We start from the raw sequence: 57,671 nt of genomic DNA, 5'->3' as shown, positions 1-57,671 counted from the left end.
CCGGATTCGCCGTTCTCTCTGAACCGGTACAGCGGATTCAGCCGGATTTCGCCGTTCTCCATGCCGTCCGCTTCGCAGATCTCCAACACGCGCCGAGAGCGGTCTCGCATCCGGCTTAGATGAACGAAGATATCAATGGCCGAACTGATCTGCTGCCGGACGACTGCGACCGGCAGCTCTGCTCCGCTGAGCACCATCGTCTCCAGCCGGCTCAGCATATCGCGCGCGCTGTTGCTATGCCCTGACGACAAGCTGCCGTCATGTCCGGTATTCATCGCCTGCAGCATATCCAGAGCCTCCGGCCCCCGGACTTCGCCGACCACAATCCGGTTCGGCCGCATCCGCAGCGATGACCGGATCAGGTCCCGGATCGTAATCTCGCCCCGGCCTTCGGTGTTCGCATTTCGCGTCTCAAGCGAGACCAGATTCGGGACGGCAACGATGCGCAGCTCCGCCGAATCCTCAATCGTAATCACCCGCTCCTCCGAAGGGATGAATTGCGAGAGCGCATTGAGGAAGGTCGTCTTGCCCGAACCCGTCCCTCCGCTGATGAAGATATTGTATTTGCTCTTCACCAGCAGGCTCAGCAGCTCCGCCGCTTCTCCGGTCAGCGCTTCCCGCTTCACCAATTCTGCCATCGTCATCGGCTCCGCAGGGAACTTGCGGATGGTCATGGCCGGTCCCTTCAGCGCCACCGGCGGCAGCACAATGTTGACCCGTGAACCGTTCTTGAGCCTTGCATCCACAATCGGGGTCGATTCATTGACGGTACGGTTCACCTCCGATACGATCGACTGGATAATATCTTCCAGCCTGGACGGCGATTCGAATTCTTCCTCCAACCGCCGGATCTCTCCTTCCTGCTCGATAAAGATCTCCCGGTGGCTGTTGATCATAATCTCCGTGATCTCCGGGTTATCCACCAACGGCTGGAGAACATCCAGGCCCCGAAAAGAATCGAACAGGCGCCTGACCAGACTCCGCTTCTCCTGGGCGGTCAGCAGGCTCAGGCCGGAGCGGGCAAAGACGGCTCCTTCGATCCGCACCAGCAGCTCATCGTCCGGCACCGCAGCGGTTACATCCAGGCCGGCCCGAATTTCACTGCGCAGCGATTGAAACAGCTCATCGTTCACGGGATGTCCCCCGTTCTCGCCGAACCCCGCGCCATCCCGGGCTCAAGCGCCGAACGGTCGGTAATCGCTTCGCAGAGCCGTTCAATGGCCTGCTGGAATCCCGGCGAGTTGAGGCACAGCTCGCCCCGGTTCGGAAGGCTCCAGGACGGCATATACGGCAGCGCCGCCTGAATCGGCATCTCCGGCGGCAGCCGGCTGCGGCTGTCCGTCTCCCCGCAGAAATTGAGCGCGAATCGGCTCTTGTCCAGCAGCGGTCCGGCCATCTCCGGACGCGAGGAGCGGTAATGCGCCAGCCAGCGTTCCGTCTTGTAGAGGCTCGGCTCATCGTCGCGCAGCACCCAGATCAGTTCCTCGCTGCGCCGCAGAACCGCTTCTGCCCGCTCTTCCGCGATGCTCCCCGTATCTGCAATTACCGCATCGTATCCGCCGTCATCCGCCAGCAGACCCAGGAGCCGGTCCGTATCTTCCGCCGTCATCTTCAGCATTTCCTTCACGTTCTCAACCGGCCGGAAGGTATCGCACCGCAGAGCATCGCTGCGGACCGCATAGCGCCCTGCCAACCCCCGGCCCGCTTCTGCCGGAAGCCCCTGCAGCTCATAGAGCAGCCGCTCCAGCCCCGGTCCCGGCGCCGGTGAGGTTCGGAGATACAGCCCGGTGCTGTCGACCGTCTCCAGATTCAGATAGAAGACACGAAGCCCCCGGCCTCCCAGCAGCTTCGCCATATTGAGGGCGACCGTCGTCTTCCCGCAGCTTCCGGAGCCCGATACCACACCGATCAGACGGGTCTCTCCCTTACGTCCGCCGCCGGGGAACCGGGAGCCTCCGCAGAGCTGAAGCATGCAGCCCAGCAGATCCGGGAGCGGCTGGTACTTCGCAATGCTCCGGCCGGGTTCGCTTCTCCTCTCCCGGTTCTCCGGGGAGTTACCCCCGGGACCGCCTCCTTCCTCCAGCACCGCCCACGGCACCTCGCTTCTCCCTCCGACCAGCCAAGCTTCCACAAAAGCGCGGTCGCCCACAACCGCATCCGGCCGGTCCTTCCCCTGCATATAAGCGGCGAACAGTTCGGGCCGGCTGAAGGCCTTGATTCCGATCTGATCGCGGTAACCGCTGCGCTGCACGTAGGCAAGCAGAGGCTCGATATATTCGTTCTCCCGCACAGCAAGCACAATTCGGGCAGCCACTGCGCTCCCTCCTCCCGGACAACAACGCAACAAAAAAAGCACCGTTCACAACCGCAAATCTGCGGCTGTTGAACGGTGCTTCCGTCGTCATCCCTATAATTTACATACATAGTAGCATATAGAGAAGGTACGTACAATATTTAAAAATCGCTCTATTCATCTCTGCTTGTATGCATGGATGCTTCCTTGCCCGGCGGGCCCTCCGGCTCCTCCGGCAGGAACCGGTCCCGGATGCCCGGGGCCGGCAGCAGGCAGCTCTCGTCCCGGCCGAACCAGCGGTACCGGTTGCGGGCCACGAATCGGTAGGCCGCGTCGCGAACGGGACGGGGAACGAGCATGAAGCCGTACAGCAGCGGCCACGGATTGCGCAGTCCCCGCGCAATCCGGAGCGCGGCGGCCGAATCCGTATAGGCCCGGCCGTCCTCTACAAGGACGACCGAGTCCATCCGGCCGGGGGCAAGCCCCGCGGACCGGAGCAGGCTGGCGCCGGCTGCACTCTGCAGCGCAGCGAAGCGGAATTTCCCCGCCGGATCGCGGGGAATGATAAACCGGACCGCCCACTGGCACAGGTGGCACACGCCGTCGATAAGGACGACGGGGCCGTCTGGCCCGGCGGGGGCTTTTGGCGAAGCATCGTTCATGTTCTTCCCTCCTTCCCGCTTGACAGGCAACAAAAAAACGCGGGGATTCCCGCGCTTGTGACTCTGATGACTATTCGGCGATGGATTTCTCGATCCAAGTGTTGCTCATCTGCTCTTCAAGTTCCGGCGTGAACGCATCCATGCACTTGCAGATGAAATCCTTGCGGCATACCGGACAAGGCGTCTTGAGCAGGCGGCTGATGTTCGTCATCTTCCATTCCGGGTAACGGTTATAGAAGGCGCGGCATTCCGTACCGTCGGCAAGCTTGATTATAAATTCGTACAAGCCCTCTTTATCGTTGCTGCTGGCTTTGGTCACGTTCGTAATATTCGGTCTGTAAGACATGCTTCATCACCCATCGCTTCTAGATTTAATACCTAGACATCTTAAAGAATTTTGAGGGGGATGTCAACCAAGCCGCCGTCCCGTCTACAGAACGTTCAGTTCAACGGGGACATTGCCGCGGGTAGCCTTGGAGTACGGGCAGAAGTCATGCGCCTTGCGGGCCAGATCCTCTGCCAGCGAACGCTCGATTCCCGGCAGCTTGATGTCCAGCCGAACCGCCAGTCTGAACCCGCCGTCGGTATCATCCTTGCCGATCGTGACATTGGAGGTGACTTCCACATCGGTCAGCCGTACCTTCTCCTTGCGGGCGATATTCGCCAGCGCGCTCTCATAACAAGCCCCGTAGCCGGCTGCAAACAGCTGCTCGGGATTCGTCCCCGTTCCGCCGGAGCCTCCGAGTTCCTTCGGCATCGTCAGGTTGGACTTGAGCGCACCGTCGGAGGTCTCAAAAGAGCCTTCGCGTCCGCCGTGTATCGTTGCGGTTGCCGTATAGAGCGGCTTCAATTCATTCGTCTCGCTGTTCATTCGTAATCCTCTCCTTCAGCTGATATTCTTCGCGTTTGGGCACCCGCCCATACTTACCATTTACACGCCGGGGGAAGATTGAAACGCCATTGACTGTTTGAATTAATGGTATACAATTAAGTTGTTGAAAATACATTACAGGAGGAATCGACCATGAGCGTCTATGAATTCCGGGCCCATACGCTGCGCGGGCAGGAGGAGTCCCTGTCCCAATACGAAGGCAAGGTGCTGCTGATTGTCAACACGGCCAGCAAGTGCGGTCTGACCCCGCAATATAAGGGACTTCAGGAGATCTACGACAAATTCAAGGACCGCGGGCTGGAAGTGCTGGGGTTCCCGAGCAATCAATTCGCCGGACAGGAACCGGGCAGCAGCGGAGAGATCGAAGAATTCTGCCAGCTCAATTATGGCGTTACCTTCCCGATGTATGAGAAAATCAATGTGAACGGCAGCGGCGCCCATCCCCTGTTCCAGTATCTCTCCAAGGAAGCGCCGGGCGCGCTCGGCTCCAAGAGCATCAAGTGGAACTTCACGAAGTTCCTGGTGGACCGCCAGGGAAGAGTGCTTAAGCGCTATGCCCCGGCAACGACGCCCGACCAGATCGAGAACGACATCCTGAAGCTGCTGTAGCCAAGCTGCTGTAGCCGCGCCGCCGCTCTGCTCTAACCGATGATTCACTTTTTCCCGCCAAAAAAAACCGCCTTCATGATAGGAAGGCGGTTCATAGGGCAGTTAAGGGCGGCCCGCAGGCCGCCCTTCTTCAATTCTCCGGGAACAGCTCTGTAGAGAGATAACGCTCTCCGGTGTCCGGCAGCAGCGTAACGATGGTCTTGCCCCGGTTCTCGGGGCGGCGGGCTATCTGCAGGGCGGCGCAGACCGCAGCCCCGGACGAAATGCCCACCAGCAGTCCTTCCCGGCGCGCCAGTCCCTGCGCCATAGAGATCGCCTCCGCATTCTTGACCGTCAGGATCTCATCGACCACTTCCGGATGGAAGTTCCCGGGCACGAAGCCTGCTCCGATGCCCTGAATCGCGTGGGCTCCCCGGTTCCCGCCGGAGAGGACCGGCGAGCTTGCCGGTTCCACCGCCACGATGCGCACGTCCGGCTTGCGGGCCTTCAGCGCCTCGCCGACGCCGGAGATCGTGCCTCCGGTGCCTACGCCCGCCACGAAGATATCCACCTGGCCATCCGTGTCGCGCCAGATTTCTTCGGCTGTGGTCGCCTTGTGGATCGCCGGATTCGCCGGGTTCTCGAACTGCTGGGGAATGAACGAGTTGCCGATCCGGGCCGCCAGCTCCTCCGCCTTGCGGATGGCGCCGGCCATCCCCTCGGACGCTTGGGTCAGCACCAGCTCCGCGCCCAGCGCCTTCAGCAGCTTCCGCCGCTCGATGCTGAACGACTCCGGCAGAATGATAACCAGCTTGTACCCGAGCGCCGCCGCCGCAAAAGCAAGACCAATGCCGGTATTGCCGCTGGTGGGCTCGATAATGGTCGTCTCCTTGTTGATCAGTCCGCGTTCTTCGGCATCCTTCAGCATGGCATAGCCGATGCGGTCCTTGACGCTTCCCGCCGGATTGAAATACTCCAGCTTCGCAAGAATGCGCGCTTGGGCGCCTTCCTCGCTACCGAGGCGCGACAGCTCCAGCAGCGGGGTATTCCCGATTAATTCGGTAAGATTCTTCGCAATTCTGGCCATTTCCGTGTCCTCCGTTTCTCAAATAGAACGTATTTAAGCAAAAAGGCCCCGGTTCTCCGGAGCCTTCCCCTGATCTTATAATGCGGTAGAGAGGACTCGAACCTCCACGAGCTTACGCCCACTACCCCCTCAAGATAGCGTGTCTGCCATTCCACCACTACCGCGTATAAACAATAATTCTTCAAGACCAGCGATAATGATTATACCGCGATCAGAAGCAAAAGTAAAGTGCCTTCTTAATGATTCTCTTCCTTGTCTTCCTGCCGGCTCTTCCGGTAAGCGGCAAAAGCCAGATATTCGCGGATGAACGCTTCCTCTTCCGCCTCCAATTGGCAATTCGATTGCCGCATAGAGTCCAAAAAATAATCGACGCCGCCTTCGCGGACGGTCGATGAAGGCATTTTACCCAGAATGAGCCAGTCGAGACTGACTCCGAAGAAAGCGCCGATCTCGATCAGCTTATGGGTTCCCGGCGTTGTCTTCCCGCGCTTCCAGTCTCCCAGATTCCCTGTGCTGATTCCCAGCTTCTCGCAGAACGCCTTCTTGGTCATGCCGTTGCGGTCGATCAATAATTCGATTCGATCATAAATGGATTGCATCGCATTATCCGCCTTCCATAGATTCAGAATAAAGAAGATTCAAAAAAGACACTTATTTACGTAATTATGTATTGAAATAACACTTAAAAAAGTATATACTTACAAATATTATATATTGACCTATATTATATCATACCTAACGGATCGACGATAAGAGGTGAGTCCCTTGAACAGCAAACAGCCCATCACTCCCTACGGCTGGGCAATCAAGCAGCGGCTGGCGGAAATGATGCTGGACCAGAAGGAATTCTGCGCCCGCTACGGCATTCCTCCCTACCGGTTGTCCAACCTTATTCACGGCACCAGGCGCGCGCAGCGCTACCGCGATCAATTGGAGGAATTGCTTAATCTGCCCGCCGATGAATAACGGAACTGCCGATCAAGGAGGAACTGCATTGCCCATACCTACGCCGGCCGTATTCTCGGCCATTCACGATCACTACCCGCATGCGGCCGTCGCGCTGGCCCCGGACGGCTGCATACTCGATGTCAACGCCCGCTGGATCGCCTACGGGCTTCATTCCGGGCTCTCCGGGCGGTTCGACTGGCATGGGGCGAACTACTTCGAGATGATGGAGGAACTCGTTCTCGGAACCGGGGCCACCGCTTCGCTTCGCCGCCAGCTGGACAGCCTCTTCGCCGGTGAACGGCTGGTCTACAGCGGAACCTATTCCAAGCCTTCCGCCCTTCCCGGCCGCAGATGGTTCCTCGTTGAAGCCTTCCCGCCGTTCGGTTCCCATTCGCTGCCCTATCCCTATCTGTACCTCTCTCACCGCGATCTCCGCATCGCGGTCCGCAGCGCCCCGCATCGGGACGCCGGATTCAAGCCGGCCATCAGCCGCCGGTATCTTCCGATCTGCGCCGCCTGCAAGTCCGTTCCCGATTCGTCCGGGAACTGGACCCCGATCGAGCAATTCTTGAAAGAGCGGCTTCAGGTGGAGCTGACCCACGATATTTGCCCCTCCTGCATCGCCGAGCTCTATCCCCAATACGCCGGCGGACTCAATCTGGCGGGAAGCGGACATTAGGCCCGGGAACAGCAAAAAACCCTTGAATCATCAAGGGTTCCGGCTTGTTGCTTATTATGCGGTAGAGAGGACTCGAACCTCCACGAGCTTACGCCCACTACCCCCTCAAGATAGCGTGTCTGCCATTCCACCACTACCGCATAGATGACCCGTAGGGGATTCGAACCCCTGTTACCTCCGTGAAAGGGAGGTGTCTTAACCCCTTGACCAACGGGCCTCATTTCCTGTCACAACAAAAATGAGTATACCAGAGAATCCAGAGGTTTGACAAGCCTGAATTTCAAAAAAAGACGGACGGCGTTTCCGCCGCCCGTCCCGGTCCTTCTGCTCGGCCCCGGCGCCCTTCTCCACGGTCGGGTTACGGATTGACCTTGGTCTCAAAGGTCTGCTTGCCGTCGACAAATTTCAGAACGACGGCGGCTTTTACCGGGTCATGCGATTCGTTCAGCGTGATTTTTCCGGTCGCCAGCTGAAGATCCTTGGTGGCGGCCAGCGCCTCCTTGATCTTCTCCGGCGTGGCTTCGCCTGCCCGGCTAATAGCGTCCGCCACCAGCTTCACGGCATCATAGCCGAGCGCCGCCATGCCGTCGGGTACGGAGCCGCCGTTGGCCGCTTTGTAGGCCTCCACGAAATCGGTCACTTCCTTGGCCGTATCTTCCGGCGAGTAGTGGTTGGACATGTACGTATTATTGAGCGCGTCCTTGCCCGCGATCTCGGCCAGCTGCGGCGAATCCCAGCCGTCGCCGCCCAGGAACGGAACCGTCAGGCCGACTTCGCGGGCCTGCTTCAGGATTTTGCCGACTTCTTCATAATATCCCGGCACATAGACGACATCGGGCTTCGCTTCCTTGATCCGGGTCAGCACCGCCTTGAAATCGGAGTCCTTCTGCTGATAGGATTCCTGGCTGACGATTTTGCCGCCGCTCTTGGTAAAGGTCTCTTCAAAAAACTTCTGCAGCCCCTTGGAGTAGTCGCTGGAAGCGTCCGTATAGATGACCGCCGTCTTCGCCTTCAGATTGTTCGCAGCGAAGTTCGCCATCACCTGGCCCTGGAACGGATCGATGAAGGCTGCCCGGAATACCCAGTCGTTGATCTTCTTGGACCGTTCATCCACCGTTACCTTCGGATTGGTGGCGCCTACGGCGACAAGCGGAATCTTCTTCTCGGTCACAACCGGCACAATGCCCAGCGTATTGGTCGAGGTGGTCGCTCCGATGATGGCCACGACCTTGTCGCTGGAGATCAGCTTCTGGGCGACCTGGGTCGCTTCTTCCGATTTCGAAGCATTGTCCGATACGATAAGCTCCAGCTTCTTGCCGAGCACGCCGCCCGCATCGTTCAGCTGCTGAACGGCGAGCTTTGCTCCCTTGGAAGCGGAATCGCCGAAGGAAGCCTGACCGCCGGTAAGCTCGAGGTCGGCTCCAATCCGGATGGTGTCTCCGCCGGAACTGCCGGCTGCGGCGCTGCCGTCGCTGTTCTCCTTATTGTTGTTCCCGCACCCTGCCGCCAGCACGGCGGTCAGTACGGCAGACAATACGATAGCCCCGATTCTTCTCTTCATTCTCCCAGCCTCCCATTAAGTTCATTTATATAGGTGTGTTCCCTTGATGCCGCAGTCGTTGCAGGGATGGATGTCTGTCCCCCCGCGTCAGTGCCCCAGATAAGCCGTCCGGATCTCGTCAGAATCCGCAAGCTCCTGCGCGTCGCCTTCCAGCACCACGCGGCCCGTCTCCAGCACATAGGCGCGATGGGCGATCTTAAGCGCCTGGTGAGCGTTCTGCTCTACCAGCAGAACCGTCGTTCCGGCCTGATTGACCTCCCGGATGATGGCAAAGATATCCTGAACGAGCAGCGGAGCCAGCCCCATCGACGGTTCATCCAGCAGCAGCAGCTTGGGGCGGCCCATCAGCGCCCGGCCGATCGCCAGCATCTGCTGTTCCCCTCCGGACAAGGTGCCGGCCTGCTGCTTCCGGCGTTCCCGGAGGCGCGGAAAGGTATCGTATATTTTGTGAAAATCCTCCGCCAGACTGCCGGCGCTCTGGAGATACGCGCCCAGTTCCAGATTCTCTTCCACCGACATATTGGCAAAGACGCGCCGGCCTTCCGGGCAGTGAATCAGCCCTTCCTTGACGATGGCCTGAACGCTCTGGCTGACGATGGAACGGCCTATGAATTCAATGCTGCCGCCCCGCGGCTTCAGCAGGCCGGAGAGCGTCTTGAGCAGCGTGGATTTGCCGGCGCCGTTGGCTCCGATAAGCGTTACAATCTCACCCTCGCTGACGCGGATGCTCAGTTCCTTCAGCGCATGGATGGCGCCGTAATAGACATTGATGCCCTGTACCGTCAACATCCGGCTACGCCTCCTGTCCGAGATAAGCTTCAATCACCTTCGGGTTGCTGCGGATTTCAGCCGGCGCTCCATCCGCGATCAGCATGCCGCGGTCCAGCACATAAATGCGGTCGCAGACCCCCATAACCAGCGACATGTCATGCTCGATCAGCAGAATGGAGAGGCTGAATTCCCGGCGAATCCAGGCAATCAAATTCATCAGATCGCGGGTCTCGTTCGGATTCATCCCCGCCGCCGGTTCGTCCAGCAGCAGCAGCTTCGGTCCGGCCGCAAGGGCCCGGGCGATCTCCAGCCTCCTCTGATTGCCGTAACTGAGGTTGCCCGCCCGTTCATCCGCCTGATCGGCAAGGCTGAAGATCCGAAGCATCTCCATAGCCTTGCCCGTGATCTCCTCTTCGCCCCTGAAATGCTTCGGCAGCCGCAGCATCGAGCTGATCATGGAATGCTTCGCGTGCTGATGAAAGGCAATCTTCACATTCTCCAGCACGGTCATGGCCGTGAACAGCCGGATGTTCTGGAACGTCCGCGCCGCTCCCCGGCGGTTGATCCGGTAAGGCTTCATCCCTCCGACCGAATGGCCGTTCAGGAGAATCCGGCCCGTCGAAGGCGGGTACACGCCGGTCAATAAGTTGAACAGCGTCGTTTTGCCGGCGCCGTTGGGGCCGATGAGTCCGATCAGCTCGCCCTTTCTAATATGAAGAGAGACTTCGCTGAGCGCCTTGAGTCCGCCGAACGACCGGCTCGCCCCGTTCACTTCAAGAAGCAGGGGTGTCGCTGATTCCGCCACTTAACTCGCCTCCCTTCTTGCCGCTCCGCTTCCGAAGAAGCGGCGAGCTTCCCAGCAGGCCGCCCGGGCGGAAGATCATCATCAGAATAAGAACGGCAGAGTAGATAATCATGCGCCACTCCGGGAAGTCCCGGAGATAGGTATACAGCAGGGTCACGAATACCGCCCCTACAATGGAACCCCCCGTACTGCCCAGACCGCCGAGCACCACCATGACCAGAATCTCGAAGGACTTCAGGAAATTGAAGCTGCCGGGCGTAATAACATAGAAGGTATGCGCCGAGAGCCCGCCGGCCATGCCCGCGAACAGAGCTCCGACAGTGAAGGCAATTACTTTGTACTGCGTCGTGTTGATCCCCATGGCTTCGGCGGCAATCTCATTCTCCCGGATGGAAATGCAGGCGCGTCCGTGGGTGGAGCGAATGAAATTATGGATCAGTACGACGGTAATCAGCGTGAAGAAGAAGATTATGGTCCAGGTCGTCTTGGCCGGTATGCCGCTGAGCCCCGAAGCCCCGCCGACATATTCGGTATTGAGCATGACAATACGGATGATCTCGCCGAATCCCAGGGTGGCGATCGCCAGGTAGTCTCCGCTCAGCCGCAGAGTCGGAATCCCGATGAGAATCCCGCATACGGCGGCGAGCACGCCCCCGGCCACAATCGCCAGCAGAAACGGAACGTTGTGGTCCAGCGTCAGAATCGCCGACGTGTACGCTCCGACCGACATGAACCCGGCATGCCCGATGGAGAACTGGCCCGTTATCCCGTTGATCAAATTCAGGGACACGGCCAGCATAATATTGATGCCGATCAGCAGCAGCATGGACCGGGTAACATCATTAAATATTCCGGTTGTTAGAAGAATTTCAATCAATCCATACAGCGCCAGCGACAGGGCGATGCCCGCCCAGAACTTCCAATTCAGCTTCTTCATACCATCCACCTACACTTTCTCGCGGACGTTCTTGCCGAACAATCCCGAGGGCTTGAAGATCAGGATCAGAATCAGAACGGCAAAGGCAACGCCGTCGCGCCAAGAGGAATAGCCGAGCGAGGAAATCTCCGTCTCTACCGCTCCCAGCAGCAGCCCGCCCACAAGGGCGCCCGGAATACTGCCGATACCTCCGAGAACCGCAGCGACAAAAGCTTTAAGCCCCGGCGTCACTCCCATAAGCGGGTCCACGGAATTGTAGGTCATGCCGAAGATGACGCCGGCGGCGGCGGCGAGCGCCGAACCGATGGCAAAGGTCGCCGAGATGGTCCGGTCGACGTGAATGCCCATCAGGCGGGCGGCTTCCATATCGAAGGAGACGGCGCGCATCGCTTTGCCGGTCTTGGTATAGCGGACGATGTACTGCAGCAGGAGCATCAGAATAATGGTAATGGCCAGAATCATGACCTGGTTGGATTCAACTTGAATGGAGGAGCCGAACAAGGTGTACTGTTTCTTGTCCAGGATGTCGGGAAAGCCTTGAGCCTGCGGGCCCAACAGAAGAACGCCGGTGTATTCCAGAAGGAAGGAGACCCCGATGGCCGTGATGAGCGCGGCGATTCGGGTAGACTTGCGCAGCGGCTTGTAAGCCAGTCGTTCGATGATCATGCCGAGCAGAGCGCTTGCCGTCATGGAGAAGATGAGAGAGACCGTTAGAACGATAACCGGCGGCCATCCGGCCGATGTCAGGTATTTCGCACTGAACAATCCAATGAATGAGCCTACCATGAAGACATCGCCATGCGCGAAATTGATCAGCTTAATAATGCCGTATACCATCGTGTAGCCCAAGGCGATCAGTGCGTAGATGCTGCCTACCGATACGCCGTTAATCAATTGCTGGATAAAATACTCCATCGTCATCCCCTCCCAGATTCCCCAGGAATCTCTGTTTGTAAGATGTTACCTATAGTAACATAGGTCCTCAGCAGCGTCACGATAATTTTGCTCTTTTTCAATTAATTATGAAAATTTGCGTAACATTAGTTAACATCATTAGGAATTCAAACATAAAAAAAACTCCCATACGGGAGCTTTCTGAACATGTCCATCTTCGAACTAACAGAACGGAGAGAGAGGGATTCGAACCCTCGCACCGCTTACGCAGTCTAACCCCTTAGCAGAGGGTCCCCTTATAGCCACTTGGGTATCTCTCCAAGAAAAGTGGCTCCCCGAACAGGACTCGAACCTGTGACAACTCGATTAACAGTCGAGTGCTCTACCAACTGAGCTATCAGGGAACATTATCAAGACAAGAAATAATTTATCATGATTTCGGTATCCAGTCAAGCTTGTGCGAAATCGCTTACCCGGGCAGGGCATCATTGCGGCGGCTCGATTGGCTCCAGCTGCAGCGGTCCCCGGCAGCGGCCGCAGCGGTAACGGCGCGGGTCGGTTTTACGCTTGCGCAAATAGGTCTGGCCGCACGAACGGCAGACCAGCCGGTACCGGTAAGGAAGCGGCTTGCGCCCGCCCTTTCCCGGAAGGCTTCGGCAGTAGCGGCTGCCGCCGACCTGCGCCAGCAGGCTTTTGAAATCCGCATCCCGGTGCATATAGCCCCGGCCCGCCAGATGAAGATGATAGTGGCACAGCTCGTGCTTGATAATCCTCTCGGTCTCTTCCGGGCCGTAGGCCTCCAGTTGATGCGGGTTAATCTCGATGTTGTGGCTTTGGACAAAATAGCGGCCGCCTGTCGCGGACAGACGTCGGTTGAAGGAAGCCTTATGCCGGAAGGAAACGCCGAAGCTCTCCAGCGACACCTTCTCGATCCACTGCTGCAATTCTTCGTTGCTCATTTACACGGTCCTTCTTCCACTCAGTCTCCGTCCTCCCCGGACGGTGTTAACTTCGCGCCCCGCCCGCCGGATTCCTGCCTTCTATCCCGACACAGCGCAGGGCGCCCCGTCCGGATCATTCCGGCACAAGGCGCCCTGCGCTGCTTTCTGTTCTTATGAACCGGTCAGGGTTAAGCCTGACGGCGGACCGGCTTGTGGTCACGAAGCAGCCAGATGTGGAAGAAGTACTCGAACACACCGGCCAGCACCGTAATCGACAGGATTTCGCCGATCGAGAGCGTCCAGTCCATCGCATCGGCGGCAATCCACAGAGCCGCAAAGACCAGAACGGCGTCCACCGCCGTAGCGATCGGATTGTTCGTCCGCGGCAGAACCAGCAGGTCTCCCACAATATAGGCTACTACGCCGATGACCAGGGCGGTCAGCAGAGCCTCCATAAATGTAGCATCGGACAGCAGAACGATCATCGCCGTCTGCAGAATGCCGTGCGCAATCAGTTTAACCAGAATCTTCTCCATTCCGCTCATTCCTTTCGTGTTAGCTTGGATGTCTATGGTTTAACCGGGTTCGGCCGCCTTTAAACGCTCTTGCACGGAATCAGGTAAATTCCACCGTTACCCGAAGGAAAGCGTTCGGAATCGGGTAGTAAGTAAGAACACCCAGCTTAGACTCTCATCCCAAAGGAGCATGGACCATGAAAATATCTTTTAACGTCGAGACGCTGTTCTCCGGTATGCCAATTGAAGAAGCCATGAGAACCCTGCACCGGAACGGCATCCGGACTCTGGAATTCTGGTCCTGGAAGGACAAGGACATTGCGCGGGTCAGACAGCTTCGGGATGAGCTCGATATGGATATTGCCTCCATTGTCGTTACGCCCGAGAGCCTTCTTGACCCTTCCCGCCGAGATGCGCTCCGGGATGCCGTCAAAGGAACGGCCGAAGCCGCCCGCGAGCTGGGATGCCGGCGAATGGTCCATACTGCAGGGCCCGCCGTTCCCGGCGTTCGGCCCGAGGATACGCGCAAGCGTCTGATCGAAGGCGTGGAGGCCTGCCTGCCGATTCTGGAAGAGTACGAGGTCATCACGGCGCTGGAACCGCTGAACAATCGTATTGACCGGGAACTGGCGGACGGCTGTCTGACCACTTCCGAGGAGGCTTTTGCCATCGCAGAGGCGGTGCAGCATCCCTTGGTCAAGGTCTGTTACGATATGTATCATGTCCAGATCATGGAAGGCAACGTGCTGCAGCGGCTTCAGAACCGGATTTCCCTCGTCGGCCATATTCAGGGGGCGGGAGTACCCGGCCGGCATGAGCTTTATCTCGGCGAACTGAACTACGATTACATCTTCGACGCTATCAAGCAAATGGATTATAACGGATACGTCGGTGTGGAATACTTCCCTCTGCACGATCCGATTGAAGATCTCAAGCAGATTCATGCGAAGCATCATACCGGCTGAAAGCGGACTCCCATTTCGGCAAAAGGAGGCGTACCCCTTGCTTAACCGGGCTATTCTGTCGCATACCGCTCACCGCCCCTTCCCGCTGCCCGCGGGTCCCTGGGTCATGAAGCAGGTCTGGCGCCGTCTGCTCTTTGCCCATTGGCCGGTCGCCCGGGAAGAGCTTCCTCCCCTGCCGGACGGCGTCGAACTGGACCTCTGGGACGGCGTTCCCTGGATCAGTCTCTCCCCGTTCCGGGTCGATCCGCTGAGGTTCCGCTGCACTCCGCCGTTTCCCGGGACCGGCCGCTTCCTGGAAGTGAACCTGCGCACCTATGTGAAGGTCAACGGCGTGCCGGGCATCTGGTTCTTCACCCTGGAAGCGTCCCGCCGGCTTGCCGTCGCCGGCGCGCGCATCGGGGGACATCTGCCCTATCACCGCGCGCAGATGTCCGAGGAAGTGAAGGGAGAGACTGTTCAATATCAGAGTCTCCGCACCACAGGTCTTCCTTCAAGCCGCGGAAGCAGCGGAGGCGCATCGCAAGCCGCGGTATTAAAGACGGCGTATCGTCCGCTGTCCGGGCAAGTCTTCAACGCCCTGCCGGGCTCGCTGCTCCATTGGCTGAGCGAACGCTACCGCATGTATTCGGCCGACCGGCAGGGGCGGCTGTACACGGTGGATATTCATCACCTGCCATGGCCGCTTCGGGAAGTGGACGTGACGATACATACGGATACGCTGACCGAGGCCTACGGCCTGAACGTTCCAGCCGTTCCTGCGGCCGCTACCTATACAGAACGGCTGGATGTGCTGATGTGGCCGATCCGCCGCTGCTGAACCGGCGCCTTCCCGATTGCCTCTTGAATTGTCGGCTCGGCTTGGGCTACACTGTCAAGAGGAAAGGCAAGCACGGAGGGAGAATGAAGGGAATGTCCAAGTTTCGCTATGTCATTCTGCAGCTTGGGGAAGAGCTGCAATTTGTGGAAATGCCGGCCGATTACGCCTATCAGCTCAGCGCGCTGATTCTGCGGCTGAACAAGGAGATCGACAAGCTGACGGCCGACCGGGTGCCGGAGCTGCCCGCCGCCGTAGCGGAATGCGCCGAGCTGGAAGTGCTGCGGGAAGGAACTTCCCTATTGACCGGACTGGCCTATATCAACCGGCTGGAGGAAGTTTTTGCTTCGATTCAGGAGAAGGAATACCCCCTGATCTCGCTGCTCACGGAGATTCGGGCACTGCAGGCGCAGCTGGAGCAGTGGTACGAGGAAGAGGAAGAGCGTTCGCATTGATGCGGGCGCTTTTTTTTGTACCAAGAAGAAAGGAAAGGTCCGCCCGCGCCTCATCCGTCACCTCCCTGCGCTTTCGCCCATATGCTGGTAACATGATGCCACACTCGACAGGGGGAGATCGCCATGCCGCAATGGCTCTGCCAGCAACTGATGAAAGCTTATCTCCGCAAGGACCGCCGTCAGATCCGGCTGCTGAATGAATGCTGGTTCTTCTACCGCAATTCCTGACCGGAATCCACGCCAGGCAGCCTTCCTTCGTCTCCCGCTTCGGGAAGTGAAGGAAGGCTGCCTGATTCCGGTTCGCGCTGCGATCAGAACTTCGGGAAGACGTAGCGCACCAGGAAGTAAAGGAAACCAAAGAAGATAATGACGTAAGCCGCATACTTGATAAAGGTTGAAGCGACGAGGCTGCTGTCGGATTTCCGCTGAACCTCGCGATGCTCGACTTCCACACTGCGGTCGGTGTATTTCGGGTCCATTTCGATCTCTCCTTCGCACAGGTCGTTAGTTGAGGAGGGAGACAGGCTTCCTGCCTCGCTCCCGCTTACGCCTCATTACCCCGGCCTTTCGGTCCTTGAAACAGAGCGGTCCGGGTGCAGAGTCCCGGCTGTCTCAGCTTCCCAAGACCCGCCATACCCCCTGGAAGCCGGACTCCTCAGTCAAAGCTGCGCTGGCCCGGCCATGATCCTTGGAGCTTGCGCACCAGCACGATCTGGCCCGTATGGTAGCTGTCGTGCAGCACAAGGCTCATCAGGAGTTCCGTCCGCTTGTTCTCCGGCCCTCCGTCTTCGTCCAGAGCAGCGATGTATTCTCTCAGCTCGGCATGGACGTTCTTCAGACGCTCCACCGCCGCCTTCCAGGCTTCTTCTCCGCTCTCCGTCACCGTGAACGTAGCCGTGTTGCTCTCCAGATCGGGCAGCGGCGGAAGACCCTTAATATTTCGGAGCAGCCGTTCCTTATAGTAGGCGAGATGGTTCACCGTCTCCCAAATCGAATTGCCCGCCTCTCCCTTTGGCTTCCAGAGCGCCTGTTCCTCATTCACTCCTTGCAGTGCAGCGGCAAGGGGCGGTGCCCAATCCTCCTGATCCATCGCATAATCCCAATTCTGCAGCAGCACTTCTTTTAACGTAAATCCCATAATTCTTCCCTCCAGTGTTCATTCATTATTTGTTGTCAGCCACAACTATCCGGAATTGTGCCGATAATCGCAAGATGGTTCCGGATAGTGAATAAAGCCCTATCTTATATGTAACCATCTATATTCATTTTAATCGTTACATTATCATTTCGCAACAATGCTATCCCAGTTCGGTTGCTGTAAGCTCTCTTCTCCATGTAACTGGCATTCCTCCAGTTCCATTGTTACAATGAAGGGTGCAGAAAGGTGGAAGGATTATGCTGTGGGCGGATTTCATCAATAGCTACGCGCGGGATTGGCGCACCGGGGACGAGCGGAAGGCGGAGGATCGGCTGCTGAACCGCGAATGGGTGCGCCGCTGGCTGGCCGGGAACCATCTCCCCCCGCTTGAAGCTCCCGAAGAAGACGAGCTGGCCGAACTCCAGCGTCTGCGCTCCGCGCTCTTTGCTATTGTCCGGACGCTGGCGGCGGGAGGCTCCCTGTCGGAGGAACAGCTGGCGCTACTGAACCGGGAGATGGCGCTTGGCCCCGCACTGCGACGGATTGCCGCCGACCCGGAAGGCCGGCTGGAGCTTGTCTCCGAGCCGCTGCGGGACGATTGGGCCCAAGTCCGGGCCGAGATCGCCGCCTCTTTGGCCGAAGCGGTGACAACCGGGGACCCTTCCCGCTTCGGAGTCTGCGAGAACCCGGACTGCCAGTGGGTCTATTACGACGATACCCGCAACCGCTCCAAGCGGTACTGCGAGGACAAAACCTGCGGCAATCTCCTCAAGGTCCGCCGCTTTCGGGCGCGGAAGAAGGCGGAAGCAGCCTCCCCGCCGCCCGCAGGCAAGCCCCGCGAGGAGTGAAGCTGAACGGAACGGCCGGATAGGAAAAGGGCAGCGCGATGCGCTGCCCTTGGTTTGTGTTGGCTCGAAAATTTCTCGAATCAATCTGTTGTATGCGTGAACTGTTATATATGCGAACTGTTATATAGGCGAATTATCCTACCGCGAGATTTCAATTCACGCACTCCATACGGAGTGCGAGGATTCGGGAGCGGGAGCACAGGAAGCGGTACAAGATTTCAATCCACGCACTCCATACGGAGTGCGACGCTGCACACTTCGGCCATCTTTTTCCGGTCGACGGATTTCAATCCACGCACTCCATACGGAGTGCGACGTCACCGGGATGCCCGGGTTCCACGGGGCCGGGCCATTTCAATCCACGCACTCCATACGGAGTGCGACGCTGGAATACTCCAGAACCCTCTTCATTTCCATATTTCAATCCACGCACTCCATACGGAGTGCGACACGAGCTTGCCGTTTACCTCTTCGGACGTCGCCAATTTCAATCCACGCACTCCATACGGAGTGCGACGACGTGAAATTGGTGAGCTGCTGCATCATGAGCTATTTCAATCCACGCACTCCATACGGAGTGCGACCTGTCTCTTCGTGATGTTCCATCATTAAGCCCTCCCAATTTCAATCCACGCACTCCATACGGAGTGCGACATGCGTGGGTAGAGCGGATCAATACGGCGGTGGAATTTCAATCCACGCACTCCATACGGAGTGCGACGAAATTGACCGCAGAGGAGGCCGAGGCTGCCGAATTTCAATCCACGCACTCCATACGGAGTGCGACTCGCTAATCAGCCCCAGGATGATCTCCGTGGGCGTATTTCAATCCACGCACTCCATACGGAGTGCGACTCCGATGGGAGCCTTCAAGACCTTCATCGACTATTTCAATCCACGCACTCCATACGGAGTGCGACCCCTAAGCTGCTTACAACCCGATTGCCCCGGGCATTTCAATCCACGCACTCCATACGGAGTGCGACCCGGGTAGACATGTCCTCGACCTGATGCTCAACCGCATTTCAATCCACGCACTCCATACGGAGTGCGACGGATTTCGGCATCGACTTTACACGCATCACCGGTATTTCAATCCACGCACTCCATACGGAGTGCGACAAGCAGATTGAGGAAGCTGGTATGCCATTGGACCTTATTTCAATCCACGCACTCCATACGGAGTGCGACCAAAGTCGAGCGCCCGACCAAGCAGGCGCTCGAAATTTCAATCCACGCACTCCATACGGAGTGCGACGTGATTCCTTCGGTCGATTGATATGGATAACTAATTTCAATCCATGCACTCCATACAGAGTGCGACCGCGCATATGTACATGGGTCGCGTCTCCGCCCAATTTCAATCCACGCACTCCATACGGAGTGCGACGGTCACCAACCCAGCACCGATCACTGGCGGACGCATTTCAATCCACGCACTCCATACGGAGTGCGACAAAGGCGGCAGGACGTATACGTTTGCGAAACCCATATTTCAATCCACGCACTCCATACGGAGTGCGACGCATAGCCCCCGGTCTCTGTAACACGGGGGCACAATTTCAATCCACGCACTCCATACGGAGTGCGACTACAATGAGCAGGGGCTTGCTTATGTATCCACCCATTTCAATCCACGCACTCCATACGGAGTGCGACGGAGCAGTCAATAAACAGCGGCCTTTCTGATCATTTCAATCCACGCACTCCATACGGAGTGCGACATGACGTGTTTTACCAGTGGGCTTATGCCCACAAATTTCAATCCACGCACTCCATACGGAGTGCGACTAGATCATGGCTGATCCTCCTTTTTGGCATACATGATTTCAATCCACGCACTCCATACGGAGTGCGACGTCCTGGGTATCAATGGTAGCTGTAACCAGTACATTTCAATCCACGCACTCCATACGGAGTGCGACGTACCTGATCGACCAGGAATGCCCGAACAGCCGTGAATTTCAATCCACGCACTCCATACGGAGTGCGACGGTAGGTTGATAGGAGAGTAGTGGGTGACACCGATTTCAATCCACGCACTCCATACGGAGTGCGACTCAGCTTTGAAACCGGATTCTTCTTGGGTCCGAATATTTCAATCCACGCACTCCATACGGAGTGCGACCCCCCCTCCGTGGAATCAATGTCAACATTTGGGCATTTCAATCCACGCACTCCATACGGAGTGCGACGACGCCGGGCAAGATGTTCCCTTCGTTCCCGCCGATTTCAATCCACGCACTCCATACGGAGTGCGACTAGCCCAGCAGTTTCGCCAGAAACGAAAACATTCGATTTCAATCCACGCACTCCATACGGAGTGCGACGTTCGGCATGGACGTATTCAACCAAGCGCAAGCGGCATTTCAATCCACGCACTCCATACGGAGTGCGACCCGATCCACCGAGTCATCTTCACGGCCATGAAGATTTCAATCCACGCACTCCATACGGAGTGCGACCATCCGGCTGCCGCAGCCGGGGCAGCGCTACCGCGCGATTTCAATCCACGCACTCCATACGGAGTGCGACCCGCCTTTCCGCCCGGATCGGGCGAGGGTATAAAGGATTTCAATCCACGCACTCCATACGGAGTGCGACGCCGACGAGCGTAAGCTTACCGCCCTCCAGGACATTTCAATCCACGCACTCCATACGGAGTGCGACGAGGACTTCCGTTCGGGCAGCGCCGGCTTCCGCCTATTTCAATCCACGCACTCCATACGGAGTGCGACTCTTGGCGTCCAGCATGCTGACCTTCGCCCGGGTATTTCAATCCACGCACTCCATACGGAGTGCGACATGGCGTGAAGCCTACGGGCGGATCACTCACCTATTTCAATCCACGCACTCCATACGGAGTGCGACACTTAGGCGTCAGAATAGCGCATGTTCGCCCGACCATTTCAATCCACGCACTCCATACGGAGTGCGACGTCTCCGAATTCTTCAGGAGTGAGCCAATCATTTATTTCAATCCACGCACTCCATACGGAGTGCGACAATCCGACTCCGATCACTGGCGGCCGGGAAAAGATTTCAATCCACGCACTCCATACGGAGTGCGACTCCCATCGGCCCGGCTTTTTGGCGACCCCGTGGATTTCAATCCACGCACTCCATACGGAGTGCGACGACAGAGCTTTACAGCGGCCCATGCAACTATGACGAATTTCAATCCACGCACTCCATACGGAGTGCGACGGTCATCCGGCTGGTGGCCGAGGGCACGATGGACATTTCAATCCACGCACTCCATACGGAGTGCGACTGGCTCGGCATCTGGGGATGTTCAAGGATAAACTTATTTCAATCCACGCACTCCATACGGAGTGCGACAGTTCCCTGGGAGGATTATAAAAATGACTAAGCCATTTCAATCCACGCACTCCATACGGAGTGCGACACTGGGGACCGAGTCCCGCAGCGCCATGAGGTGTTGATTTCAATCCACGCACTCCATACGGAGTGCGACAGGAGGAGCCATTTACCTGTTCTTCAGGCTCCTAAAATTTCAATCCACGCACTCCATACGGAGTGCGACGGGGAGGACTGTAAGCGACTCATAAACCTCGTAGGATTTCAATCCACGCACTCCATACGGAGTGCGACAGCTTTTCCGGATCAATTTCCTCTGCTTGGCGCTATTTCAATCCACGCACTCCATACGGAGTGCGACACAACGACAAAGATCGGCCGCAGCAGGAGGCTTAATTTCAATCCACGCACTCCATACGGAGTGCGACCGTGGCGCGCCTGGATGCCTGTCCCCTCATAAGCTGATTTCAATCCACGCACTCCATACGGAGTGCGACAGCGAAAAACAGCCAAATTGATCAAATTTATAGAACGTTTAGCTTCCTTTTCGCTAGAAAGTATATCAGATAAGTATAATCATTGCCTTGACATTTCAAGAAACAGATCATATTCGACAATATTCTGCAATTTCTGAGGTGCGAAGGACCTGCGGAAAACATGGGAGCTTGGCATTCGCACCAAGCTATCTTTACAAGATCAAAGGCCCTTCCATATCATAACTGCTCTTGGCGCCAAAATGTTCTACCTTGGTTTTGTGCTTGTCCCCAAGGTTATAGAAGCGCAGACTATCTGTTTCTTCATTTATCAGTTCTTCCAATTCATATTTCAATCTACGAAATTCCGTAGCGTCCACGATACATTCAAACACGGAGTTCTGAACACGCTGTCCGTAACTGAGGCATTTCTTGGATACCTGAGACAGGCGTCTACGCCCCTCAGAACTCTTCGTGCTCACATCGTAAGTGATTAAGACAAGCACGCCGTTCACCTACTTCCATAAGAATGGCGGGTATTCCTCCAAATCCCCTCTTATCGTGCGAGCCAGTAGAAGTGCTTGAGCGTGAGGAACGAGCCCCCAAGCCATTCTCTCATTTAAGTAAGGATGAATGATCTGCTCCTGCTTCTTCTCCTGCCAGGCAACCAGCACCTGTCTGCGGGTTGCCTCATCCATAATAACGGCACCGTTCTCCTTGCGATGAAAGCCTTTGGCATGAATCAACTTCTTGTTGATCAATCCAAGAACGAAGCGATCCGCATAGATCCCCCTTAATTCCTCCATCACATCCAGCGCAAGCGAAGCCCGTCCGGGACGATCGCGATGCAAAAACCCGACATAAGCATCCAGGCCGACTCCTTCGACCGCCGCAATCATATCATGGGCAAGCAGAGTGTAAGTAAAGGACAGTAAGGCATTGACATTGTCCAAGGGAGGCCGTTTATTCCGTCCGTGAAAATAAAAATCATTTTTCTGCTGCAAAATCAGATCATCGAATACGGAGTTATATTGAACGGCTGCCGTTCCTTCCAGTCCGCGGAGAACATCTAAGTCCTCTACGCTGCGCACAGTGTGCATAATTTCCGACAAAGAGGCAGAAATCTGCTTGAATTTCTGTACATTCAACCGAAGTGCATGATCGCGGGTAGCCCGTTCCAATATCCATTTCGCATTGTACACTTTGCCGAGGATCATGTTGCGTGCCACTATCGCGCTTCTTGGCTCATCATCCGAGATGCGATACTGCTCTTTACGGAGTACCACATTTCCCCGGCTCTCGCCAATCACTCTCCCGACGAAACGACCGTTCCGCGTGAGAAACGTTAGCGCGATATTTCGTTCGGCTCATGTCCCCATCAAGGCCGGACTGGCACCCGCGTAGCCAAAGGTATAAATCCCTTCCAGATTATGCAAGGGATATCTCTGAAGAATGGCATCCTCCTTTTTCACGACGACATTCTCACCATCCAGAGATAAATAAGCGTCGGGAATCGTAACAAACAAGGTGTTCAGCATTCTCTTCATTCGCTCACCTTGCTTTCTATATAGCTGGCAACCGTCCGGCGATTCATAAGTCCAGGGAGGCAGATCTTGTTGAGCGAGCAATTCTCACAATGGGGTCCTGCTTTGGCCTTAGGTGTATATCGACGTGCATAGTAGCCATGCATTTCATGCAGAGTGGCCTGGACTTGCTCGCGATCGGCTTCAGTAATGGGAACCTCTACCCGATGCTTGATCTCGTTGTAAAAAAGATAGCCTGTCGTAATTTCGCAGGCCAGCATCTCTTCCAGACACATCGCCTGGGCTATCAATTGCGAACGGTCCGAGTCGTCCTTTTTGGGTTTGCCGCGTTTGTATTCTACAGGACAGGGCAGATATAACCCTTGTTCATCAGATAACGGGACCCCGCCGGGGTCCCTTATAAATTCAACGACATCGCAGATTCCGGTAAGTCCAAGCCGCCTTGAATGAACCGGGAGGGCGCGGACCACCAGCTTGTCGCCTCTCTTCTCCCGAAGATGCGGCTGGTCGGCCACACGATGAAGATGGTTTCCTTCCAGCGTCCGGACATTCTCCTCCCACTGCTGCTCGATATGAATCAAAGCCCACTGGCGTCTGCAAAAGTTAAAATGCTGAATGCCCGAGAGCAGCAGATAATCCTCTTCGTTATAGTCCGTCATAGATTTGGACTTCCAGACCGTCGAGCGGCTGGAGCGTCACTTCGTAATCCTCCAACGCCTTCAGCGCTGCTGCACTCTGCTTCCGCGTAACTTGAAGCGACCGGTGGACCTTGGCCGAGGAATATTGGCCCAGCTTGGACTTGTGCTCCCACCAGTATACGGAATGCACTTCCATGCTTCCGTCCGGCCGGGCAGACGACGTATCATTCTCGAACAAGGTCTGAAGAGCTTCCCGAATCTTCAGCGCATCCTCATAGGTGAAGCCTGTTTTCTCTGCCAACTGCGTATTGATGCTGCCATAGAAGACATAGACGCCGAAATCCACCCGGTGCTTCATCCCCATGGTGTCGGAACCGCGCTTGTTCGGATCTTTCGGTGTCGTGGTATTGACGCTCTTCGTGATTTGGGTGCTGGTAATATCAATAGGGTCGATACTCACTGCCGCATGAATGGATACCGGTCCGCGGACTCCAATCGACACGCCGCCTCCGCTGGTCCCCTCGGCTCCTCCGAAAGCGAACACTTGTCCGAAGCTGCGCACATCGATCCATTCTTTGCAAGCCGCCTGAGCATACAGCTCATTGTTCGGCTTCTTGCCTTTGGCAAATTCCTGAACCTCTTCGTTGGCGTCCACCCGCTCTTTAATGCTTCGGAAGCCGTCGACACGGCGGTCGTCGGACTGAACCAGCAGCGATTCCCCCATGTCCTGCAGCCGGTTGCGGATTTTGCGCTTCAGACTTACATCGGACATTTCGCCATGTCCTTCATAATTCTGACGCGGACGATTCCCGTTCAACGGGTCGCCGTTCGGATTGGCGTTGTGTACCGAGAAGACGACGGCAAAATCAATTTTACGGTCAAGTGTACTCATTATTCATTCTCCTCTTCTTGAATGGAATCCGTCTTGTGGTCGGCAGCATCCTTCTTGCTGGTGTACAAGTCTCTTCGTTGGCTCGAGAAACCCAGAAGATACAGCCCGCTCAACGGGCTATCGTTGTAATCTTCCGGTCTTAACCTATCCATGACGATATCCAGTTCATGGTTGCAATGGTTGACGATGAGGTCTCTGACTCCCATTCGAGCCTGATAGGGCTGGAGATTGGATTGAATAATGCTCCACGTCCGTCCGGGATGCCGGGCAAAAGCGTTCATATAGCGAAGCGCATTGGTTGCCCTTTTCTCGTCACCCAGCGCTCTGCGCTCCAGTACATCGGCAATAGCCAGCAGTCTTCCAAAAAGATAACTCCGGTCCTCGTTCTTCGTATCCAGGGCCACTTCATATTCCTCCTTCTCATGCTTCCTGACCAAAGCGCATGCAATGCTCAGCGTCCGTTCCCACTCCCAATTCTCCATGCCGACAGGATGGGAAGCCCGCTGGACGACACTGCGAACAAGATCAAGCGGGACGGGGCGTTCATCCACGATGCAGGGGAGCATGCGCTCCAGCAAGCTTTTGACGAGCTTATCGCTGGCTCTGGAACCGTACGCCGCGTAAGCAATATCCTTCGTGGCCGGCGCTCCGATATACGTTCCGTAAGTCTTCTCCGCCTCTTGGTAATAACGATGCTCCCAGGAGCAGGTCTCGTGCCAGCGCTGAATCCGGTCAAGGAACAACTCCTTATTCATATCCCGGTAATATACAATGGACAGCCGTCCGGGCGTAGCTGCATCCAGAATCAGAATAATTACATTGGATTTATAGTCACTATCGTATCGATAACCGGCCAGCCCTTTGCGGATCATATCGGCATAAGCCTGATGCGTTCCGTCTCCCCCGTCCGCTTCCAGATCCTCCTCATCAAATAAGGTAAAAGAACCTGCATAAGGGTCGGGCACCTCCAGCTTCTCGGTTCCCCAGATCAGAAAGACTTTCCCGTCCATCGTGAACCCCTGGCGTTCAATCAGCCATTTAAGGGCGTTATGGGCCTTCTGGGACGCTTCATAGCTGATGGAAGCAGCTTCTCGGCTATTCTTGAATCGCCCTCTATACGTGAAGCCTGCCGTATCATTGGCGGAGATCAGCTTGGTCTTATCTCCGGAATTGCGGATGCGCGAGGTATGCTTGTCGGCATAGGGCAGCACCTTGCCGGTAACGAAGCATAAGTCACTGCTGCCCAGTCTGCTCTGCGAATAGTCGATAAAAGATTGCTGGACCGACGGGTCCCGCCATAAACGTGTCTCCGGTTCGCCCGGAGCCTGAACGGCAAACCGGACAAAAGCTGCGCTTTGATCCGAAGCGATGACTTTAAAAATTTCCGGCTTCTCTCCATGAGCCGTTTCCATTTCAGAGCTCCATTTAGCCAGCAGCTGTCCCTGCTTGTCTGCCCACAGAATTCCGGCCCGGATCAGATCCGTAATCAAAGTGCCCTTCGCCAGGTACGTATAGACGCTCTTTACTTTGGGATGAGCATAAGATGAGCCGCACCACTCCCCAAGCTGCTTCATGTAATCCGCATAGGGCGTCCCCTTAACATCGCCGCAGTATCGGATATAGTCCCCTGCCACGTACATGAGCTTATCGAACAGCGGGTGCGGAACCGGGGCGCTCGTCCGGCTGGATGAGGCTTCCGTACAGGGAATAATCGTATTACTGTCTGCTTTATCCACCACCTGTGCGGTGAGCCAGTGGCCGTCCATGTCCAGCACCACCGTGATATGAGCACTCTGGGTGGTGTGGGCGACCGGGATCAGGGCGTATTCCCGATCATTCCGCTTCTTCTCGAAGATTCCGACCTGACCCTGATTCGCCTCATAGGTCTTCAGCAATTGAGCCATCCACGTCAAGACGACTCCTCCTCCCCGCAGACCTCGCTGTACAGCGTGTCCACCGATTGCATATTCTCCGGTCCGAACGGCTTGGCGGCGCCTTTGCCTATCTTCCGGACATAAGGACATTCAGCCGGAGGGATGTAGCGTATAATCCCATTCTCCATCTTGGCATTCCACAGCCGGGTCTCCATCTCGTTGCGGCCCGTTTCATCCGGGTAGTTGATTCCATGCAGCATGATTCCGAAGTCCACCTCGGGCACATTATCGTAGAAGCCCTCTCCTTCTCCGAACTCGCATGGTTCCACATAAGCCTGACACTCGCGGGCCCCAAGAAAAATATCTCGCCGCCCCCCCGCCTTCACGGCACGTCTGGCAATATGATGGTGCTTGTGCTCATTGCGGTCCTGAACCAGATCTTCCCGGTAAGGATTGAATTCAAAATGCGCTTTGACCTGATAATGAACATCCTTCAGGTACGTGTAGTAAGCGAGCGTGTTGCCCCCGCTGTATTCGATTGGCCGCATTCCTTTGGACTCCGTCTGAATGACCTTCATGACCCGCACCTCGTCAATGAACCAGATCAGGGTCGGCTTCCAGTAGATAGATTCCACAATCCCCTTCATGGCCGAATAGGTGGGAACCTGAAGCGAGAATTTCTCTCCTCCAATCTTGGTCAGCGGATCGGTAAAGAGCGCGTATTTACCCGTCACCTGAAACTGAATTTCGTTACGCACAAGTATCCTCCTCTCTTCGTTATGGAGCGAGTGCCTGCCTTCGTTCAGATAATGGCTGCATCCCAGACTCCCTCGCCTGCTGTGTCCACACCGAACTCTTCACGATAAGCCGTCTCTCTCAGAGCCAGCACATTACCGTTCAATACCGGATACAACTCCCCGCTTCGCTCAAGCTGCTTCAAGTCCTGGTTATACAGGTTGACCGTGTACGGCTGCGCTCTGCGCAGCAGCTCTCCCAGCGACTGAATCTCAAGCTCGCCGTTCAATTCGATCATAATCTGCCGCGCTTCTTCATTGTATGGAACGATAACTGAAGTGGCAGCGTTTGCAATAACCTCAAAATGCTGCTCGGCAGTAGCAAATGCCGCCCGGTTATGAATCTGCGGAGATTGACCCTGCTTGTTCTTGTAGTGTTGAAAGAGTTTCTTGTTCGTTCCCAATAAGTCGTACAGGTTCAGATCCAGCTTGGGCACATAGTAATCCAGTTCGGTCTTGATATGGCTGTAGTAGCTTTGAAAATAGGACTGGATCGCTGCGGGCGACAGCAGATTATGGGCATACCTTTCAGGATGATTCCTGAAATCGGCAAGCAGAAGAGCGGTCTTCTCTGCACCAATCCGGATATCGGGAAGCGAGGTCAGCCTTTCCTCGGATGCCCGGATGATATACACATGCCTGAGCGGGTCCTTCCCGTGCCGGTTGCACCTTCCCGCCGCTTGAGCGATGGAATCCAGCCCGGCCAGGGAACGGATTACGCAATCAAAGCTGATATTCACCCCCGCCTCAATCAACTGGGTGCTGATGCAAATAACTTTCTCTTGTTGTCGCAGCGCTTCCTTAATCTCCGCCAGCACCGCTTTGCGGTGAGCTGCGCACATACTCGTGCTGAGGTGGAACAATCGGACGCCGCTCTCTTCCCTTACGAGTTCTTCCTTAAGGTATTTATACAGCTTCCTCACCGCGCTCTTGGTATTCAGAATAACCAGCGTGCTGTCCAGTTCTCTAAGCCGTTCCCCGATAAACGCTGCAATTTCCTGTGAATTCCATCCTCGAGCCGTTACCCGATCGACCACCTCCACCCGCTTGAAGTCTTCGCCGACCTCACTCAAGTTCGAGATGATCTCCGCCTGCTCGGCAATGTGCAGATGGTGACGGACAAAATCAAGAGCGGGCTGGGTTGCCGTGCACAGCAGCATGCTGGAACGCCCGAACGATTTCAGGAAATTAAGCGCAGCATTGAACAGCGACACGCATTTGGGAGGGACGGCCTGGACTTCGTCAAAGATGATGACCGCATTCGCCAGGCGATGCATCCGTCTGGCATTGCGCGTTCCTAAGCCGTAGCAGGCATTCAGAAACTGCACCATGGTGGTGAAAATAATCGGGCGGTCCCAGTTATCCCGGGCCAACCGCAGGTTTTTGCGCCGAATATCGTATTCTTCCGAAACCTCATCTTCCCTTCGGGCATCCACGATATTCGAATGATGTTCCAGAATCATGTCATCCTCTTGCAAAATATCGCGAATGTCCTGGGCATTCTGCTCAATGATGGTTGTGAAGGGGACCACATAAATAATGCGGTCCTTGCCGGAAGTCTTGGCGTGCTTCAGCGCATACCGCAGGCTGGACAGCGTCTTGCCGCCGCCCGTCGGAATGGAGAGCGTGTAGATGTCGGATGGTCGATCAGCCGCCTTATCGCATTGCTGCGACATCTTCCGCCGAAGCACGTTGATCGGATGACCGGCATCTTCGGCCTGCTCCATCGCCGTGACTGCTTCCAGCAGCTTGTCATAACTGCGGGCAAAAAATGCCGATCGGTCTTCTTCCCAACGGGACTCCTCGTTCTCCTCGAACTGCCTCGTATCGGTGCGGTCCGCATCAATCAGGCAGCTAAAAATGTACTTCAATAATAGAGAAGAGGCGTTGGAATCCAGACCGCATCGTTGAATTTGTTCAATCGCATGCTGCATCTCCGTCTTGGCCTTCTCAAAATACGCGTCCAGCCAATCCTCCGAACGATCGGAGAAGAAGCTCGCCGCTGCCTCTTCTAAGCCTTCCAGCTGCTTGTCCCTCACCCGTTCCAGAAAAGGAAGCCTGCCTTCCGGACCGATAAAATCCCGCAGTCCCTGATGATGAGAAATGATGCAGTTGCCGATCCACTCGGCAGTGAACCTGTCTTCCCAGTTCCTGCGGCGCTGATGATAGCGCTCAAAAACAAGCTTGCCGCCTGCCGTTGAATGATCCACGTCTCCCCTGCGTACCGAACCCGGATTAGAGACAGCCTGTTGAATGTAACGCTGAAAAGCCGGCGTTCTCTTCCCCAGATCATGCAGAATCCCCGACAAACCGGCCAAATGAGGAACACCGGCTTTGACTCCAAAATGCTCACATCCCGCTCTTACAGCTTCCGAATGCTCGCTGACCGTTTGAATCTTTCCATCCCTGCTGCGAATATGGGCGATATACTCCATAAGACCTCCCCGGAACCCCAAGAATGTGCATTCTTGTGGTTCTATTATCCTAGCCAATCCTATTTTATCCTTTTTAACCATCCTGAACTGTGCGGTATTTTACACCAGATTTCGATAATTTAGGTTGTAAATTGACCTGCCGAATCGGATGCCACGCAAAAAAGCCTTCAAGTCACCTTGAAAGGCTTAAGCTTGTCTCTCCGTTGATCTCCGCGCCACCAGCCGGGGCTTCACCCAGGAGGGAGCTTGAACCTCCTCTACTGCGCTCTCTTCGAGCCGCGCCATCAACATATTGCCGGCGGCGGCTCCAAGAGCAAAAGTATCCATATCCACACAAGTCAGCGGCGGAGTCGTGTAAGGGGCAAGGGGGATATTGTCAAAGGTCGCAATCCCCATTTCTTCCGGAACCGCGATTCCCTGCTCCTGAAGCTCCTGCAATACCCCATAGGCCACCAGATTGCTCATACAGACAATCGCGTCCGGCCGTTCGGTCTCCTTCAGCAGTTCACGCGTCAGCCGCCGTCCATTAGCCTCATTGGCATAGCCCGGACGGATGAACTCGTCCCGTACCGAATCCAGGCTTTGGCGGAACCCTTCCAGCCGGGTCTCATAGAGCGGTTCGCCCGACTCGCCGCCGACAAATGCAGGAGATTGATAGCCTTGGGCCAGCAAATGTTCCACCAGCATGACAGAACCCCGGGCATTGTCGATATCCACACACTGATTCGCAGGAACCCCGGGATATTCTCCGATCACAATATAGGGAAAATTCCGTTCATTCAATTCCCGCGCCAGCTCCGGCGTCAGAATCGAATTATCCATAATCAGCCCGTCCGCTTTGCGCCCGATGGCGAACCGGCTGACGAACCGTTCACGCCCAATATGCTGCATGTTGCTGATGGTCAGCTCATACCCGCGGGGACCGATCACACTTTCCACCCCGCCGATGATATCGTAGAAGGAGGCATTGAGGAAATCGCCGGTTCGCGACAAATCAATAATCAGCGCGATATTGTACCCCTTTTGCCGGGCCAGCTGCGTAGCCAGACTGCTCGGTTCATAGTTCATCTCCTGCATAATGGCTCGAACTTTGGCTTTGGTCGCTTCCGAAATCGTCGGAGCGTCATTCAGCACTTTGGATACTGTTGACTTCGCCACATTTGCCGCGCGGGCAATATCATTGATGGTCACTTTCATCGCACCCAGCCCTTTTACACGAATGCCAAAATTGTCAATTTCTATTATAACGCTTACAAGCTGCCGTTTGAAGGGCTGTTCTTCCACCCCTGCCTAAGAGGCAAAAGAAAACTTGGTGCGAACCCCAAGCTCCCATGAATTCCCCGGCTCATTCGCACCTCAGATTTTGACGAATCTTGTCGTTTTTGTCTTGTTCCCGAAAATGTCAAGCTCACATGCAGATTTATTTGCTATGCTTAACATAGAAAAAAGCGATTCTCTCTGCCTTATTGAAATGAATGGACGCTAATTTCGCTGTCGCATCCCGTATGGGATGCGTGGATTGAAATTCATTACTACCCGTATCGCTGGTGGACGCGCTTTGTCGTCGCATCCCGTATGGGATGCGTGGATTGAAATCACCAGCGGGACCACTTTAAGATTGGTCAGCGCCGCGTCGCATCCCGTATGGGATGCGTGGATTGAAATTTCTTCGCCCACCACTTGCTGGTGGCAAGAGCGTGTCGCATCCCGTATGGGATGCGTGGATTGAAATACAACAGAATTTACGGATAACCTAAACGAATTTGTCGCATCCCGTATGGGATGCGTGGATTGAAATTACTCACCGGAGGCTCGACGCCGGCCGCCGTCCAGTCGCATCCCGTATGGGATGCGTGGATTGAAATCCATTGCCCCGTCGCCGCCTCGGTCTGCAGTGTGACGTCGCATCCCGTATGGGATGCGTGGATTGAAATGATCACCTCACAATCGGATAAGAGCGGCCACCGCCGTCGCATCCCGTATGGGATGCGTGGATTGAAATACTTATGATGGCCGCCTATTTTTTTATCCCGCTCTCGTCGCATCCCGTATGGGATGCGTGGATTGAAATCGAGAACGCGTCCAAGAGGATGTTGTAGAAAGACGTCGCATCCCGTATGGGATGCGTGGATTGAAATTCCAGCAGGAGATCGAGAGCCTGAACGATGCCGTCGTCGCATCCCGTATGGGATGCGTGGATTGAAATCTTCCGGATCCATTGTTGCCACTCCTGCTGATGAAGTCGCATCCCGTATGGGATGCGTGGATTGAAATGACGCCCGCCTGGAGCATGAAATCAAGCGCATGCGTCGCATCCCGTATGGGATGCGTGGATTGAAATCTTTTCCCGGCCGCCAGTGATCGGAGTCGGATTGGGTCGCATCCCGTATGGGATGCGTGGATTGAAATGTCCAATATTTGAGTGGTCCGAACAGATAGTATTCGTCGCATCCCGTATGGGATGCGTGGATTGAAATCCCGGTTCAAAAAAAAATTTTGGAAGAGAGGTCGTCGCATCCCGTATGGGATGCGTGGATTGAAATTCGATAGCCCCCGGAACATACCCTTCGGCCTTGGTGTCGCATCCCGTATGGGATGCGTGGATTGAAATTACTCGGCCGCCGGTCTTGTGGCTACTATTGACGTCGCATCCCGTATGGGATGCGTGGATTGAAATCTGCCAGTTGGTCACCATCTCGTCATAGAGCAAATTGTCGCATCCCGTATGGGATGCGTGGATTGAAATGGGCCAGTCGCTGATAGGAATAAGCACGGTGATCCAGTCGCATCCCGTATGGGATGCGTGGATTGAAATTAAACATCAAAAGCCGAGGGCCATAGCTACTAGGCGTCGCATCCCGTATGGGATGCGTGGATTGAAATCAGACGTTGCGCTAGGGGTGGGAGAGGCTGAAAGTCGCATCCCGTATGGGATGCGTGGATTGAAATGCTGAACCTCTTGGGCCAGCGGCAAATATGATCGCGTCGCATCCCGTATGGGATGCGTGGATTGAAATCACTTTTTGAAAATGGAAGAGCAGAGCCTTCGGCGTCGCATCCCGTATGGGATGCGTGGATTGAAATTTGACGTGCTGCTGGACCCGACACACCGCATGGCGTCGCATCCCGTATGGGATGCGTGGATTGAAATTCCGTCCCGAACAAATGGGTAGTAGCAGCCAGCAGTCGCATCCCGTATGGGATGCGTGGATTGAAATGGGTTAGCCTGGCCGTTGGAGCTGTCGAACTGGCCGTCGCATCCCGTATGGGATGCGTGGATTGAAATCGGTCCTCCGGCAAGTACATATATTGTCCGGACGAGTCGCATCCCGTATGGGATGCGTGGATTGAAATAGTTTATCACAGCTCCGCAGCAAGTGCAGGGAAGTCGCATCCCGTATGGGATGCGTGGATTGAAATAAAGTCCATCGCCTTGCTCACCGAGCTACCGGCCAGTCGCATCCCGTATGGGATGCGTGGATTGAAATACGTCGTCCCTCGGCTTTATCGTCGGGTTTCTCGTCGCATCCCGTATGGGATGCGTGGATTGAAATCGGCGGGCCACTACGAGACGACGCTGACCACGCCGGAGTCGCATCCCGTATGGGATGCGTGGATTGAAATACCCTTCGGCCCCATCGGCCCTTGCGGACCTGTGTCGTCGCATCCCGTATGGGATGCGTGGAATGAAATAGCTCGTCCGGCAACTCGTCCAGAAAGAGCTTGCGTCGCATCCCGTATGGGATGCGTGGATTGAAATGACAAGCTGCACAGCTCCTGGGAAGTCAAGACGGCCAGTCGCATCCCGTAAGGGATGCGTGGATTGAACCATTCCAATCAACCTCTTCCGCCTCATCACAGCACGCAAAAACGCGCGAACTCCCCGGCCACAAGGGCCGGGAAAGTCCACGCGTTTTCAATTTCGGCGGCGGGAAGGCCGCCGGGGAACCGGCAGAAGCCGGTCCGCCGGGCAGGCTTGCTCCCTTTTGCCGGATTAGTTCTGCCAGTCTACGGTTACGGTGGCTACGCCGCTGGACGGCGATGTGAAGGTGTGGTTGTTGCCGCCTTCCCAGGTAACAGTAGATCCGTTAACCTTGATGAATTTGAATTGCAGCGCCGTGCTGGCCGGAACGCTGACGTCGAAGTACCAAGTCGGGTAGGAAGCTTCCACCTGGTTGTACAGCGGGCCAATGGCCTTGGCTGCGGTCCAGTTGCCGAGTTCGGCCACGTTGCCGGTCAGGTAGACGTTCTGGCCCAGGGACGTAGTGGCATTGTTCACTTTGAAGCGAACGGTAACCTGATCGGCGGTCAGCACGTTGAAGTTATTGAAGGCGGCGCTGGTCGTGCCGGCCGAATTCGTTACGGTAACCGTTGTGTTGCCAGCGGCTACGTTCGGCACTTTGACCTTGATCTCGGTATCTTCCCAGCTCACGATGTCGGCGCCGGTAACAGCGGTGGTTCCGAAGGTGACCTTGTTCTTGGTCGTTCCGAAGCCGCGGCCGTCAATGGTAATTACGTTTCCAGGCTTGCCCATCGTCGGGCCGACGTTGGCGATAACCGGCGAGGATTCGTTGGTGGAATACTGCCATACCGCTGTGCCGCCTGCTGCCAGTGTAAAGTTGCTGACGGCGCCGCCGCTGACGGTAACGGAATTGCCACTCAGCAGACCGCCGAGAACATCGGTATAAGTTCCGTTCGGCAGGGCGGTCAGCAGACCGGAGATTGGATAGGATGTCGTGGTGTTCCGGTTGATCGCAACCAGAGCCACGCTGCTTCCGAATTTCCGTTCATAGATATAGACGTCGTTGTTCACCCAACGCTGGGTTGTGGTGCCGTAGGCGATAGCCGGGTTGGATTTGCGCAGCGGAGCCAGCGCTTTGATGACCTTGTAGGCTGTCTTGTTCGTATCGAAGCCGGTCATCATTGCCCGGTTGTTCGGGTCGCCGTTGCCGGTCATATACTGCTCGGTACCGTAATAGATGGCCGGTACGCCGCGAGAAGTCAGCGTCAGCGCCAGCGCCTGTTCCGTCGGACGTGTGCTCGCTCCCGCCTGCTGGAAGCGGTCCATATCATGGTTGTCGATGAAGGTTACCATGTTGTTGATATAATTATAGCTGGAACCTGTGCTGGAGATAATCGAGCTGAGGTCGGTCATCGTCTCGGTCTTGTCGCGGAAGACTTCGCGGACTTCCTGTGCATAGGCGAAGTCCAGCAGATTCATCCCGCTCTGGTTCGCGAAATTGATGTTGTCCTGGCTTGTCTCATCGACGCCAAGGAACCATTCCCCGAAGGTGAACACGGGATTGGCGCTGCTGTAGATGGACGAGACATAGCTCTTCTGCCAGCCCTGCGGCATATGCTTCACTGCATCGAACCGGATGCCGTCTACGCCAAGGTTCAGCCAGAGCTGAATGGATTCCTTCAGGTAGTTGTCAACGGTATTGTTGTTCTGGTTAAGGTCGGCAAGATCATACAGGTTCTTGTAGATACCGCTTTCAATTGTGGAAAAATCGGTTCCGCCGTTGTGGTGGAACAGGCCGGCACTGTCGTTGCTGTACTTGCCGAGCAGGGTGCCGTTGTTATACAGCGCGCCGTTCTCGGCGAACGAGGCATCCGTGGAAGAGGCCGGATTCGTGTGGTTAGGCGCAAAGTCGATGATGACCTTGATATTGTGGGAATGCGCCGCGGCGATCAGATTGGAGAAATCGGTGAAGCTGCCGAAAGCGGCATTGGTCTTCTTGAAGTCGCGCGGCCAGTAGCCGTGATAGGCGGCATTGTTGACACCCGAGTAGTTGATTACGGACGTAATATTCTCAACCGGCTGCGAAATCCAGATCGCCGTAATGCCCATGCCGGTCAGATAGCCGTCGTTGATCTTGTTCGTGATCCCCTGCCAGTCCCCGCCAAAATACAGCTTCAGATTGGAACGATCCGCACTGAAGGCCGAACCTGTCGGATTGTTGGCCGAATTGCCGTCGACAAAGCGGTCTGTCACAATCTGGTATACCGTATCCGTACTGTAATCCAGTTTGTTGCTGACACTCGTATCCGGCGACGCCATAACAGGCAGTGCAGCGCCGAGCGCGATCCCTACGGACAACGACACGGACGCCAACCATTTGACTTGCTTGTTCATATAACCCAACCTCTCCTCTCATTTGGTTCGTTCCAGTTGAAACGCTGGGCCTTACTGCGGCGAACGGCTGCGCAACCGTTTGAGCAGCAAATAAGAAATGCCCATTAAAGCGCTTACCGAATGATGCGTCCTCTTTGCTCCTGCATCCGTTTCTGTCAGGAAAACGGCGGTATTGCAGCAGCAGGTGTCAGGAAACCGGTTTCCTCACCAAAATACCACTCCTCATTCTAGTAGTCAATACATTATCTGGGACTTTTCGGAGGAATTCTGAATTTGCTTAAAAAACCCGCCTCCGGTTATACCGGAAGCGGGTCTTAGGTTGGATATAAGATGCAAGGCCGGTTCGTTCTGCATGTTACCGGGCACGGAGCGGCTTCTTCCAGAAGCCGAGGATCAGTCCGGACAGAACCGCGCCGACCGCTACAGCGAGAAGGAACAGCAGCGCATGATTGGCGAGCGCAGCTACAAAGATGCCGCCGTGCGGAGCCGGCACGTCGATATTCCAGAGCTGGGTCAGGCCGCCGGCTACAGCCGAGCCGAGAATGCAAGAGGTCAATACCCGCAGCGGATCGGCGGCCGCGAACGGAATAGCGCCTTCGGTGATGAACGACAGGCCGAGCACATAGTTCGTGAGACCGGACTGGCGCTCCTGGTCGGTGAATTTAGATTTGAACAGCGTCGTAGCCAAGGCGATGGCCAGGGGAGGCACCATTCCGCCCGCCATGACAGCCGCCATCATCAGGCCGTTCGTATTTCCGCTGGATGTGAATACTCCGATTGCGAACGTATAGGCCGCCTTGTTGAACGGTCCGCCCATGTCGATCGCCATCATGCCGCCGAGAATGAGGCCGAGCAGCACTTTGTTGCCGGTGCCGAGGCTGTTGAGACCGTCGATCAGGCCCTCGTTGATCCAGCTGAAGACCGGGTCGAAGATGAAGTACATAATGGCTCCGGTGACGAGAAGCCCCAAGACCGGGTAGAGCAGGATCGGCTTCAGTCCTTCAAGCGACTTAGGCATGCCGGCGAGAGCCCGGCGAAGTCCGAGAACGACATAGCCGGCGAGGAAGCCCGCGGCCAGGCCGCCCAGGAAGCCGGCATTTGCCGTGGCCGCCATGAAGCCGCCGACCATACCGGGCATGAGCGCCGGCCGGTCGCCGATGCTCATCGCGATGAAGCCTGCCAGAATCGGAATCAGGAAATGGAAAGCGCCTTCGCCGCCCCCGATGGCTCCCAGCAGCTTGACGAGCTCGTTATCCGGGCTGAGCGTATGCTCCAGCAGGAACGAAATCGCCAGCAGAATGCCGCCGCCCACGACGAACGGAAGCATATGCGAGATGCCGTTCATCAGGTCTTTGTAGATTCGGCTGCCGACCTTTGGCCGGCCCGAAGAAGACCCGACCGAGTGCGCGGCGCCCGCAGCATCGCCGCCGGCCGCTCCCTGGCTGCGGTAGATCGGCGCTTCGCCGACCGCCGCCTTGCGGATCAGCTCCTCCGGCTTCCGGATACCGTCGCTGACCGGCCGCTGAAGCACCGGCTTGCCGTCAAAGCGCGCCATGTCGACCTGCTTGTCGGCGGCGACAATGACGCCGCTGGCCCGGCGGATTTCGTCAGCGGTCAACACATTCTGCGCGCCTTCCGAGCCGTTCGTCTCGACCCGGATTCGGACGCCGAGCTCCTGCGCTTTCTTCTTCAGCGCATCTTCGGCCATGAAGGTATGCGCAATGCCGGTCGGACAGGCTGTTACCGCGACGACAAAAGCTTCGCCTGCCTCCGGTTGTCCGGCACCCGCATCCGCAGCCGAAGACTCCCGCCCGTCCTGCGGCAGGACCGGGCTTGCCGCGTTCGCTTCTAGCCGCTCCCCCGCTTCCGCTTCGGACTGCTTGGCATCGAACAGAGCAACGACTTCATCGGGCGTCTCCGCCTTCTTCAGCGCCTCCATGAATTCCGGCTCGATCAGCAGCCGGGACAGCGCGGCCAGTGTGCGCAGGTGCATGGTTCCCGCTCCTTCGGGAGCGGCGATCAGGAAGAACAGGTGGACCGGTTCGCCATCGAGCGAATCGTAGTCCACACCGGCGAAGCTTTTGGCGAAGAGTACGGTCGCTTCCTTCACCGCTCCCGTCTTGGCATGCGGCATGGCAATGCCGCCTCCGATGCCCGTGCTGGATTCGCGCTCCCGCTTCCAGATCATCTCCGTGAACAGCTCCCGGTTCACAATGCGACCGCTTTCAACAAGCTTCGCAATCAGCTCGTCGATGACCTCTTCCTTCGTCGCGGATGCCAGGTCCATAATCATCACTTGCTTCAGCATCAAATCCGTGATTTTCATTCGATTCAATCTCCTTTACGGGTCATTCACAGCGGTGTCATCCGTATCAGAAGCGTCCCCGAAGGGCCTGGGTCTATGCGACTAGGCGCAAGACCCGGCAGCCGAACGCAGACGCCTGCTCTTCTATCCGGTGTGTGCTATCTTCCGGATCTCCACCTGCGGACGCAGGCGTTCAATGTCGCTCCGTTCAGCGAGGTCATCCGAGAAAGCGGTCGCGCTTCCGCAGGCCACGCCTGCGCGGAACGCTTCCAGAACGCTGCCGGTGGCATCAAGCGTGCCGACGAATCCGGCAATCATGGAGTCTCCCGCGCCGACCGAATTGCGGACCGTTCCCGCCGGAGCCGCCGTGCGGTACGCCGCGGACTCCGTAATCAGCAGCGCCCCTTCGCCGGCCATCGAAATCAGCACATGCCTCGCTCCCCGCTCCAGCAGCCGCCGGCCGCAGCGGATCAGCTCTTCCTCGGTCCGCAGCTCCGTCCCGAACAGCTCCGCCAGCTCATGATGGTTCGGCTTGATGACGAGAGGGTTCAGCGGCAAAGCGTTCAGCAGCGCCTCGCCGGTCGTATCCATTGCAAAATCGGCCCCGGCTTTCTTCACCGCCTCAATCAGCCGGCTGTAATAGCCTGCGCCAAGCGAAGGAGGCACGCTTCCGGACAGCACGGCGATATCGCCCGGCTTCAGACGGGACAATCTGGTGATTAATTCCTCCGCCTCCGCCTCCCGGATCTCCGGCCCCTGGCCGTTGATCTCCGTCTCTTCGCCCGCTTTCAGCTTGATATTAATCCGGGTATCGCCTTCTATGAAGACGAAATCCCGGCCGATTCCTTCACTCCGCAGCCGGTCGTCCAGATGGCGGCCGGTAAAACCGCCGAGGAACCCGGTCGCCGTATTCGCAATCCCGAGCCGGTGCAGCACCCTGGAGACGTTGATGCCTTTGCCTCCGGGGAGCTTGAGATCGCGGTTCATTCGGTTGAGTCCGCCCAACTGCAGTTCCCCGACCTCGACGATATAATCGATGGAAGGGTTAAGCGTAACCGTATAGATCATCGTTCTCCCTCCATTACTTGTGTCTTGTGAAGAATGGAAGCCCGCATCTGGGAAGGCACGGCCTCCGTAATCAGGGTCGCTTCGGCAAGATCGAACAGCTTCGCGAAGGAGACCCGCCCGAACTTGCTGCCGTCGGCCAGCACGTAGGTCTCCGCCGAGAGCTGGTGCGCCCGCCGCTTGACCATGGCTTCCTCCGGATCAGGCGTGGTAAAGCCCATTTCGGTATCGACGCCGTTCGTTCCCAGGAAGCATTTGTCAAACCGGAAGTTATCCATATTCTGCAGCGCAATGCTGCCGATAACCGCCTTGGTATGACTCTTCATCATCCCTCCCAGCAGGTAGCTGCGGATCTGCTTGCCGACCAGAGCCTCCACATGCGACAGCCCGTTGGTCACTACCGTAATCCCTCGGGCTTCAATATATGGGATCATGGCAAGCGTCGTTGTTCCGGCATCCAGATAAATGCACTCGCCGTGCTGGACCTTAGCAGCCGCCAGACGGGCAATTACATTCTTCTGTTGAACGTTTGTGGAGGATTTCTCCTCCATGCCCGGCTCCAGACTGCGCTGCGGAGAAAGGGTCGCGCCGCCGTGGACGCGTCTTAGCAGCCCGCGGGCCTCCAGATCAATCAAATCCCGGCGTACCGTGGATTCGGACGCACCAAGCAGCTCGATCAGCTCTTGGATTTTAACGGTTCCCCGTTCCTGTAAGCGCTGTAAGATTAGGGCATAGCGTTCTTCGGTCAACATCTGCATTCCTCCAACTGAGTTAATCATATCATAAAAACCTTAAAAAACAATCATTATTATTCAAATTCATTCACAACCGTTCAGACCACTCTAACCTGACGGCCTAGACCCTATTACCCGCAGCCCTGCCCGCTAAAAAAAGATGCCGGCAAAGGCCGGCATCCTGTCCGCTTCCGAACCCCCTGCCCCTCCCTGTCGGGATGCAGAGAACCTTGTCTTTTGCCGCCCGGTCCCGGTCTCCAGCGCCAAGCCTCCCGCAGCCAGGTCTCCCGCCGTCCGGCAAACCGGCCGCGGCCGAACCTACCCCTGAAGCGCCTTGCGGACGCTCAGAATATAGCGGGCCTGGTCGAGCGGATTCACGCCCCGGCGTGTCCGCTCCGCCTTCACGTCAGGCGGGCATTCCTCGTAGCCGTCGAATACGCTCGAGAACGTGCCGCGGCCTTTGGTGAAGGAACCCAGCGACGCCGGGTAATCCAGCGAGGTCGCCAGCGGCACCCGCCCTTCTATCCATATCCGCCCTTCCCGGAGCAGCGGCGGCTCAAAGGAGCCCCGCATCTGCACAAGGTCGTTCATCACCCGTCCGGCGTTCTCTTCCGGTACGGCGATCCGCACGCGCAGCATCGGTTCCAGCAGCTTCGTTCCCGTCCGCGCCAGCCCGTCCATCAGTCCCATAGGCGTCGCCACGGCAAAATCAAGCGGATGGGTATGCCACACATGATGCTGGCCTTCCACCAGCGTCACCCGCAGGTCGGTGACCTCCCAGCCGAAGAGCCCTTGGCTCAGTGCCTCCGGTACCCGCCGGGCGGTCTCGTTCTGATACTGCGGGAGCAGGTCCGAGCTGCGTACGATGGACTCATAGATCAGGCCGCTGCCCCGCGGCAGCGGTTCGATGGCGAAGCGCAGAATCGCCCAGCACGGTTTGGGCATCGTATAGGCAATGAAGCCTTCGCCGGCCCGGGCCGGCGTCTCCTTGTAGATCACAGACGGCGGTCCGAAGGTGACGGCCAGACCGAAACGCTCCCGAACTACACTCGCCAGAATCTCCAGTTGAATCTTGCCCATGACCTTGATGTGCAGCTCCCGGTCTTCCGGCAGCCACTGGGCATCCAGCAGCGGGTCTTCATCGGCCAGCTCCCGGAAGGCGGCCATCGCTTCATGATCCGGAGCGCCTTCCCAGAAGACGCGGACCGTCAGCAGCGGAACCGCCAGCTTCGCTTCCGGCGGCACGGCGTCCGGCGAGCCGAGCACATCGCCGACCCGGGCGTCTGCCAGCCCGTAGACGGCGGCGATGTCGCCTGCCGCAAGCTCCGGGACGGCCTGGGCCCGTCCGCCCTCCAGTCTGCGGATCTGCGTAACCTTGCCGCCCGTCTCGCCCGCCGGGCCAGGTACGGCGTCCCGGTTGCGGAGCCGTCCCCGGTAGAGGCGGACGAGCGCCGCCTTGCCGAGCCCGGGGTCCTGCTGGACGCCGAAGACAATGCCCGAGAGCGGCGCTTCGGGATCGCCTTCCGTCGGCGGCAGGTAGTCGATTACGGCATCCAGCAGCGGCCCGATGCCGATTGCCTTCGCCGCCGCTCCGTACAGGAGCGGGAACATCCGGCAGGCGGCCGTCTCCCGGGCCAGAAAGGCCTTCCACCCGGCGGCGCTGTCCGTCTCCCCCGCCAGATAGCGGGCGAGCATGTCCTCGTCGCGTTCGGCGAGGCTCTCCAGCAGCGCCGTCCGTTCCGGGCTTCCCGGCGCATCGGCCCACAGGTCGGCGGCTCCGCTGTAATCCAGCCCCGCCCCAAGGGGGCGCTGCACCGGAATGACGCCGTCCGACAGATAGGCGCGGACCTGTTCCAGCACCCGGGCGGGGTCCGCGCCGATCCGGTCCATTTTGTTCACGAACAGAAGGGTCGGTATCTTCAAGCGCCGCAGCGCGTTCCAGACCGTCTCGCTCTGGGCCTGCACGCCCTCCGCCGCAGACAGGATGAGCACCGCGCAGTCCATGACCCGCATCGAACGCTCCACCTCCGACAGAAAGTCGACATGCCCGGGCGTGTCCACCAGATTGATCTGCGTGCCTCTCCATTCCAGCGAGACAATCGCCGAGCGCACCGAGATGCCCCGCTGCCGTTCCACCTCAAGGGAATCCGTCTGAGCGGTTCCTTCGTCGACGCTGCCGAGCGCCCGGATCCGGCCGCTCTCATATAAGATATGCTCCGTGGTTGTCGTCTTCCCGGCATCCACATGCGCGAATATGCCCAGGTTCAATCTGCGCGTTGCTCCCTTGTCCACTCTGCCATCTCCCGCTCTCGCTCCGTTGTCGTCTCTTCATTGTAGCCGATCTGCGGCGGGGGTACCAGAAGACGACAGCCGACCCGTAGCCAAGGAACCATCTTGACGGAGAAGTGCAACTTTTTGGCGAGCGGGGACATCTATAAGAGCAAGAGGTGATGATCATGAGAAAAACTATCGTGGCCTGCGGCATACTCGCCGCATCCTTGTCAGTCGGTACAGGCGCTTACGCCTTCTCCGATCTGAAGGGACATCCGGCCGAAGCCAAGATTGACAAATTGCATCAGTCTGGAGTGATTAACGGCGTGACCAGCGACCGATTTGCCCCCAATGCCAAAGTGACGAACGGCCAGGCCATTCAGTTCCTCGTATCCGGTCTGGGCCTGAAGGCGAACGATTCCGATGTGCCGGTCTTCACCAAGGTGAACGCCAAGGCTTGGTATGCCTCCGCTATCCACATTGCGGCGCAGAACGGCCTCACTCTGCATGCGTCGTTTGATCCGAACGCCGTCATGACCCGGGCCGACTTCGCCTATCTGCTGAAGCAGGCTCTGGATGCCAAGGGGACCTACCCCGTAACCCGGATGTACCTGTATATCGCGGACGGCGACGCTCTTTCGGGCGAGCTCAATTCCAGTCTTCAAGTGCTGCTCAACACCCGGATTATTTCGCTGGAGAGCGGCGACAGATTCCGGCCGCATGATGCCATAACGCGCGCCGAAGCTGCTGTGTGGCTCTACAACGCCGTAGAATTCGCCCGCACGTCAATTACACCGAAGACAGATCTGCCCGCCGAACCCGCCGGGGAAGCGGACGCGTACACATCTGACGTTCAAGTGGATAAGACATCAGAGGGCGTCAGCCGGGTAACCTTGACGGTCGGCGGTCTGCCGAACCCGGGCTACAGCGTCAACGTCACCAAGATTGAATTCGGCACCGGCAAGACGGCCGTAGTCTACTTCCGGGTGACAGCGCCCAAGACCGGGTTCTATACCCAGGTCATCTCCAAGGGCACTGCTGTAACGTATGTGCCGGAAGGCTACACCGTAACGGCCAAATCCGAGGGCGGAAGCTCCGATTCCCGGTATTCGGACGGCTCCGGCAGCAATCCTCTGCGTTAACCGCCAGGACGCTTCGGGCACTTAAGAAACGGCAATCCTTAGGACCTGCAATCTCCTGATAACCGCATTAGGCAAGAAGAAAGCCCCCATCCTCGCTGCAAAGCGAAAACGGAGGCTTCTTCCTGTTTGCCGCCAAAACGGCCTTAACGAATCAGATTGCACGCTTGCCGAGTGCGCCTTCCGCCCTCCGCCCGCTTACTCGCTTCCATCCTCCGGCGGGATCATCGTCAGGCTGACCCGGCCCTTGCGCTCGTCCACGCCGAGCACCCAGACCGTCACATTGTCGCCGACCGCCACGACGTCCATCGGATGCTTGACGAAGCCGCGGCGCAGCTTGGAGATATGGACCAGACCGTCGTTCTTGATGCCGATGTCGACGAAGGCGCCGAAGTCGATGACATTGCGCACGGTTCCCTGCAATTCCATGCCGGGGCGCAGGTCCTCCAGCTTCAGCACATCCGTGCGGAAAATCGGCGCGGGCAGCTCCTCCCGGGGGTCGCGGCCCGGGCGCTGGAGGCTCTCCAGAATGTCGCGGAGTGTCGGAACGCCAACGTCCAGCCGTTCCGCCAGCTCCTCCGGATTCTGCGCGGCGAGCTTCTGCGCCAGTTCCTTCGTCCCTATCGTCCGGAGGTCGAGCTTCAGCTCGCGGAACAGACCGTCCACGACCGGGTAGGACTCGGGATGGATCGGCGTCTTGTCCAGCACGTTGTCCCCTTCAGGAACACGCAGGAAGCCGATGCACTGTTCATACGATTTGGCTCCGAGCCGGGGCACCTTCTGCAGCTGCTTCCGGGAAGTGAACTTGCCGTTCTCCTCGCGGAATTTGACAATATTCTTGGCGATGGTTCCGTTGACTCCCGCAACGTAGGACAGCAGGGACGGGGATGCCGTATTGACATCCACCCCGACGTGGTTGACCGCCGATTCCACGACCGCCTTGAGGCTCTCCTCCAAATGCTTCTGGGAGACATCGTGCTGATACTGCCCGACCCCGATTGCCTTCGGCTCGATCTTCACCAGCTCCGCCAGCGGGTCCTGCACGCGCCGGGCGATGGAAGCAGCGCTCCGCTCGGCGACGTCGAGGTCCGGGAACTCCTCCTGCGCCAGCTTGGAGGCGGAATAGACGCTGGCCCCCGCCTCATTGACGATGAGATAGGCCAGGGAAGGGTCGCCGATGTCCGCAATGACCTCGGCGGTGAACTGCTCCGTCTCCCGCGAGCCGGTGCCGTTGCCGATGACAATGAGCTTCACGCCATACTTGGCGATCAGCTCCTTGAACTTCGCGGCGGCTTCGCGCTTCTTGTTGTTCGGCGGGGTGGGGTAGGTCACCGCCACCTCCAGCAGCTTGCCCGTCTCGTCCACTACGGCAAGCTTGCAGCCCGTACGGTATGCCGGGTCCACCCCCAGCACGACGCGTCCCTGGACCGGCGGCTGGAGCAGCAGGCTCCGCAGATTGCCCGAGAAGATCGAGATGGCTTGATTCTCGGCCCGTTCGGTCATTTCCCCGCGCACTTCCCGCTCTGCGGATGGCGCGATCAGCCGCTTGTACGCATCCTCGATCACGGCTTCCAGCAGGTCTTTGACCGGGGAAGGCCCTTTTATGAACTTGCGGGCCATGAAGGCGTGAACGCGGGCCGGATCGAGCTCGATGCCGACCTTCAGGATATTCTCGCGTTCGCCGCGGTTAATCGCGAGAATGCGGTGCGGCGGCATCTTCGACACCGGCTCCCGGTAGTGGTAATAGTTCTCGTACACCGATTCCTGCGCGGCGTCCTTCGCTTCGGAGACCACCACTCCCTGAGCCGCCGTATGCTGGCGCACCCAAGAACGAATCGCCGGATCGTCGGCCAGCATCTCCGCAATGATGTCCATTGCACCCTGGAGCGCCTCCTCCGCCGAATTCACGCCCTTCCCGGCGTCGGCATACCGGGCCGCTTCCGTCAGTGCTTCTCCGCTGCGGCGCTGCTCCAGCACCCAATTCGCCAAGGGCTCCAGCCCCTTCTCCCGGGCAACGCTGGCGCGGGTCTTCCGCTTCTGCCGGTAAGGCCGGTACAGATCTTCGACCTCCTGGAGCTTGACCGCACGGCCGATGGCCGTCCGCAGCTCCTCCGTCAGCTTGCCCTGCTCTTCAATGATCCGCAGCACTTCCCGCTTGCGCTCGCCGAGCGAACGCAGATAGCCAAGCCGCTCTTCAATGTCGCGCAGCTGATTCTCGTCCAGCTCCCCGGTCATTTCCTTCCGGTACCGGGCGATGAACGGAATCGTATTGCCCTCGTCCAGAAGCGACACCGTCGCCTTCACCTTGGCGGCTCCCAGCCCCAGCTCCGCCGCGATAACGCCGATCATTCTCTCCAGCTCGCGCCGCTCCGCTTCCGCAGAGACGGCGGCTTCCGTAATTTTGTCCACAGCCAAGCCGATTCCCTCTTTCCTTGTAGCCTAGGGTTAAATGGTATCACATTTATTTGAGCCCAAGCAAAAAGACGCCCCGCTCCCGCAGTGCGCCTCCCTTACAAATGTTTGATTGGTTTTAAAAAGAGCCGGCCCGGATTAAAAGTCGATCAGGCCGAGGCTGATTTGCAGCGAGTCATCCACCTTTTTCATCGTTTCGTCGTCCAGGTGGGTGATCTTGTCAGTCAGACGCTGTTTGTCGATGGTCCGCACCTGCTCCAGCAGGATAACGGAATCCCGGTCGAAGCCGTGTGACACCGCGTCAATCTCGACATGGGTCGGAAGCTTGGCCTTCTGGATCTGGGCGGTGATGGCCGCCACGATTACCGTCGGACTGAAGCGATTGCCGATATCGTTCTGAATGACCAGAACCGGACGTACCCCGCCCTGTTCCGAGCCAACCACAGGCGACAAGTCGGCAAAAAAAACGTCGCCGCGTTTAACGATCAATAGTTACACCCCGCTAACTAAGCGGCCAAGAGTGCTGTCGGCGTCTTCTTCAGCGAGGAACGCTTCACAGGCCATGGACAAGTTGATCTTGGCCATCTCCATGTATCCGCGCTGCATCGACTCCCTTATGGAACGCTTCCTCCGTTCACTAAGATACAGCTTCATGGCCTGCCGGATCAGTTCGCTGCGGTTGGAATTGTCGAGTTCGACGATTCCGTCCACTTCCTGCAAGAGATGATCGGGCAAGCTGATCATGATTCTTTTGGTGTTCTGCAAATTGGCCACCTTCTCTTCCACCCCCACAAACCTTCTGCCCTTGTATTCCAGTGTAGCAATATGCAAGGAATTTTATACAAGGAATATATGCAGCGAGTATATCAACTATGCTGCATCCATGTCGCATCCCATTATAAACTACAATCGGCGGTTCGTATAGACTATACCTCACATAGTTGTATACGATTGAATATTTCGTGACCGTTCGCCACGGCCGCCGAGAGGCTTACAAGAGGCTTTAAGGTTTCAAAAGGGCATTGACGAGACGGGGCTCGGCGCCGCTTCGCGCATATACGCGCGGTACACGCGCCTGAATCATGCAGGTCACCTCGTAGTGAATCGTTCCAAGCTGATCCGCCAGTTCATCGGCCGTTATGACCGCGTCTCCCTGGCTGCCGATCAGTACAACTTCTTCGCCGGCTTTAATATATTCCGCTTCTTCGGACAAGGATTTGAGTGAGATCATGCATTGGTCCATACAGATGGTTCCGACGACAGGAACGCGGCGGCCGCGGATCAATACTTCCGCTTTGCCGCTGAGCATGCGTGAATATCCGTCTGCATAACCGACGGGCAGCGTGGCAATCCGCTCCCCGCTGTCCGCTGTATAGCGGGTTCCGTAGCTTACGCCCCAGCCTTGGGGCAAATTCTTGACGTAGACGGCCATCGTCTTGAGCGTCATGACCGGATGGAGCCGGACCGTCTGCCGGTTCACCTCCGCAGAGGGATACAACCCGTACAGACTGGCGCCTACTCGCACCATGCCCAGCGACAACTCCGGCAGATCAATGGCCGCAGCGCTGTTGCTTGTATGTATGATCGGGATGGTCAGGTCTCGTTCCCGAAGCGCTTCCGTCACACTCATGAATCGCCGGTACTGCTTCAGTGTATAGCTCTTGTCCTGTTCGTCTGCCTTGGCAAAATGGGTGAACATCCCCTCCAGTTCCGCTTGCCGGACTGTCAGCACCTCTTCGATAAACGGCGGCGCGTCGGGAGGCAGCAGCCCCAGCCGGCCCATGCCGCTGTCAATCTTGATGTGCACCTTGAGTCTGCGTTCGCCTTCCAGCGGCAGCTGTGCCACCGCCTCCAGAACCTCCGGGGTGAAGAGCGTTACCGTTACATCGTGCGCATAGGCTGCGGGAATCGCTTCCGGCGGCGTATAGCCCAGAACCAGAATCGGGAGGCCCACTCCCGCCTGGCGCAGCTGGATGGCTTCGTCCAGAAAAGCGACGCTGGCGTAGTCCGCGCCCAGCGCTTCCAATTCACGTGCAATCTCCACAGCTCCGTGTCCGTAGGCATTTCCCTTGACACAACCCATGAACCGGGTTCCTTCCGGCAAGTGCCGGCGGAAGGATTCATAGTTGGCCCGCAGCGCATCCAGGTCAATCTCGGCGATCGTCGGTCGATAGCAATCCTGCACTTTCTTCGTCACCTTCTCGTTAGTATTCCCAAGTTCTTATTCGTAATGGTAATGCTAACGGCTGGCAGTGTCAATTCGGCCGGAAAGACCGGGTGCAAAAAGACGGATACCGCCGGCGCAGAGGGAAAACTCCACAGCAGTACCCGTCTACCCGTTATTATTTACCCGATTGCCCTTCCATAGAAGCGGCAATTTGCATCATTTCTGAAAGCGGCAGATTTGCGCTCGTCAGACGGTACTCCATCCCGTCTCCCGGCATCCAGGTCAGCGTCCGCTGCTCATCGCCGGTCAGCAGCCCGGCGGTGAAGCCCAGGTCGATCATTGTGCCCGGCACCAGCGACACGGCCAGGTCCTTCGGCCGCGACTCGCGGATCGTGAACTGGTAGAGACCGTCGTAGCGGAGCAGAACCGCATGGTCCTCGCTGCCTTCAATCACGTTGGAATCCTTCTGCGTTACGCCTTCGGGCAGATAGCCCGGTTCAATCACGCCAAAGCTGCCGAGAACCGCCCCGGCTTCGCCGGACTTGGCGGTTGCGCCGGAATCCCCGGCTGCGCCCGCCGCACCGGATGCCTCGAGCGACGAATCCTGCCCCTGGCCGGCCTGGGCCGCAGGCAGCGGATTGCCATTCTCATCCACCTCAGCCACGGTCTCCTTCGAGGCGTCGCCGCTCAGATTCTTCTGCATATCAAAAGAGTCCTTCGTGAACTGCGGATCGAAGGCAAAGCTGTCGAACTTCACATCTACCACTACTTTGGCTTCGGAGTCGGATACCTGCACCTGCTGAGGCCGGTATGTTTTTTTGTCCAGCCAGATCTTCTGGCGGACCAGAGCGGTGCTCTGGTAGTTGGCGGCCACATCGAAGACATAGCTGTTCTTGTCTTCGGCGAACTGGCGGTTGTCGTCGGAAGCGATGCCTTTCAGCAGCGTCTGATAGAGATAGACCTGCCCCTGGTTGTCGGGCCAATCGCTCTGGAAGCGGAAGCTTTTGCCGAGGCTTGGGGTCAGAACGAAGACGCCGTCATCGTTGCGCAGCACGATCTGCGTAATTTTCTTCTCCACGTTGGCCAGGCTGATCCGGTAGAAGGACGGGTTCTTGTACCAGATCTCAACCTTATACTCCTGCGGCTGCTCGCCCGTGTACAGCGTCATCGTGGCCGCTCCCTTGTAGGCGCCCTCCTTGCTCTCCAGCTTGTCGGCCACTCCGTTCAAATCCTTCACTACGGAAGCGGCATCCTTCTTCCCGCACCCGCTGAGTGCCAGGACCACGCTCAACACAATCACAAGCACGCATGCAATCCGGCGCATGACATCATCCCCTTAACCTGTATTGGTATCGTTGAATAGTACATGTCTATGAGGGACAAGAACGCATTATGCAGACGGGCGTGACAAGCAGGAAGGCGGCCCTGGCGGGCGCACATCAAACAGCGGCCGCCCAGGGAATTCCTGAACGGCCGCTGCCGTTGATGTTAAGGAGAGGAGGCGTCTTCAGACCGGTACGCTGCCCGCGAGCCGAACGCCCAGGTGCCGGCAGACGCGCGTACGCCCCGTTTCCATAATCCGGTCATGATGCGGACGCCTCCATCCTTTCTTCACCCGGACCTCCCGGACAAAATGCCCCTTGCATCCGTTCCGCCCCCGGAAGGAGCAAGAAGTTCACCCGCATTCACGGCGTCCACTCGTCATGGACGATTCCGACCAAAGCCCGGTCTTCGCCGTGCTTCTTGAAGACGAGCCGCAGACTGCGCCAGTCCATGCCGTCCGCGCCGGGATCGGTGCCGCCGATATGATACTCGACATAATCATACGCAGAGGGGGGATAGACCTCCTCCAGATTGTTGCGGGTCGTGCTCTCACCCAGCGTTCGGTTCAGGGCGGTCTCTGCGCCCGCCGCGTAATCGGCGTCGTAGACATACCGCTTGTAATAATCGCTGAACTTCAGCTTGATCGCCTCTCCGGAACCGGCGGCTGTTCCCCAGACGCGGCTCTCGGGGTCTTTCATCAGCTTCTCCGTCTCCTCCCTGGGGAAGACCGGATCCTTCTTCTCGTCCACATGCGCATCCGGCGAGAAACGCAGTCCCTCATCCGCGTCCGTCCACGCCGCCACGGTCTTCATATCGCTTGCCGCCAGCGCCCGCATGACCGTCTTCGCCGCTTCCAGCGCCGTCGGCGGCCGGCCTTCTTCGGGAGCGGCCTCCGGCGGCTCGGCGGAAGCTGCTGACGGAGAGGCCGTACCGGCAGTCTCTCCGGCGGCAGGACCAGAGGACGGGATGGCGGGCGCATGGGTCCTACCGGCCATACCGGCAGACGATTCGGCAGACGGGGCCGCACTCTCCGTGCTCCCGGGCGTGTACGCCGGGCTCGACGGGGAGACGCTGTCCGACCCGCCGCCGCAGCCGCCGAGCAGGAGCAGGACCGCAAGGGAAGCGGAGAGACCCGCTGCGGCTCTTTTGGACGAGAATCGCCCTTCCGCAGGATGGATGCTTCGCATAGAGTTACCCTCCTTAAGCTTGCATGATGGCTGTTGCCTCTTCTCAGACGGCACTTGGCTTCCGGAAGTTACAGAGGGTCGGCGGATATGGCCGTCTCCGTGCCGGGTTCCGGCCACAACCGCCGGCGCAGCAGCAGCCCGGCCGTTCCGAGGCCGGCGAGCATAAGCCCGAAGGCGAAGAAGACGGGGCGGGGGCCTGCCGCCTGCACGAGCGTTCCGCCGAGCAGCGGCGCCGCAATCATGATCGCGCTGAGGAGCATGTTCTGGATGCCGAAGACGCGGCCGGTCATGGCGGCGGGCGTTTCTTTTTGCAGCCCGTAATTGAATGCGATGAAGAACACCCCGTTGCCCGCACCCAGCAGCAGACCCAGCAGCAGGACCGGCATGGCTCCTGTCCCGTCCCGCAGCAGGCCAAGTCCCGCCAGCGACGCTCCGATCAGAGCGTATCCGCCCCCGAGGCGAAATCCGAGGCTTCCCCTTCGCATACCGGCGTTCATAGCTCCCACCATGGCAATGGCTCCGATGCCGGCGGCCGAAATCATCCAGCCGGGCAGATAAGACCGGTCCGGGGCCAGTTCCCGGAACAGGCTGGCGAACTGGAAGTCGACCATCTGAATTACAACCGAGCCAACAAGACCGAACAGCAGCAGACCCCGCAGCATCCGGTTCTGAAGCACGAATGCCCACCCCTCCCGCCAAGTCTCCCGAAAGGAGGCCCGTTCCGCCGCCAGCTCCTCGGTCCGCTCGCCGCTTGTGCCGCCGGCGGCCTTCATGCCTGCCCCTGCGGGCAGCCCGGCTGTGCGCCCCGTATCCCCCGTATCCCCTGTATTCCCTGCCCGGACCGACAGCAGCAGGCCCCAGGACAGCAGCCGCATTCCCGTATTCAGCGCAATGCACCATTCGGGCGAGAGCGCGACCAGCACCGCTCCGCCGAGCAGCGGGCCTGCTACCTTTGAGCCCTGCATGATCAGCGCGTTCAGCGAGGACGCCTGAAGAAGCTGGTCCTCCCGGACCAGACTCCTTGTCAGCGCCTGCTGGGCCGGCACGTTCAGCGTCGATACCCCCGAGCGCAGCAGCAGCACCGGAAGCAGCCAGGCCATGCCAGGCGCCCAGATCAGCACCGCCGTCAGCAGGGCCGTGGCCAGATCGCACCAGCGCATCAGCTTCAGCCGGTCCAGCCGGTCGGCGGCGGCGCCGGCCAGGCTGCCAAGCACAATGCCGGGCAGCGCGGCGCTCACCGGAATCAGCGCGAGCATCAGCGGCGACACCTGCCACCGGTAGCCGGCCAGCACCTGAATCGCCAGCATGTCGAACCAGTCGCCGAAGCTCGCCGCCGCATACGCGGTATAGACACGCACGTACACCCGGTTCCGCAGCAGGCTGTCCGGTCCGATGCGGGGCCATGCCCGCTTCGGGGACAGCCCTCTCTTCTCCGCAGTCTCTCCTGTTATCTCTTCCATTCTTCCCATCCTCCCCGGACGGCCGCAGGAGCGGCCTCTCTTCCTAGGCTCACTCTACCGCCGAATTGTCAGAGAAAGATCAGAGAATCAAGATCGGCAAGGCGGTGTCCGGGGAGTATGGTGTTCAAATCGCCTAATGCGTTCCAAGAGCCGCGTCCAGCTGCTTCCGCAGGCGCGGCAGCGCCCCTGGTATCCCATACCGTTCCAGCTCACCGGCGAAGCGGGCCTCATAGCGGTTCCGCAGCGGATGCTCCGGCTGCAGACCCATACGCCGGCAGGCGTGAACGATCCGGTGCAGGCCCGAGAGCTTCAGCGGCACAAAACCGGAGACCTCCAGCACATCCAGGCCTTCCTCCAGCAGCTCTCCGGCCCGCTTCTCTTCTCCGCTGCGCAGTTCAATCAGCCCGCGAAGCACAGTGAAGCTGCCGATCTCCCGCAGGAAGGGCCGCTCCCGCATCATCGCTTCGATCCGGCTCTCGTCCTCCCGCAGCGTTCCATCCGGCGCTCCCGCCAGGAGACGGACGAACAGCGCCGAGGTCGCGACCGGAATGTCAAAGTTCTCGAAATCCGGGGACGCTATCACTTCATAAGTGTCCGTCAGTTGCTCTTCCGCCCGCTCGAACCGGCCGGTGACGGCATAGAGATCGAGGATGTTAAGCACCTTCATTTCCGCATGCTGGAACGGACTCAGCACCCCTCGCTCCAGTGCGCATTCGGCATAGCGCAGACTCTCCTCCGCCTGAAGGCCGGTCATCGCAAAGAGCAGCAGCGCGTATATCCGTTCGGTCAGCGGAAGCGTGTCACCAAGCAGCCACTCCAGATCGCCTTCGACAAAATGGATGTACCAGGCGTAGAACGGGTCGATCTCGTACCCGAGCACCTCCTGCTGCCGGGCCAGCGCCAGCATCGACCGGCCCTGCCCATACCGCTGATAGGTGGCGAACACTCCCCGCATCGCCTCCCGCAGCCCGTCGTCGCGGGCCGACGGATTGGCATCGACGCGCAGACCCGCCTCCTTCAGTGTCAGGCTGTAGCCCAGCCCCCGCACCGTGCGGATCGTCACCCCCGGCAGCGGCGCAAGCTTGCGGCGGAGCCGGTATATATGATCGTCCACCGTCCGCTCCACCGGATATTCCAGCGGCCAGACGGCGTCCAGCAAGTGTTCCCGGGTGAAGGCCCGGTCTCTTCCCTGCACCAGAAATCGCAGCAGCGCGAACTCCTTGGGCAGCAGCGTGACCGTGCCCCCGGCCGCCGAGGCCGTGTAGCCGTTCTCATTCAGTTCCAGCATGTTGATGCTCCTCTGCTCCCTTTCGGCCCCTTGGCGGACCTTCCGTATGTATTCTTCCGTTTATTATATCAGACTCCTTATCGGTCAAAAGCGCAGGATAACCGCGCAACGGGGGAAGCGCCGGAATTTCTTGACAGAACTCTTCGCCGGAAGTAGTATTCTATAATACGTCTAACCAGTCCGGCCGATGTGCCGGCAATAAAGGAGCCAAAGCTATGATCGAATCCCTGCGCAAGCTCGGGCTCTCCGATCTGGAGGCCCGCTGTTATCTGGCGCTTCACGGCCAAGCCGCAGCGTCGGGCTACGAGGTAGCCAAACAGGTGTCGGTCTCGCGCTCGAATGTATACGCTGCGCTGCGCTTGCTGGTGGAGAAAGGCATCTGCCGGATGATCGAGGGCGATCCCGTTCTGTTCGCGGCGATTCCGGTCGGCCAGGTTATCAAGCTGCTGCAGACCGACTTCGAGCGCACTGCGCGCGAGCTGACCGAACAAATGACGGCTCCGCCGGAGCCGTCCTCCTTCTTCTCCAATTGGAAAGGAGAGCGTCAAGTCACGCAGGCGATCCACCGCCTGGCGGCGAATGCGCAGCGTGATATTCTGGCCGATCTGTGGGCGGAGGACCTGCCCCGGCTGGAGGAACCGCTGCTCGAAGCCGAGCGCCGGGGCGTCGCGGTCCATCTCATGCTGATCGGAGAGACGCCTGCGCCTCTTGAGCATGTGATCCTGCACAGCCGGCCGGAAGGACCGGCCCCGGCGAGCCGGAACTTCTCGCTGCTGCTGGACAAGCAGCAGGCGCTGCTCGGCAGCTTCGGGCAGCAGACGGCGTCCGCGCTCGAGAGCAATCACCCTGCCGTGCGCAGCGTGCTGGAGACCTCCTATTTCCACGATGTCGTCATGACGCGAATCGAGAACGATTTTGCCAAGGAACTGAAAGAGAAGTACGGAACGAACTATGCCCTGATCCGGCGCGAACATCCCGAGATGTGTCCGAAGCGTTCACCGGAGTGAACGGGCGGCGTGCTTCTTCGATTGCTGAGTATTACTGCAAAGTTACGATAATCGCGTTGCTGATCGGACGCCCCGGCGCGGTCAGATACTTGCCGTTGCAATACAGGCCGCTTGAAGCGCCGCCGTCCAGGTTCATCGCCTGGTAGGCCCCGGCCTGCTTCATGATCTCCGCCAGCTGCGGAATGGTCGCGCCCCCGGTGGTCAAGAGCAGCAGCTTATGGTCCCGGGTAATGCCAAGCGCGCTTCTGGCGCCGCCGCCCGTGAGAATCTTCGGGTCCCGGAATCCTTCCTCCCGGACATGAATGGATACCTTGCCGTCGGTCACAAGACGGGGCCCGGCCTGCACGGCCCCCTCGATAACGCCCGCATCGAAGCGCCCGCGGAAATCCAGGCCTGGCAGCAGTTCGGCCAGCCCGTTGGCGTCGTAGACAAAGGTGGCTCTCCGGTCTCCCGGGCTGTTCTTCAGCAGCTTGCCCCCGCTCGCGATATATCCGTAAGGCGCTTTGTATGCCCCTTTGGTGTACGCGTCAAAGAAAGTCCCGTTAATCGCTGCCACCGCCTTGTTCTGTACCGCGATTGACTTCAATTCCTGCACGTGTCCGACCGTGCCCTGCGCGAGTGCCACCCCGAGACGGACCTTTGGATGCAGCAGCGACACGGTGACAACGCGGGTATGATACGTGCGCGAACCTACCTTGAAGGCCCGCTCGGCGCTCGTGACCGGCTGCGATGCGGCTAAAGAGCCGATGCCATGGACTACCGGCAGGGCAACCGCGTCGCCCCCCGCCGCCACGGTGACGGAGGTGCCGCCGCTGTTCCAGGTCAGGTTCAGATTCAGCTGTCCGGCCAGGAACCCGGCCGGAACATAAGTCGCGCCCTGCTCGGCGAACGGAGCGGCTGGAAGCGCGGCCGGCTTGCCGTTGACTTGAGCCGTCAGACTGCCCCGGACGAAGGTCAGATGCTTATCTCCCTGGCTCACCGTAATTGCGCCGTCCGCTCCCGCGCCGGTTGAAATGCCGGCAAATCCGTCCAGGAAGCGGACCGGAAGGAAGCTGCGGTTCTGGCCGTCGACCAGCACCGCCATTTTGACCGCGGGCGCGGCGGCATGGGCGGGGGTCAGGATCAGGCTTAATGCCAGTAGCATGACGGCTCCGAGCGTCAGGGGCTTCAGCCTGCGCAGAGCCTGTCCTGTGCGGGTGCGGAAGCTCCGCCGATCCGAGGATAGCGGCTGAGTCTGCGGCTGGCGGTCCGGCTGAAGTTGTGGGTTCGGTTCGTGGAATGGGCCCGGCTCATGCTGTGGGGCCGGATAATACGGTCGATTCTGCTGGATCATTTCGCTTCTGTACTCCTTTTGGCGATTGATAGTCTGCTAGTGCTATATTTCATCGTTTGCTCTATTTCTATCGGGAAATTCTGTGAATTTCATGAATCCCGGAACTTCAAGAGAGGATGTCGTTTCATTGAATGAGAACAAACCCTCCGTGCTCCATAACCGCTCGTTCCTGCGCTTATGGATGGCCCGGATTTTCTCCACTACCGCTTTTCAAATGCTGTCCGTCGCCATCGGCTGGCAGATGTACGCGCTCACGGACAGCGCTTTTCAGCTCGGCCTCGTCGGTCTGGCCCAGTTCCTGCCCATGCTGCTGCTGACGCTCCCGGCGGGGCAGACCGCGGACCGCTACGACCGCCGCACCATCGTCTATGTCTGCCAGTTGGTGGAGTGCGCAGCCGTCATGGTCCTCGTTCTCGGCAGCGCCCAAGGCTGGATCGAACCGGTCCATCTGCTGATTGCCGCCGCCCTGCTCGGCGCTTCCCGCACTTTTGAAGGCCCGGCCTCCGCTGCGCTTGTGCCGGACATCGTCGACCGCGACCAGCTGGCGCAGGCCTCTGCCTGGTCCGCTTCGGCGATGCAGACGGCGATGATCGTCGGTCCGTCGCTCGGGGGCGTGCTGGTCGTCTGGGGGACCTCCGCCGCCTACGTCGCCTCTCTGGTCGCGCTTGCGGCTTCGGTCGTCCTGATTCTCTTCGTCAAGACCGTGCATTTCGTCAAAAAACTGGACGCCGTCAACATGGACACCTTCCTCAGCGGCCTCCGGTTCGTCTTCGCCCGCAAAATCATCCTCGGCACGATCTCGCTCGATCTCTTCGCCGTCCTGCTCGGCGGCGCGACCGCCCTGCTGCCGATCTTCGCCGAGGATGTCCTGAAGACCGGCTCGCTCGGCCTCGGCCTGCTGCGGTCCGCTCCGGCCGTCGGCGCGCTGGCCGTATCGCTGGTCCTTACCCGCGTCTCGCTGGAGAACGCGATCGGCAAGACGCTGTTCGCATCCCTTGCCGTCTTTGCCCTGGCAACCGTTCTGTTCGGCGTCTCCACGAACATCTGGCTCTCGCTGTTCGCCCTGTTCCTCACCGGCGCTTCGGATGTGGTCAGCGTCGTCATCCGCTCGACGCTGGTTCAGGTCAACACGCCCCAGGATATGCAGGGGCGCGTCAACGCCGTGAACTCGCTGTTCATCGGCACCTCGAACCAGCTCGGCGAGTTCGAGTCCGGCACGATGGCCGGCCTCGTCGGCGCCGTCCCGGCGACCGTGATCGGCGGCATCGGCACCCTCGCCGTAGCCGTCATCTGGATGTACGGGCTGTTCCCGGTGCTGCGGGGACTGAAGACGTATACGGTGGAGGAGGGGTAGGATACAGCCCTTTCCACGAGACCATTTATTTAATGGTACAATTCAGCGAAAAAGCCCCTTCCGGTTGGAAGGGGCTTTTGGGGTATGCGATACACCTCCTGTGAAGAACCAAGCGTTTGATCCAAACGAAACCTGAAGAAATCAAGGCCTACTGCTCGCTGTCGCGAATGGCATCCCCCGGCTGCAACTGGAGCGTCCGTCTGGCTGGAAGGAGATTCAATACGACCGTCAGGAGCATTACGGCGACCATCGACACCAGAATCTCGGCGTAGGGGAATGGAATCGTGACCTGGGCTGCCTGCGGAGGAGCGATAAGCTTCGTAGTCTCGATATATATCAGCCCTCCCGTACTACCGATAACGCAGCCGACCAGCAGGCCGACCCATCCGATCTGGCTGCCTTCCAGCAGGAACATATGAAACAGGTCTCTCCGAGACACGCCGATACAGCGAAGCATCGCCAGATCGGATGACCGCTCCTGCACGGAACGGTATTGAATAATCAGAAGCCCGAACAAACCGATCACAATCGACAGGAAGATAAACCCGATATACAGGCTCATCGTCTGGTTGTTCATCGCCTGTCTGCCGACAAGCACCTTGTGCGGACTGCCGTACTGGTAAATTCCGGCGGCGCGAAGCAATTGCTCTGACTTTTGAACCTCCCGCACATCCCGGTTGGCATAATCGAGCAGTACATATCCCTGATTCTTGTTGCCGTTCATTT

The 57,671-nt window shown here is 58.0% G+C and carries 49 protein-coding genes, 5 tRNA genes, 1 pseudogene and 2 CRISPR repeat arrays (2 of these 57 cut by a window edge); of the genes and pseudogenes, 11 read left to right on the top strand and 44 right to left on the bottom strand.

The window, feature by feature from the left end; translation table 11 throughout:
• The 5 genes from F4V43_RS09865 to F4V43_RS09845 all read right to left on the bottom strand — a co-directional run.
• A protein-coding gene (locus tag F4V43_RS09865; protein ID WP_150458068.1) for a CpaF family protein crosses the window boundary here: on the bottom strand, positions 1-1,133 show its 5' portion. It extends 205 nt beyond the left edge of the window; 1,133 of the gene's 1,338 nt are visible here — the first part of the coding sequence; it begins with the start codon at positions 1,131-1,133; the stop codon falls past the left edge of the window.
• Positions 1,130-2,314, bottom strand: a complete 1,185-nt coding sequence (locus tag F4V43_RS09860; protein WP_150458067.1) for a hypothetical protein — start codon at positions 2,312-2,314, stop codon at positions 1,130-1,132. The genes F4V43_RS09865 and F4V43_RS09860 overlap by 4 nt, the downstream gene beginning before the upstream one ends.
• Positions 2,315-2,466: 152 nt before the next feature.
• Positions 2,467-2,955 carry a thiol-disulfide oxidoreductase DCC family protein gene (locus tag F4V43_RS09855; protein ID WP_150458066.1) on the bottom strand — a complete coding sequence of 163 codons (489 nt, stop codon included), beginning with the start codon at positions 2,953-2,955 and terminating at the stop codon, positions 2,467-2,469.
• A gap of 70 nt (positions 2,956-3,025) precedes the next feature.
• Positions 3,026-3,301, bottom strand: coding sequence for a hypothetical protein (locus tag F4V43_RS09850; protein ID WP_150458065.1), 276 nt, complete (start codon positions 3,299-3,301; stop codon positions 3,026-3,028).
• A gap of 84 nt (positions 3,302-3,385) precedes the next feature.
• Positions 3,386-3,805 carry an organic hydroperoxide resistance protein gene (locus tag F4V43_RS09845; RefSeq protein WP_150458127.1) on the bottom strand — a complete coding sequence of 140 codons (420 nt, stop codon included), beginning with the start codon at positions 3,803-3,805 and terminating at the stop codon, positions 3,386-3,388.
• Between the two features lie 174 nt (positions 3,806-3,979).
• On the opposite strand from F4V43_RS09845, the gene F4V43_RS09840 reads away from it, so the two are divergent.
• Positions 3,980-4,456: a glutathione peroxidase gene (locus tag F4V43_RS09840; protein WP_150458064.1), complete on the top strand. Its 477-nt coding sequence runs from the start codon at positions 3,980-3,982 to the stop codon at positions 4,454-4,456.
• 130 nt (positions 4,457-4,586) lie between these two features.
• Here F4V43_RS09840 and cysK read toward each other — a convergent pair whose 3' ends face one another.
• From cysK to F4V43_RS09825, 3 genes are all read right to left on the bottom strand, one after another.
• Entirely contained in the window at positions 4,587-5,522 is a 936-nt protein-coding gene (gene cysK / locus F4V43_RS09835; RefSeq protein WP_150458063.1) for a cysteine synthase A, read from the bottom strand.
• Positions 5,523-5,603: 81 nt separating this feature from the next.
• Positions 5,604-5,686, bottom strand: a tRNA-Leu gene (locus F4V43_RS09830).
• 72 nt (positions 5,687-5,758) lie between these two features.
• The gene (locus tag F4V43_RS09825; protein ID WP_150458062.1) at positions 5,759-6,121 is read right to left on the bottom strand and encodes a helix-turn-helix domain-containing protein; all 363 of its coding nucleotides are present in this window, start codon (positions 6,119-6,121) and stop codon (positions 5,759-5,761) included.
• A 166-nt stretch (positions 6,122-6,287) separates the two neighbouring features.
• Between F4V43_RS09825 and F4V43_RS09820 the strand changes: the two genes are divergently transcribed.
• Positions 6,288-6,488 (top strand): XRE family transcriptional regulator, encoded by a 201-nt coding sequence (locus F4V43_RS09820; RefSeq protein ID WP_150458061.1) that lies wholly within the window; start codon positions 6,288-6,290, stop codon positions 6,486-6,488.
• Between the two features lie 28 nt (positions 6,489-6,516).
• Positions 6,517-7,149, top strand: a complete 633-nt coding sequence (locus F4V43_RS09815) for a hypothetical protein (RefSeq protein ID WP_150458060.1) — start codon at positions 6,517-6,519, stop codon at positions 7,147-7,149.
• A gap of 57 nt (positions 7,150-7,206) precedes the next feature.
• On the opposite strand, the gene F4V43_RS09810 is transcribed toward F4V43_RS09815, so the two are convergent.
• The 11 genes from F4V43_RS09810 to F4V43_RS09760 all read right to left on the bottom strand — a co-directional run bounded on the left by F4V43_RS09810 (position 7,207) and on the right by F4V43_RS09760 (position 13,594).
• A tRNA-Leu gene (locus tag F4V43_RS09810) sits at positions 7,207-7,289 on the bottom strand.
• 5 nt (positions 7,290-7,294) lie between these two features.
• Positions 7,295-7,366: transfer RNA gene (locus tag F4V43_RS09805), tRNA-Glu, on the bottom strand.
• A 141-nt stretch (positions 7,367-7,507) separates the two neighbouring features.
• Entirely contained in the window at positions 7,508-8,710 is a 1,203-nt protein-coding gene (locus F4V43_RS09800) for an ABC transporter substrate-binding protein (RefSeq protein WP_150458059.1), read from the bottom strand.
• Positions 8,711-8,797: 87 nt separating this feature from the next.
• Positions 8,798-9,499, bottom strand: a complete 702-nt coding sequence (locus F4V43_RS09795) for an ABC transporter ATP-binding protein (RefSeq protein ID WP_150458058.1) — start codon at positions 9,497-9,499, stop codon at positions 8,798-8,800.
• Between the two features lie 4 nt (positions 9,500-9,503).
• Entirely contained in the window at positions 9,504-10,286 is a 783-nt protein-coding gene (locus F4V43_RS09790; protein ID WP_223879840.1) for an ABC transporter ATP-binding protein, read from the bottom strand.
• On the bottom strand, positions 10,255-11,223 hold the full coding sequence (locus F4V43_RS09785; RefSeq protein WP_150458057.1) for a branched-chain amino acid ABC transporter permease: 969 nt from the start codon (positions 11,221-11,223) through the stop codon (positions 10,255-10,257). Before F4V43_RS09785 ends, F4V43_RS09790 begins: the two co-directional genes overlap by 32 nt.
• A 9-nt stretch (positions 11,224-11,232) precedes the next feature.
• On the bottom strand, positions 11,233-12,138 hold the full coding sequence (locus F4V43_RS09780; protein WP_150458056.1) for a branched-chain amino acid ABC transporter permease: 906 nt from the start codon (positions 12,136-12,138) through the stop codon (positions 11,233-11,235).
• 210 nt (positions 12,139-12,348) lie between these two features.
• A tRNA-Ser gene (locus tag F4V43_RS09775) sits at positions 12,349-12,437 on the bottom strand.
• 8 nt (positions 12,438-12,445) lie between these two features.
• A tRNA-Asn gene (locus F4V43_RS09770) sits at positions 12,446-12,521 on the bottom strand.
• A gap of 81 nt (positions 12,522-12,602) precedes the next feature.
• A complete protein-coding gene (locus F4V43_RS09765; protein ID WP_150458055.1) occupies positions 12,603-13,076 on the bottom strand; it encodes a SprT family protein in 474 nt (157 codons plus the stop codon).
• A 170-nt stretch (positions 13,077-13,246) separates the two neighbouring features.
• A complete protein-coding gene (locus tag F4V43_RS09760) occupies positions 13,247-13,594 on the bottom strand; it encodes a DUF2512 family protein (RefSeq protein ID WP_150458054.1) in 348 nt (115 codons plus the stop codon).
• Positions 13,595-13,770: 176 nt separating this feature from the next.
• Here F4V43_RS09760 and F4V43_RS09755 point away from each other — a divergent pair, with 176 nt between their 5' ends.
• The 4 genes from F4V43_RS09755 (at position 13,771) to cmpA (ending at position 16,035) form a co-directional block, all read left to right on the top strand.
• Positions 13,771-14,538, top strand: coding sequence for a TIM barrel protein (locus F4V43_RS09755; protein WP_150458053.1), 768 nt, complete (start codon positions 13,771-13,773; stop codon positions 14,536-14,538).
• Positions 14,539-14,575: 37 nt separating this feature from the next.
• Positions 14,576-15,355 (top strand): YqjF family protein, encoded by a 780-nt coding sequence (locus F4V43_RS09750; RefSeq protein WP_191089545.1) that lies wholly within the window; start codon positions 14,576-14,578, stop codon positions 15,353-15,355.
• A gap of 92 nt (positions 15,356-15,447) precedes the next feature.
• Positions 15,448-15,807 carry a hydrolase/acyltransferase gene (locus F4V43_RS09745; RefSeq protein WP_150458051.1) on the top strand — a complete coding sequence of 120 codons (360 nt, stop codon included), beginning with the start codon at positions 15,448-15,450 and terminating at the stop codon, positions 15,805-15,807.
• 123 nt (positions 15,808-15,930) lie between these two features.
• A complete protein-coding gene (cmpA, locus tag F4V43_RS09740) occupies positions 15,931-16,035 on the top strand; it encodes a cortex morphogenetic protein CmpA (RefSeq protein ID WP_150458050.1) in 105 nt (34 codons plus the stop codon).
• 83 nt (positions 16,036-16,118) lie between these two features.
• On the opposite strand, the gene F4V43_RS19705 is transcribed toward cmpA, so the two are convergent.
• On the bottom strand, positions 16,119-16,286 hold the full coding sequence (locus tag F4V43_RS19705) for a hypothetical protein (RefSeq protein WP_191089544.1): 168 nt from the start codon (positions 16,284-16,286) through the stop codon (positions 16,119-16,121).
• Positions 16,287-16,462: 176 nt separating this feature from the next.
• A complete protein-coding gene (locus F4V43_RS09735; RefSeq protein WP_150458049.1) occupies positions 16,463-16,945 on the bottom strand; it encodes a DinB family protein in 483 nt (160 codons plus the stop codon).
• Positions 16,946-17,202: 257 nt separating this feature from the next.
• Between F4V43_RS09735 and F4V43_RS09730 the strand changes: the two genes are divergently transcribed.
• Entirely contained in the window at positions 17,203-17,793 is a 591-nt protein-coding gene (locus F4V43_RS09730) for a CGNR zinc finger domain-containing protein (protein WP_150458048.1), read from the top strand.
• 148 nt (positions 17,794-17,941) lie between these two features.
• A CRISPR array of direct repeats spans positions 17,942-21,611; the repeat unit is 33 nt; unit sequence ATTTCAATCCACGCACTCCATACGGAGTGCGAC.
• 191 nt (positions 21,612-21,802) lie between these two features.
• Here F4V43_RS09730 and cas2 read toward each other — a convergent pair.
• The 13 genes and pseudogenes from cas2 to F4V43_RS09665 all read right to left on the bottom strand — a co-directional run bounded on the left by cas2 (position 21,803) and on the right by F4V43_RS09665 (position 42,296).
• Complete coding sequence (gene cas2 / locus F4V43_RS09725; protein WP_150458047.1) at positions 21,803-22,093, bottom strand: CRISPR-associated endonuclease Cas2; 291 nt, start codon at positions 22,091-22,093, stop codon at positions 21,803-21,805.
• Positions 22,094-22,102: 9 nt separating this feature from the next.
• Positions 22,103-23,134, bottom strand: a pseudogene (gene cas1c, locus F4V43_RS09720) (type I-C CRISPR-associated endonuclease Cas1c).
• Complete coding sequence (cas4, locus tag F4V43_RS09715) at positions 23,131-23,790, bottom strand: CRISPR-associated protein Cas4 (RefSeq protein WP_150458046.1); 660 nt, start codon at positions 23,788-23,790, stop codon at positions 23,131-23,133. Before cas4 ends, cas1c begins: the two are co-directional and overlap by 4 nt.
• The gene (gene cas7c, locus F4V43_RS09710) at positions 23,777-24,661 is read right to left on the bottom strand and encodes a type I-C CRISPR-associated protein Cas7/Csd2 (protein WP_150458045.1); all 885 of its coding nucleotides are present in this window, start codon (positions 24,659-24,661) and stop codon (positions 23,777-23,779) included. Before cas7c ends, cas4 begins: the two co-directional genes overlap by 14 nt.
• The gene (cas8c, locus tag F4V43_RS09705) at positions 24,661-26,574 is read right to left on the bottom strand and encodes a type I-C CRISPR-associated protein Cas8c/Csd1 (RefSeq protein ID WP_150458044.1); all 1,914 of its coding nucleotides are present in this window, start codon (positions 26,572-26,574) and stop codon (positions 24,661-24,663) included. Before cas8c ends, cas7c begins: the two co-directional genes overlap by 1 nt.
• Positions 26,571-27,293, bottom strand: a complete 723-nt coding sequence (cas5c, locus tag F4V43_RS09700) for a type I-C CRISPR-associated protein Cas5c (protein ID WP_150458043.1) — start codon at positions 27,291-27,293, stop codon at positions 26,571-26,573. The genes cas8c and cas5c overlap by 4 nt, the downstream gene beginning before the upstream one ends.
• 44 nt (positions 27,294-27,337) lie before the next feature.
• Positions 27,338-29,764 (bottom strand): CRISPR-associated helicase Cas3', encoded by a 2,427-nt coding sequence (gene cas3, locus F4V43_RS09695; protein ID WP_150458042.1) that lies wholly within the window; start codon positions 29,762-29,764, stop codon positions 27,338-27,340.
• A gap of 186 nt (positions 29,765-29,950) precedes the next feature.
• Complete coding sequence (locus tag F4V43_RS09690) at positions 29,951-30,961, bottom strand: LacI family DNA-binding transcriptional regulator (protein WP_150458041.1); 1,011 nt, start codon at positions 30,959-30,961, stop codon at positions 29,951-29,953.
• Between the two features lie 296 nt (positions 30,962-31,257).
• Positions 31,258-33,594: a CRISPR direct-repeat array (repeat unit 33 nt; unit sequence GTCGCATCCCGTATGGGATGCGTGGATTGAAAT).
• 164 nt (positions 33,595-33,758) lie between these two features.
• Positions 33,759-35,900 carry an alpha-amylase family glycosyl hydrolase gene (locus F4V43_RS09685; RefSeq protein ID WP_150458040.1) on the bottom strand — a complete coding sequence of 714 codons (2,142 nt, stop codon included), beginning with the start codon at positions 35,898-35,900 and terminating at the stop codon, positions 33,759-33,761.
• Positions 35,901-36,255: 355 nt separating this feature from the next.
• The gene (locus F4V43_RS09680; RefSeq protein WP_150458039.1) at positions 36,256-38,226 is read right to left on the bottom strand and encodes a fructose-specific PTS transporter subunit EIIC; all 1,971 of its coding nucleotides are present in this window, start codon (positions 38,224-38,226) and stop codon (positions 36,256-36,258) included.
• Between the two features lie 123 nt (positions 38,227-38,349).
• Positions 38,350-39,273 (bottom strand): 1-phosphofructokinase, encoded by a 924-nt coding sequence (gene pfkB / locus F4V43_RS09675; protein WP_150458038.1) that lies wholly within the window; start codon positions 39,271-39,273, stop codon positions 38,350-38,352.
• Positions 39,270-40,022: a DeoR/GlpR family DNA-binding transcription regulator gene (locus F4V43_RS09670; RefSeq protein ID WP_150458037.1), complete on the bottom strand. Its 753-nt coding sequence runs from the start codon at positions 40,020-40,022 to the stop codon at positions 39,270-39,272. Before F4V43_RS09670 ends, pfkB begins: the two co-directional genes overlap by 4 nt.
• A gap of 300 nt (positions 40,023-40,322) precedes the next feature.
• Positions 40,323-42,296, bottom strand: coding sequence for a GTP-binding protein (locus F4V43_RS09665; protein ID WP_150458036.1), 1,974 nt, complete (start codon positions 42,294-42,296; stop codon positions 40,323-40,325).
• Between the two features lie 164 nt (positions 42,297-42,460).
• Between F4V43_RS09665 and F4V43_RS09660 the strand changes: the two genes are divergently transcribed.
• Positions 42,461-43,417: an S-layer homology domain-containing protein gene (locus tag F4V43_RS09660; RefSeq protein WP_191089543.1), complete on the top strand. Its 957-nt coding sequence runs from the start codon at positions 42,461-42,463 to the stop codon at positions 43,415-43,417.
• A 195-nt stretch (positions 43,418-43,612) separates the two neighbouring features.
• Here the strand turns inward: F4V43_RS09660 and F4V43_RS09655 are convergent, their stop codons facing one another.
• From F4V43_RS09655 to F4V43_RS09620, 8 genes are all read right to left on the bottom strand, one after another.
• Positions 43,613-45,763, bottom strand: a complete 2,151-nt coding sequence (locus tag F4V43_RS09655; RefSeq protein ID WP_150458125.1) for a Tex family protein — start codon at positions 45,761-45,763, stop codon at positions 43,613-43,615.
• 201 nt (positions 45,764-45,964) lie between these two features.
• On the bottom strand, positions 45,965-46,315 hold the full coding sequence (locus tag F4V43_RS09650; protein ID WP_150458034.1) for a type II toxin-antitoxin system PemK/MazF family toxin: 351 nt from the start codon (positions 46,313-46,315) through the stop codon (positions 45,965-45,967).
• Positions 46,316-46,318: 3 nt separating this feature from the next.
• Positions 46,319-46,600 (bottom strand): CopG family ribbon-helix-helix protein, encoded by a 282-nt coding sequence (locus F4V43_RS09645; RefSeq protein WP_150458124.1) that lies wholly within the window; start codon positions 46,598-46,600, stop codon positions 46,319-46,321.
• A gap of 229 nt (positions 46,601-46,829) precedes the next feature.
• On the bottom strand, positions 46,830-48,011 hold the full coding sequence (alr, locus tag F4V43_RS09640; RefSeq protein WP_150458123.1) for an alanine racemase: 1,182 nt from the start codon (positions 48,009-48,011) through the stop codon (positions 46,830-46,832).
• Between the two features lie 157 nt (positions 48,012-48,168).
• A complete protein-coding gene (locus F4V43_RS09635) occupies positions 48,169-49,317 on the bottom strand; it encodes a LolA family protein (RefSeq protein ID WP_150458033.1) in 1,149 nt (382 codons plus the stop codon).
• Positions 49,318-49,678: 361 nt separating this feature from the next.
• A complete protein-coding gene (locus F4V43_RS09630) occupies positions 49,679-50,503 on the bottom strand; it encodes a hypothetical protein (protein ID WP_150458032.1) in 825 nt (274 codons plus the stop codon).
• A gap of 68 nt (positions 50,504-50,571) precedes the next feature.
• A complete protein-coding gene (locus F4V43_RS09625) occupies positions 50,572-51,963 on the bottom strand; it encodes an MFS transporter (protein ID WP_150458031.1) in 1,392 nt (463 codons plus the stop codon).
• Between the two features lie 133 nt (positions 51,964-52,096).
• The gene (locus tag F4V43_RS09620) at positions 52,097-53,251 is read right to left on the bottom strand and encodes a winged helix-turn-helix domain-containing protein (RefSeq protein ID WP_150458030.1); all 1,155 of its coding nucleotides are present in this window, start codon (positions 53,249-53,251) and stop codon (positions 52,097-52,099) included.
• 215 nt (positions 53,252-53,466) lie between these two features.
• On the opposite strand from F4V43_RS09620, the gene F4V43_RS09615 reads away from it, so the two are divergent.
• Entirely contained in the window at positions 53,467-54,258 is a 792-nt protein-coding gene (locus tag F4V43_RS09615; RefSeq protein WP_150458029.1) for a TrmB family transcriptional regulator, read from the top strand.
• A 31-nt stretch (positions 54,259-54,289) separates the two neighbouring features.
• On the opposite strand, the gene F4V43_RS09610 is transcribed toward F4V43_RS09615, so the two are convergent.
• The gene (locus tag F4V43_RS09610; RefSeq protein ID WP_150458122.1) at positions 54,290-55,429 is read right to left on the bottom strand and encodes a phosphodiester glycosidase family protein; all 1,140 of its coding nucleotides are present in this window, start codon (positions 55,427-55,429) and stop codon (positions 54,290-54,292) included.
• Positions 55,430-55,718: 289 nt separating this feature from the next.
• Between F4V43_RS09610 and F4V43_RS09605 the strand changes: the two genes are divergently transcribed.
• Positions 55,719-56,945, top strand: a complete 1,227-nt coding sequence (locus F4V43_RS09605; RefSeq protein ID WP_411898456.1) for an MFS transporter — start codon at positions 55,719-55,721, stop codon at positions 56,943-56,945.
• Between the two features lie 148 nt (positions 56,946-57,093).
• Here F4V43_RS09605 and F4V43_RS09600 read toward each other — a convergent pair whose 3' ends face one another.
• Positions 57,094-57,671, bottom strand: the end of a protein-coding gene (locus F4V43_RS09600; protein ID WP_150458027.1) for an FtsX-like permease family protein. It continues 2,224 nt past the right edge of the window; 578 of the gene's 2,802 nt are visible here — the last part of the coding sequence; its start codon lies off the right edge, out of view; its stop codon occupies positions 57,094-57,096.

The organism is Paenibacillus spiritus (genome assembly GCF_008710135.1).
GTDB lineage: Bacteria > Bacillota > Bacilli > Paenibacillales > Paenibacillaceae > Paenibacillus_AQ > Paenibacillus_AQ glufosinatiresistens.
Note: the sequence above shows the minus strand (reverse complement) of the source record. Positions and strands in the feature narration are given on the sequence as shown.

Bases quoted from the DNA above. Each gene is read 5' to 3' on its own strand.
- F4V43_RS09855 (WP_150458066.1), bottom strand. From the start codon at position 2,955: ATGAACGATGCTTCGCCAAAAGCCCCCGCCGGGCCAGACGGCCCCGTC.
- F4V43_RS09850 (WP_150458065.1), bottom strand. From the start codon at position 3,301: ATGTCTTACAGACCGAATATTACGAACGTGACCAAAGCCAGCAGCAAC.
- F4V43_RS09840 (WP_150458064.1), top strand. From the start codon at position 3,980: ATGAGCGTCTATGAATTCCGGGCCCATACGCTGCGCGGGCAGGAGGAG.
- cysK (WP_150458063.1), bottom strand. From the start codon at position 5,522: ATGGCCAGAATTGCGAAGAATCTTACCGAATTAATCGGGAATACCCCG.
- F4V43_RS09825 (WP_150458062.1), bottom strand. From the start codon at position 6,121: ATGCAATCCATTTATGATCGAATCGAATTATTGATCGACCGCAACGGC.
- F4V43_RS09800 (WP_150458059.1), bottom strand. From the start codon at position 8,710: ATGAAGAGAAGAATCGGGGCTATCGTATTGTCTGCCGTACTGACCGCC.
- F4V43_RS09795 (WP_150458058.1), bottom strand. From the start codon at position 9,499: ATGTTGACGGTACAGGGCATCAATGTCTATTACGGCGCCATCCATGCG.
- F4V43_RS09785 (WP_150458057.1), bottom strand. From the start codon at position 11,223: ATGAAGAAGCTGAATTGGAAGTTCTGGGCGGGCATCGCCCTGTCGCTG.
- F4V43_RS09780 (WP_150458056.1), bottom strand. From the start codon at position 12,138: ATGGAGTATTTTATCCAGCAATTGATTAACGGCGTATCGGTAGGCAGC.
- F4V43_RS09765 (WP_150458055.1), bottom strand. From the start codon at position 13,076: ATGAGCAACGAAGAATTGCAGCAGTGGATCGAGAAGGTGTCGCTGGAG.
- F4V43_RS09760 (WP_150458054.1), bottom strand. From the start codon at position 13,594: ATGGAGAAGATTCTGGTTAAACTGATTGCGCACGGCATTCTGCAGACG.
- F4V43_RS09755 (WP_150458053.1), top strand. From the start codon at position 13,771: ATGAAAATATCTTTTAACGTCGAGACGCTGTTCTCCGGTATGCCAATT.
- F4V43_RS09745 (WP_150458051.1), top strand. From the start codon at position 15,448: ATGTCCAAGTTTCGCTATGTCATTCTGCAGCTTGGGGAAGAGCTGCAA.
- cmpA (WP_150458050.1), top strand. From the start codon at position 15,931: ATGCCGCAATGGCTCTGCCAGCAACTGATGAAAGCTTATCTCCGCAAG.
- F4V43_RS19705 (WP_191089544.1), bottom strand. From the start codon at position 16,286: ATGGACCCGAAATACACCGACCGCAGTGTGGAAGTCGAGCATCGCGAG.
- F4V43_RS09735 (WP_150458049.1), bottom strand. From the start codon at position 16,945: ATGGGATTTACGTTAAAAGAAGTGCTGCTGCAGAATTGGGATTATGCG.
- F4V43_RS09730 (WP_150458048.1), top strand. From the start codon at position 17,203: ATGCTGTGGGCGGATTTCATCAATAGCTACGCGCGGGATTGGCGCACC.
- cas4 (WP_150458046.1), bottom strand. From the start codon at position 23,790: ATGACGGACTATAACGAAGAGGATTATCTGCTGCTCTCGGGCATTCAG.
- cas7c (WP_150458045.1), bottom strand. From the start codon at position 24,661: ATGAGTACACTTGACCGTAAAATTGATTTTGCCGTCGTCTTCTCGGTA.
- cas3 (WP_150458042.1), bottom strand. From the start codon at position 29,764: ATGGAGTATATCGCCCATATTCGCAGCAGGGATGGAAAGATTCAAACG.
- F4V43_RS09690 (WP_150458041.1), bottom strand. From the start codon at position 30,961: ATGAAAGTGACCATCAATGATATTGCCCGCGCGGCAAATGTGGCGAAG.
- F4V43_RS09685 (WP_150458040.1), bottom strand. From the start codon at position 35,900: ATGAACAAGCAAGTCAAATGGTTGGCGTCCGTGTCGTTGTCCGTAGGG.
- F4V43_RS09680 (WP_150458039.1), bottom strand. From the start codon at position 38,226: ATGAAAATCACGGATTTGATGCTGAAGCAAGTGATGATTATGGACCTG.
- pfkB (WP_150458038.1), bottom strand. From the start codon at position 39,273: ATGATCTATACGGTTACGCTTAACCCTTCCATCGATTATATCGTCGAG.
- F4V43_RS09670 (WP_150458037.1), bottom strand. From the start codon at position 40,022: ATGTTGACCGAAGAACGCTATGCCCTAATCTTACAGCGCTTACAGGAA.
- F4V43_RS09660 (WP_191089543.1), top strand. From the start codon at position 42,461: ATGAGAAAAACTATCGTGGCCTGCGGCATACTCGCCGCATCCTTGTCA.
- F4V43_RS09655 (WP_150458125.1), bottom strand. From the start codon at position 45,763: ATGATCGGCGTTATCGCGGCGGAGCTGGGGCTGGGAGCCGCCAAGGTG.
- F4V43_RS09635 (WP_150458033.1), bottom strand. From the start codon at position 49,317: ATGCGCCGGATTGCATGCGTGCTTGTGATTGTGTTGAGCGTGGTCCTG.
- F4V43_RS09630 (WP_150458032.1), bottom strand. From the start codon at position 50,503: ATGCGAAGCATCCATCCTGCGGAAGGGCGATTCTCGTCCAAAAGAGCC.
- F4V43_RS09625 (WP_150458031.1), bottom strand. From the start codon at position 51,963: ATGGAAGAGATAACAGGAGAGACTGCGGAGAAGAGAGGGCTGTCCCCG.
- F4V43_RS09620 (WP_150458030.1), bottom strand. From the start codon at position 53,251: ATGCTGGAACTGAATGAGAACGGCTACACGGCCTCGGCGGCCGGGGGC.
- F4V43_RS09615 (WP_150458029.1), top strand. From the start codon at position 53,467: ATGATCGAATCCCTGCGCAAGCTCGGGCTCTCCGATCTGGAGGCCCGC.